This is a genomic window from Streptomyces sp. CA-210063, assembly GCF_024612015.1.
Lineage (GTDB): Bacteria > Actinomycetota > Actinomycetes > Streptomycetales > Streptomycetaceae > Streptomyces.
The window spans coordinates 8,730,210-8,787,880 of record NZ_CP102512.1 but is presented as its reverse complement, the minus strand read 5'-3'; the positions used below and the strand labels follow the sequence as shown (position 1 = coordinate 8,787,880).

Sequence of the window (57,671 nt, the reverse complement as noted above, 5' to 3'; positions counted from 1 at the left end):
GCCGCTCCGGCCCCTCCACGGGCTTCGTCGTCTACGGACGCGCCCCCGCCCCGACCGTCCGCCTCGCCCAGGAGCTGCGGGACAGCGTCGAGACCCTGGTCACGGCCGCCGTGGACTTCGACCGCTCACTCGGTTTCTCGTGGGACGCGGTGGGCTCGGCCCTCGGGGTCACCAAACAGGCCGTACACCGCCGTTACGGCGCCCGCCGCGCCGCCGCCCAGGCCGCGGCGGAGGCGGAGCGCACGGGAGACCCCCAGGGCAGCAACCGCGCTGTCAACGTCGGCTCCGGCATCCCCACGGTCCCCGCGGCCCGCTCGGTGCCGGCCCAGATGCCCGCGCACATGCCGACCCAGCCGACAGCCGGCAGCCCCACCCTCCGCGACGAGGTGAGACCCACGGCCTTCCCCGGCCCGCGCAACGGCTGACCGACCCCCCGACTGCCTCCCGGTGTCCGACCGGGAGGTAGTCGCCCATCAACCCACCGAACTCCTCCGCCACGGCGGGCAAACCCCCTCGAAGGCCCCCCGCCCCCTACGACGGCCCCTCGTCAACGGCTCACCCGATGTCCAACGGATCCACCCGAATCCGCACCCGGGCCCCTTCATTCCCCCCACGAGCCATCCGCGCCGCCTGCGCACTCTTCAACGCACCGGCCAGTGCCGCCCCACTCCCCGGCGGCACCCGAATCAACGCCCGCTCCCACTGCTCCCCCACGGGCGGCGCCCCCACCCGCCGGCCCTTCCCCGCCTCGGCGACAGGCCCAGGGCCGGGCCCCGGCGCAGGCATGGGCACGGGCCCCAACACCTCAGCATCCGGCGGCAGTTCGACCGCCCCCAGAAATTCGACCAGGGCCTCGGCGGTCCCGGACACGGCGGCCATCCGAGAGACCGGCGGAAACCCCAGCTCGGCCCGCTCGGCGAGTTCCCGCACGGCGTGCCCCACCGGATCCCACCGCACGAGCGCCTGTACGGGCCGCAGGGTCGGCTCGGCGACGACGACGACCGTCCCGCCGGCCCCCTGGTTCCGTACGAGCGCTGCGGCACCGATCCACCGCCGCAGCGCGTCCTCCCCGGCCCGCAGATCGGGCCGTCCGAGCATGGCCCACCCGTCGAGCAGCAGTGCGGCGGCGTACCCGCCCTCGGCGACCGGTTCGGCTCCCGGCGTACTCACGACCAGCGCGGGTGTCCCCGGCACGGTGTCCAGCACCTGCTCCCGCCCGGAGGTCCGCACGGGCACGGCGGGAAAGGCCCGCCCCAGTTCCTCGGCGGTCCGCCGCGCCCCCACGACCTGCGCCCGCAGCCGGTAGCCACCGCACTCGGGGCAGTGCCAGCCGCCCTCCTCGCGCCCGCACCACCCGCAGGCCAGGGCTCCGGCCTCGTCCCGCGCCTCCAGCGGCCCCGCACAGCGCCGGCACCGCGCGGGCTCCCGGCACCGCGCACAGGCCATCCGCGGCACATACCCCCGCCGAGGCACCTGCACGAGCACGGGGCCGTCCCGCAGCCCGTCCCTCGCGACCTGCCAGGCGAGACTCGGCAACCGTGCCGCCCGAGCCGCCTCGTCCCGCGCCAACTCCCCGTCCCCCACGGTCCGCACCAAGGGCGCGGCAGCCCGTACCTGTTCTCTCCCGGCGACGATCGGCGCGGCCCACCCACTCTCGACGAGCTGGGCGGCCTCGACCGTACAACCCCAACTCCCCAGCAGAAAGGCGCACTTGTCACGAGAGGCCCGTAGCTCCAACACCTCCCGCACATGCGGAAAGGGAGCGTTGTCATCACTGTGGCCGGCGTCGCCGTCGTCCCAGATGACGACCAACCCAAGATCGCGCACCGGCGCGAACATGGCCGCCCTAGTCCCGACGACAGCCCGCACGGCCCCCCGCCGCACGGCCAGCCACTCCCGGTACCGCCGCTCCTGCCCCGCGTCGGCGGTCAGCAGCGCATGCCGCCCCTCCCCCAGGAGCCCCCTGAGCGCCTCGTCGACCCGAGCGGCGGGCCGCCCGGCCGGTACCACGACGAGCGCACCCCGCCCCGACGCCAGCGTCGCCTGCACGGCCCGGCCGATCTCCTCGGCCCAGTCCGGCCCCGGCAACGCGGTCCACACGGCCCGAGGCGCACCCCCACCGGCCAAGGCCCGCAGAAAGTCCTCGCCCCGCCCATACCGCCGCCAGGACCCGGGCTCGGGCTCGGGCGGAGGAGGAGGCGGCCCCCCCATCTCCACGGCCTCCGCCCGCGCATGCCGAGGCGGAACGGCCAACTGCAGCACATCCGCGAGGCTCCCCGCATACCGATCCGCCACGGCCCGCGCCAGCCCCAGCAACTCGGGCCCCAGCACGGGCTCCGGCGAAACGACCTGCGCGAGCGCGGCCAAGGGCCCTGAGTAGTCCGTTTCGGCGACCCGCTCGACGAGAAACCCGTCGATCAGCGCGCCCCCCTCCCGCCGCCCCTCCCTGACGTTGCGCCCCCCGGCCCCGAACCGCACCCGAACCCGAACCCCGGGCTGGGCGACGGCATCCAATTCCTCCGGCACGGCATAGTCGAAGTACCGGTCAAGATGCAGCACACCCTTGTCGACCAGCACCCGAGCGACCGGCAACGCCTTCGCCAGCGCCGCCCCCCGCCAGGTCCGCGGCTTCGCCCGCGGCACCTTGGCCTTCCGCACCGCCTCCCGAACAAGCGCGAGCTGCTCCGGCCCCGCGTCCCCCGCCGCGCCGCCGCCCCTCTTCCCATCCTCGCTGCTCACACTCGCATTCTTACCAAACCCCACTGACATCCGACGCCGCCCACGGTCGGCCATCCGATGTGCCGGGGAGGCGATGAACGCGGCGAGGCCCGGCGCCCCCAAGGGACACCGGGCCTCGCCGGAGAACGGAAGAGTCGCAGGCCTTACAGACCCGCCGCCTCGCGCAGGGCCTCGACGCGGTCCGTGCGCTCCCAGGTGAACTCGGGGAGTTCGCGGCCGAAGTGGCCGTACGCGGCGGTCTGGCCGTAGATCGGGCGGAGGAGGTCGAGGTCGCGGATGATGGCGGCCGGGCGGAGGTCGAAGACCTCGTCGATGGCCTTCTCGATCCGGTCGGTGTCGACCTTGGCGGTGCCGAAGGTCTCGACGAAGAGGCCGACGGGCTCGGCCTTGCCGATGGCGTAGGCGACCTGGACCTCGCAGCGGGAGGCGAGGCCCGCCGCGACGACGTTCTTGGCGACCCAGCGCATCGCGTACGCCGCCGAACGGTCGACCTTGGACGGGTCCTTGCCGGAGAAGGCGCCGCCGCCGTGGCGGGCCATGCCGCCGTAGGTGTCGATGATGATCTTGCGGCCGGTGAGGCCGGCGTCGCCCATCGGGCCGCCGATCTCGAAGCGGCCGGTCGGGTTGACCAGGAGGCGGTAGCCCTCGGTGTCCAGCTTGATGCCGTCGTCCAGGAGTGCCTTCAGCTCCGGCTCCACCACGAACTCGCGGATGTCGGGGGCGAGGAGGGACTCCAGGTCGATGTCGCTGGCGTGCTGGGAGGAGACGACGACCGTGTCCAGGCGGACCGCCTTGTCACCGTCGTACTCGATGGTGACCTGGGTCTTTCCGTCGGGACGCAGGTAGGGGATGGTGCCGTTCTTACGGACGTCGGACAGGCGCTTCGACAGGCGGTGGGCCAGGAAGATCGGGAGCGGCATCAGCGTCGGCGTCTCGTCCGACGCGTAACCGAACATCAGGCCCTGGTCGCCCGCGCCCTGCTTGTCCAGCTCGTCGTCGTCGCCCTCGACCCGGTTCTCGTAAGCCGTGTCGACACCCTGCGCGATGTCCGGGGACTGCGCGCCGATCGACACCGACACACCGCAGGAGGCGCCGTCGAAGCCCTTCTTCGACGAGTCGTAGCCGATGTCCAGGATGGTGTCGCGGACCAGCTGGGCGATCGGCGCGTACGCCTTGGTCGTGACCTCACCGGCCACGTGCACCAGGCCGGTCGTGATGAGCGTCTCCACGGCGACACGGGACTTGGGGTCCTCGCGCAGGAGCGCATCGAGAATGGCATCGCTGATCTGGTCAGCGATCTTGTCGGGGTGACCCTCGGTCACAGACTCCGAGGTGAACAGACGACGGGACACAACGCTCCCTGGGGTTGCAGCGGCTGCTGGCTGATCATGGACGGACGTGCTCGGGGGCTGCGCCCGGCGTCGTCCGAGAACAGTTTATCGGTCGGGCTCGGCCACCGGCCCACCTGTCTCGCCTCTCGGGAGCTCTGTGACCTGCGGCACGTGCATTCTGCCCAATGGCCGTCGGTGTCCGCCAGGGTCGCCACGCCTCAATGTGCGAGGTTCGAGGGGACCGTGGCGCGAATGGACCAGTCAGTCCAGGCGGCTGGCAACCAGGTCCCACACCGTTTCGGCCAGGGCTTCCTTCGGGCCGTAAGGCACCGGGGTTTCACTCCCGTCGGCTCCCAGCACAACGGCCTCGTTCTCCTCCGAGCCGAAGGTCTTACGCTCCCCCACCTCGTTCACCACCAGCAGATCGCACCTCTTGCGTGCCAGTTTGGCGCGGCCGTTGGCGAGGACGTCGTCGGTCTCGGCGGCGAAGCCGACGACCACCTGGCCCGGGCGCGAACGGTCCGCCGAGATCTCCGCGAGGATGTCCGGATTACGCACCAGGACGATGGGATCGGGCTCCTGGCCGTCCTTCTTCTTGATCTTTCCGGCGGCGTATGTGCCGGGGCGGAAGTCAGCCACCGCGGCCGCCATCACCACGGCGTCCGCGTCCGGTGCCGCCTTGAGCACTGCCTCGCGCAGCTGGACCGCCGTGCCGACCCGTACGAGGTCCACTCCCGCGGGGTCCGGCAGCCCGGTGTTCGCCTCGATCAGCGTGACCCGGGCGCCCCGCGCGGCGGCCGTACGCGCCAGGGCATAGCCCTGTTTGCCGGAGGAGCGGTTGCCGAGGAAGCGGACCGGGTCGAGGGGCTCTCGGGTGCCGCCGGCGGTCACGACGACGTGCCGGCCGGTGAGGTCCGGCTCGGTGACGCCCCGGGCCAGGACCCGGCGGCAGATCTCGAAGATCTCGCCGGGGTCCGGCAGCCGGCCCTTGCCGGTGTCGACGCCGGTCAGCCGGCCCACGGCGGGGTCGATGACGAGGGCGCCGCGGCGGCGGAGCGTGGCCACGTTCTCCTGGGTGGCCGGGTGCTCCCACATCTCGGTGTGCATGGCGGGGGCGAAGACGACCGGGCAGCGGGCGGTGAGGAGGGTGTTCGTGAGGAGGTCGTCGGCGAGGCCGTGGGCGGCCTTCGCCAGCATGTCGGCGGTCGCCGGGGCCACGATCACCAGGTCGGCCTCCTGGCCGATGCGGACGTGCGGGACCTCGTGGACACTGTCCCACACCTCGGTGGAGACCGGATGGCCGGACAGCGCGGACCAGGTGGCGGCACCCACGAAGTGCAGCGCGGAGTCGGTCGGTACGACCCGTACGTCATGGCCGGACTCGGTCAGCCGGCGCAGCAGCTCGCACGCCTTGTAGGCGGCGATTCCACCGCTGACCCCCAGAACGACCTTCGGCTTGCCCACCGGGCCTCCCCGCACTCGAACCCGAACCTGACAGACGTACACCGCGGCTCGTCGGCGTACGCGTCCATCACACACCACAGGCCCGGCAGTCGCGCTGCCGGGCCTGTGGAAAAACCAACCGCAAGCTGAAAATAGTACCGACGCTTACGCGGGGCCCTCGATGGCCTCGGACGTCAGCAGACCCGCGTTGATCTCGCGCAGGGCGATCGAGAGCGGCTTCTCGTGGACGTGGGTGTCGACGAGGGGACCGACGTACTCGAGGAGGCCCTCGCCGAGCTGCGAGTAGTACGCGTTGATCTGGCGGGCACGCTTGGCCGCGTAGATCACGAGGCTGTACTTCGAGTCGGTTGCCTCGAGGAGCTCGTCGATCGGCGGGTTGATGATGCCCTCGGGCGCGGAGATGGAAGAGGACACGCTCTACCTTCCGATGGATGGGAAAAGATCGGTCGTGATCACAGAAATCGGACAGAACCCGTGATCACACAACATCCATCAAGGCTAGCAGCTCGCGGGCCACGTCCTCGACGGAGGTGTTGACCAGGGTCACGTCGAACTCCGGCTCGGCCGCCAGCTCGATCTTGGCCGCCTCCAGGCGGCGCTCGATCACCTCCGGCGGCTCGGTGCCCCGCCCGGTGAGCCTGCGCACCAGCTCCTCCCAGGAGGGAGGAGCCAGAAACACCAGTTGGGCCTCGGGCATGGTCTCGCGGACCTGCCGTGCGCCCTGGAGGTCGATCTCCAGCAGGACGGGCTCGCCCCGCTCCAGGCGCTCGAGCACGGCGGCCCGGGGAGTGCCGTAGCGGTTACCGGCGAACTCGGCCCACTCCAGCAGCTCGCCGTTGGCGATCAGCTTGTCCATCTCCTCGTCGGTGACGAAGAAGTAGTGGACTCCGTGCTGCTCACCAGGGCGCGGCTTCCGGGTCGTCGCCGACACCGAGAGCCAGACCTCGGGGTGTGCCTTGCGCATATGGGCGACGACCGTGCTCTTACCGACCCCTGAGGGGCCGGAGAGCACGGTCAGCCGCGGACGTACGTCCGGGGGCTCGGGGGTCGTCCCCCGGAATGTTGCAGCCATGCAGCGATTATTCCAGCAATCCCGGAGTGCCCGGGACTCCCTTCCCGTCAGTGCCCCGGTTCAGGAACCGGTGCTGCCGAACTCACGCTCCAGGGAAGCGATCTGGTTGGAACCGAGGCCGCGTACACGACGGCTCTCGGAGATACCGAGTCGCTCCATGATCTGCTTGGCGCGGACCTTGCCCACGCCAGGCAGGGACTCGAGCAGCGCGGAGACCTTCATCTTGCCGATGACGTCGTTCTCCTGGCCCTGCTTGATGACCTCGTGCAGGGAGGCGCCGGAGTGCTTGAGTCGATTCTTGACCTCGGCCCGCTCCCGGCGAGCCGCGGCGGCCTTTTCGAGCGCGGCTGCGCGCTGTTCAGGGGTAAGGGGCGGAAGAGCCACGCCTACGTCACCTCGGATGTCGAACTGTCGGATACGGACCGGTGAGGAACCTAGTCGCCCCACACCTGAGGAGCTACGAGCAACACGCTTGCCCGTTCTCCCCCACTGCCTTGAGGGGCGTGGGAGGTGCCCCCACTCGTCGGAGACTAGCGGCCAACTCCGCCAGAGTCAGCGAGAACAGAGGAAAAGTCCTGGTCAGCCTCCATGGAGTCGGACATATGCCGCATATTGCCCCGGATTTGAGAATGTATTCAGACTCAAGCCGTCCGGTAAGCGCCATCGCGGCAGTCATCGGAGGTCTCAGCCGACGGCCACCGCGGCCCGGATCTCGTCCGCGAAACGGTCCGAGGCGTCACGCAGAGCGACGATATCGGGACCGTGACGCAGAACACCCCGGCTGACGTTCGGGACCACATGGCGCACGGCCGCCCCGAAGACCGCCGGGAGATCGGCCGGAGTGGCCCCCTGCGCGCCGATCCCGGGCGCGAGGAGAGGTCCGTTGATGTTCAGGTCGTACGACGAGAGGTCGCCCAGCGTGGCCCCGACGACGGCCCCGAAGGAACCCATGGGCTCCTCCCCCGCGTTCTCGGCCGCCAGGTGCGCCAGCATCGTCGCTCCGACGTTCCGCCCGTCGCCGCGCACGGCGTGCTGCACCTCGCCGCCCTCCGGGTTGGAGGTCAGCGCCAGCACGAACAGACCGGCCCCGCTCTCGCGCGCGAGGTCCACGGCGGGCTTCAGCGAGCCGTAGCCCAGGTACGGCGACACGGTCAGCGCGTCCGAGAAGAGAGGCGCGTCGTTGTGCAGGAAGGTCTCGGCGTACGCGGCCATGGTGGAGCCGATGTCGCCGCGCTTGGCGTCCATGACGACCAGCGCGCCGGCCGCCCGAGCCTCCTGGACGGACTTCTCCAGTACCGCGATGCCGCGCGAGCCGAAGCGCTCGAAGAACGCGCTCTGCGGCTTGAAGACGGCCACGCGGTCCGCCAGCGCCTCGACGACCGTGCGGCTGAAGTGCTCCAGGCCCGCGATGTCGTCGCTCAGGCCCCAGTCGGCGAGCAGGGAGGCATGCGGGTCGATACCGACGCACAGCGGCCCGCGTTCGTCCATGGCACGGCGCAGCCGCGCACCGAAGGGCTCCGTCATACCGTCTTCCTCACGTCGGCGCCGACCGCGTCGGCGAGGGTGGCGTACGGGCTCGTACGGAGGCGTGCGGCGAGTCCCTTGTGGATGGCGCGCGCCCAGAAGGGGCCCTCGTAGACGAAGGCGCTGTAGCCCTGGACCAGCGTGGCGCCGGCCAGGATGCGCTGCCAGGCGTCCTCGGCGTTCTCGATGCCGCCGACGCCCACGAGGGTGATCCGGTCGCCCACGCGCGCGTAGAGGCGTCGCAGGACCGCGAGGGAGCGGGCCTTGACGGGCGCGCCGGAGAGGCCGCCCGCCTCCTTCACCAGGGAGGGTTCGGATGTCAAACCGAGTCCCTCGCGCGCGATGGTGGTGTTCGTGGCGATGATCCCGTCCAGGCCCAGCTCCACGGCGAGGTCGGCGACGGCGTCGACGTCCTCGTCGGCGAGGTCCGGCGCGATCTTCACCAGCAGCGGCACCCGGCGCGTGCGCACGGTGCGGTCGGCGGCCTCGCGGACGGCGGTCAGCAGGGGACGCAGCGCCTCCGTGGCCTGGAGGTTGCGCAGGCCGGGCGTGTTGGGCGAGGAGACGTTCACGACCAGGTAGTCGGCGTACGGGGCAAGGCGCTCGGTGGACTTCACGTAGTCCCCGGCGGCCTCGCCCTCCGGGACGACCTTGGTCTTGCCGATGTTGACACCCACGACGGTCCTGAAGACGGGCGTACGGGAGGCCAGCCGCGCGGCGACGGCGAGCGAGCCCTCGTTGTTGAAGCCCATACGGTTGATCAGCGCGCGGTCGGCGACCAGGCGGAACAGCCGCTTCTTGGGGTTCCCGGGCTGCGCCTCGCCCGTCACCGTGCCGATCTCGACGTGGTCGAAGCCCAGCATCGACATACCGTCGATGGCGACGGCGTTCTTGTCGAAGCCGGCGGCCAGGCCGAAGGGGCCGTGCATGCGCAGCCCGAACGCCTCGGTGCGCAGTTCCTCGTAGCGGGGCGCCAGCACGGCCGCGACGAAGGTGCGCAGCACGGGGATGCGGGCGGCGAGGCGGATCCAGCGGAAGGCCAGGTAGTGGGCCTCCTCGGGGTCCATCCGTTTGAAGACCAGACGGAAGAAGAGCTTGTACATGTTCCTGTCCTCGAAGGCACCTCACGAAGAGGTCTCATGGATCTCATGAAGAGGGGGACACCGTTTCCGGTGTCCCCCTCAGGGCTGCTAGTCGCGGGCCGCGGTCAGGTGTTCGGCGTGTTCCTGGAGTGAGCGCACACCCACGTCGCCGTGGTTGAGCGCGTCGATGCCCTGGACGGCCGCGGCGAGCGCCTGGACCGTCGTCAGGCACGGCACGGACCGGGCCACGGCCGCCGTGCGGATGTCGTAGCCGTCGAGGCGGCCGCCGGTGCCGTACGGGGTGTTGACGATGAGGTCGACCTCGCCGTCGTGGATGAGCTGGACGATGGTCTTCTCGCCGTTCGGGCCGGTGCCCTCGGACTGCTTGCGTACGACGGTGGCGTTGATGCCGTTGCGCCGCAGGACCTCGGCCGTGCCGGACGTGGCGAGCAGTTCGAAGCCGTGGGCGACGAGTTCACGCGCGGGGAAGATCATCGAGCGCTTGTCGCGGTTGGCGACGGAGATGAACGCGCGGCCCTTGGTGGGCAGCGGCCCGTACGCGGCGGCCTGCGACTTGGCGTACGCCGTGCCGAAGACCGAGTCGATGCCCATGACCTCGCCGGTGGAGCGCATCTCCGGGCCGAGGACCGTGTCGACGCCGCGTCCGTGGATGTCGCGGAAGCGCGACCACGGCATGACGGCCTCCTTGACGGAGATCGGTGCGTCGAGCGGCAGCTCACCGCCGTCACCGTTGGCCGGAAGCAGTCCCTCCGCCCGCAGCTCGGCGATGGTCGCGCCGAGCGAGATCCGGGCGGCGGCCTTGGCCAGCGGCACCGCGGTCGCCTTCGAGGTGAAGGGGACGGTGCGGGAGGCGCGCGGGTTGGCTTCGAGGACGTAGAGGATGTCGCCGGCCATCGCGAACTGGATGTTGATCAGGCCGCGCACGCCGACGCCCTTGGCGATGGCCTCCGTGGAGGCCCGCAGGCGCTTGATGTCGAAGCCGCCGAGGGTGATCGGGGGCAGGGCGCACGCCGAGTCGCCGGAGTGGATGCCGGCCTCCTCGATGTGCTCCATGACGCCGCCGAGGTAGAGCTCCTCGCCGTCGTACAGCGCGTCGACGTCGATCTCGATCGCGTCGTCGAGGAACCGGTCGACGAGGACCGGCCGGGAGGGGCTGATCTCGGTCGACTCGGCGATGTACGACTCCAGCCGGGTCTCGTCGTACACGATCTCCATGCCGCGGCCGCCGAGCACGTACGACGGCCGTACGAGGACGGGGTAGCCGATCTCGTCGGCGATGGCCTTGGCGCCGGCGAAGGTGGTCGCCGTGCCGTGCTTCGGGGCCGGGAGGCCGGCTTCGGCGAGGACCTGGCCGAAGGCGCCGCGGTCCTCGGCGGCGTGGATGGCCTCCGGGGAGGTGCCCACGACCGGCACGCCGTTGTCCTTGAGCGCCTGCGCCAGGCCCAGCGGGGTCTGGCCGCCGAGCTGCACGATGACGCCCGCGATCGGGCCGGCCTGCGCCTCCGCGTGGACGATCTCCAGCACGTCCTCCAGCGTCAGCGGCTCGAAGTACAGGCGGTCGGAGGTGTCGTAGTCCGTGGAGACGGTCTCCGGGTTGCAGTTGACCATCACGGTCTCGTAGCCCGCGTCGCTGAGCGCGAAGGAGGCGTGGACGCAGGAGTAGTCGAACTCGATGCCCTGGCCGATGCGGTTCGGGCCGGAGCCCAGGATGATGACGGCCGGCTTCTCCCGCGGCGCGACCTCCGTCTCCTCGTCGTACGAGGAGTAGAAGTACGGCGTCTTCGCCGCGAACTCCGCGGCGCACGTGTCGACCGTCTTGTACACCGGGCGCACGCCCAGCGCATGGCGGACCTCGCGCACGACGTCCTCGCGCAGCCCGCGGATCTCACCGATCTGCTGGTCGGAGAAGCCGTGCCGCTTGGCCTCGGCGAGCAGCTCGGGGACCAGCCGCTCGGCGGCGGCGAGTTCGTCCGCGATCTCCTTGATCAGGAACAGCTGGTCCACGAACCAGGGGTCGATCTTCGTGTACTCGAAGATCTCCTCCTGCGTGGCACCGGCGCGGATCGCCTCCATGACCGTGTTGATCCGGCCGTCGGTCGGGCGGACCGAAGCCTCCAGGAGCTCCTTCTTGTCGCCCGTCTCGCCGACGAAGGTGAACTGCGAGCCCTTCTTCTCCAGCGAGCGCAGCGCCTTCTGGAAGGCCTCGGTGAAGTTGCGGCCGATCGCCATGGCCTCGCCGACCGACTTCATGGTCGTGGTCAGCGTGGAGTCGGCGCTCGGGAACTTCTCGAAGGCGAAGCGCGGGGCCTTCACGACCACGTAGTCGAGGGTCGGCTCGAAGGAGGCCGGGGTCTTCTCCGTGATGTCGTTCGGGATCTCGTCGAGGGTGTAGCCGACGGCCAGCTTGGCGGCGATCTTGGCGATCGGGAAGCCGGTGGCCTTCGACGCGAGGGCCGAGGAGCGCGACACCCGCGGGTTCATCTCGATGACGATGATGCGGCCGTCGACGGGGTTCACCGCGAACTGGATGTTGCAGCCGCCGGTGTCGACGCCGACCTCGCGGATGATCGCGATGCCGATGTCGCGCAGGCGCTGGTACTCACGGTCGGTCAGCGTCATCGCGGGCGCGACGGTGATCGAGTCGCCGGTGTGCACGCCCATCGGGTCGAAGTTCTCGATGGAGCAGACGACCACGACGTTGTCGTTCTTGTCGCGCATCAGCTCCAGCTCGTACTCCTTCCAGCCGAGGATGGACTCCTCCAGGAGCACCTCGGTGGTAGGGGAGAGCGTGAGGCCCTGGCCGGCGATCCGGCGCAGCTCCTCCTCGTCGTGGGCGAAGCCTGAGCCGGCGCCGCCCATGGTGAAGGAGGGGCGGACCACGACCGGGTAGCCGCCGAGCTGCTCGACGCCCTTCAGCACGTCGTCCATCGAGTGGCAGATGTAGGACCGGGCGGACTCGCCGTGCCCGATCTTCTCGCGGACCGCCTCGACGACACCCTTGAAGAGGTCGCGGTCCTCGCCCTTGTTGATCGCCTCGACGTTGGCGCCGATCAGCTCGACACCGTACTTCTCCAGCACACCCTGCTCGTGCATGGAGATCGCGGTGTTGAGCGCCGTCTGGCCGCCCAGGGTGGGCAGCAGCGCGTCCGGGCGCTCCTTGGCGATGATCTTCTCGACGAACTCCGGGGTGATCGGCTCGACGTACGTGGCGTCGGCGATCTCCGGGTCGGTCATGATCGTCGCCGGGTTGGAGTTGACCAGGATGACCCTGAGGCCCTCGGCGCGCAGGATGCGGCACGCCTGGGTGCCGGAGTAGTCGAACTCGGCGGCCTGGCCGATGACGATCGGGCCGGAGCCGATGACCAGGACGGACTGGATATCGGTGCGCTTAGGCACGCTGGCCCTCCATCAGGGATACGAAGCGGTCGAACAGGTAGGCGGCGTCGTGCGGGCCCGCTGCCGCTTCGGGGTGGTACTGGACACTGAAGGCCGGCCGGTCGAGGAGCTGCAGCCCCTCCACCACGTTGTCGTTGAGGCACACGTGGGAGACCTCGGCGCGGCCGTAGGGGGTCTCGGAGACCTGGTCGAGCGGGGCGTCGACGGCGAAGCCGTGGTTGTGCGCGGTGACCTCGACCTTGCCGGTCGTACGGTCCTGCACCGGCTGGTTGATGCCGCGGTGGCCGTACTTCAGCTTGTAGGTGCCGAAGCCGAGCGCGCGCCCGAGGATCTGGTTGCCGAAGCAGATACCGAAGAGCGGCGTGCCGCGCTCCAGCACCGCCTGCATGACGGCGACGGGGTGGTCGGCGGTGGCCGGGTCGCCCGGGCCGTTGGAGAAGAACACGCCGTCGGGGTTGACGGCGAACACGTCCTCGGCCGTCGCCGTGGCGGGCAGTACGTGCACCTCGATGCCGCGTTCGGCCATGCGGTGCGGGGTCATGCCCTTGATGCCGAGGTCGACGGCGGCGACGGTGAACTTCTTCGTGCCGATCGCCGGGACGACGTACGTCTCCTTGGTGGCGACCTCGGCGGAGAGGTTCGCGCCCTTCATCTCGGGGGCCTGGCGGACCTCGGTGAGCATGGTGCCCTCGTCGGGCAGCGCGTTGCCGGAGAAGATGCCGACGCGCATGGCACCGCGCTCGCGCAGATGGCGGGTGAGGGCCCGGGTGTCGATGCCGCTGATGCCGACGACACCCTGCTGGTCCAGCTCCTCGTCGAGCGAGCGCCGGGAGCGCCAGTTGGAGGGCACGCGCGCGGGGTCGCGTACGACGTATCCGGAGACCCAGATCTTCTTGGACTCGGGGTCCTCGTCGTTGACGCCCGTGTTGCCGATGTGCGGGGCGGTCATGACGACGACCTGGCGGTGGTACGACGGGTCGGTGAGGGTCTCCTGGTAGCCGGTCATCCCGGTGGAGAACACGGCCTCGCCGAAGGTCACCCCCACGGCCCCGTAGGCACGGCCGCGGAAGATCCGGCCGTCCTCCAGGACGAGTACGGCGGGAACCCTGGTGGCTCCCCGGGTGGAGGTCGTCATCGTGCGCCTTCCGTTTCCGTCTTGTTGATCAACTGGTTCAGGGTGTCGACCCACTCGTTGTGCTCGGCCGCGCGGTCGGAGCGGAATCCGGAGTCGAGCAGCTTGCCGCCGTGCTCCCAGGTGACGACCAGCAGCCCGCCCTCGGTGAGGACCTTGCCGGCGATGCCCTTGTCGAGCCGGGCCTCGCGCAGGGCCCGGGCCGGGACGAAGAAGTCCGTCGCTCCCGGGCGTACGACGTCCAGGCCCGCGTCCGTCAGCGTCAGCTCGACCCGGCTGCGGGTGCCCAGGCCGTGCGCCACGATGCGGTCGAGCCACTGCCCGGCGGTGGTGGAGCCGTGGTAGCGGCCGCTCATGCCCAGTTTGGCCTCACCGGGCTCGTCCGGCGCGGTGAAGAGGGCGGGCAGGTCGCTCTGGAGCGTGCCGCGCCATTTCCAGCCCTCGCGCATCAGCCAGTAGACGAGGGCGACGAAGAGGGCGAGTCCGACGACCCAGCCGATCCGCGCGGCCCAGTCGGTGACCTCGGCCGATTCCTTCTCGGCGGCCAGCAGAATTACAGGTGTCACGTGAGCTTCCCGTCGACGAGCGTGGCCTTGCCCCGCAGCCACGTGTGCGTGACACGGCCCGGCAGCTCACGGCCCTCATAGGGGGTGTTGCGGCTGCGCGAGGCGAAGCCCGCGGGATCCACCGACCCACGGTAGGCCGTGTCGACGAGCGTGAGGTTGGCGGGCTCACCTGCCGAGACGGGACGTCCATGACCAGCCGCCTGCCCGATCCTGGCCGGCGTGAAGGACATGCGGTCCGCGACACCCGCCCAGTCGAGCAGGCCGGTGGCGACCATCGTCTCCTGGACCACCGACAACGCGGTCTCCAGGCCGACCATGCCCATGGCGGCCGCGCCCCACTCGCAGTCCTTGTCCTCGTGCGGGTGCGGGGCGTGGTCGGTGGCGACGATGTCGATCGTGCCGTCGGCGAGCGCCTCGCGCAGGGCCAGCACGTCGCGCTCGGTGCGCAGCGGCGGGTTGACCTTGTAGACCGGGTCGTACGTCCGTACCAGCTCGTCCGTGAGGAGGAGGTGGTGCGGGGTGACCTCGGCGGTGACGTCGATGCCGCGGGACTTGGCCCAGCGCACGATCTCCACCGAGCCCGCGGTCGACAGGTGGCAGATGTGGACGCGGGAGCCCACGTGCTCGGCGAGCAGGACGTCCCGGGCGATGATCGATTCCTCGGCCACCGCCGGCCAGCCGCCGAGGCCCAGCTCGGCGGAGACGACGCCCTCGTTCATCTGGGCGCCCTCGGTCAGCCGCGGCTCCTGCGCGTGCTGGGCGACGACCCCGCCGAAGGCCTTCACGTACTCCAGCGCGCGCCTCATCATCACCGCGTCGTCGACGCACTTGCCGTCGTCCGAGAAGACGGTGACCCCGGCGGCCGACTCGTGCATCGCGCCCAGCTCGGCGAGCTTCTTGCCCTCCAGGCCGACGGTGACGGCCCCGATGGGCTGGACGTCGCAGTACCCGTGCTCCCGGCCGAGCCGGTAGACCTGCTCGACCACACCGGCGGTGTCGGCGACGGGGAAGGTGTTGGCCATGGCGAAGACGGCCGTGTAGCCACCGGAGGCCGCCGCGCGCGTGCCGGTCAGCACGGTCTCGGAGTCCTCACGCCCGGGCTCCCGCAGATGGGTGTGCAGATCGACGAGCCCCGGCAGGAGCACCTTGCCACCGGCCTCGACGACCACGGCGCCCTCGTCGGAGAGCCCCACACCGATCTCGGCGATGATCTCGCCGTCGATCAGGACGTCCTGCGGCTCGCTGCCCAGCACCTTCGCACCACGGATAAGGATCTTGCTCATCGTTCTTACTTCTCCTCGGTGGTGCGGGTGTGGGTGACGGCGGGCTCGTTGCCGCCCAGGAGCAGATACAGCACGGCCATCCGGATGGAGACTCCGTTGGCGACCTGCTCGACGACGGTGCAGCGGTCGGAGTCGGCGACCTCCGCCGTGATCTCCATGCCGCGGACCATCGGGCCGGGGTGCATCACGATGGCGTGCTCGGGCATCCGCGCCATGCGGTCGCCGTCGAGGCCGTAGCGCCGCGAGTACTCGCGCTCGGTCGGGAAGAACGCGGCGTTCATCCGCTCCCTCTGCACGCGCAGCATCATCACCGCGTCGGACTTGGCGAGCGTGCTGTCGAGGTCGTACGAGATCTCGCAGGGCCAGGAGTGGACGCCGACCGGCACCAGGGTGGGCGGGGCCACGAGGGTGACCTCGGCGCCGAGGGTGTGCAGCAGGTCGACGTTGGAGCGGGCGACGCGGCTGTGCAGGACGTCACCGACGATCGTGATGCGCTTGCCGGACAGGTCCTGGCCGAGCCCGGCGTCCCGGCCGACGAGACGGCGGCGCATGGTGAAGGCGTCGAGCAGGGCCTGGGTGGGGTGCTGGTGGGTGCCGTCACCGGCGTTGATCACGGCGGCGTCGATCCAGCCGGAGGTCGCCAGGCGGTACGGGGCCCCCGAGGCACCGTGCCGGATGACGACGGCGTCCACGCCCATGGCCTCCAAGGTCTGGGCGGTGTCCTTGAGGGACTCGCCCTTCGACACCGACGACCCCTTGGCGGAGAAGTTGATGACGTCCGCGGAGAGGCGCTTCTCGGCGGCCTCGAAGGAGATCCGGGTGCGGGTGGAGTCCTCGAAGAAGAGGTTGACGACGGTACGACCGCGCAGGGTCGGCAGTTTCTTGATCGGCCGGTCGGCGACCCGGGCCATCTCCTCGGCGGTGTCGAGGATCAGGACGGCGTCGTCGCGGGTGAGGTCGGCGGCCGAGATGAGATGACGCTGCATCTTTCAGGCTCCGTAAGGCAGTTCAGTGTGGGGAGGCGAGGTCCCGACCGGCCGGGCACAGCCGGGCAGGCGGGCGCGCGGAGGCGCGATCCCGGGGCGTACGGCACCGCCGTACGCCGTGCGATCGCTAGTGCTGCGCGCCCCGGGCGGTTCGCTTCGCACCGAGCAGCACGGTGTCCCGACCGTCCTCCTCGGCGAGCTGGACCTTGACCGTCTCCCGCAGCGACGTGGGGAGGTTCTTGCCGACGTAGTCGGCGCGGATGGGCAGTTCGCGGTGGCCGCGGTCGACGAGGACCGCGAGCTGGACGGCGCGTGGGCGGCCGATGTCGTTCAGCGCGTCGAGGGCGGCGCGGATCGTGCGGCCGGAGAAGAGCACGTCGTCGACGAGGACGACCAGGCGGCCGTCGATGCCGTCACCGGGGATCTCCGTGCGGGCCAGCGCACGCGGCGGGTGCATGCGCAGGTCGTCGCGGTACATGGTGATGTCGAGCGAGCCGACCGGGATCTTGCGGTCGGTGATCTCCGCCAGCTTGGCGGCGAGCCGCTGGGCGAGGAAGACACCCCGGGTCGGAATGCCGAGGAGCACCACGTCGTCGGCGCCCTTGGCGCGTTCGACGATCTCGTGGGCGATGCGGGTCAGCACGCGTGCGATGTCAGGGCCTTCGAGCACGGGCCTGGCATCGGACGGCTGCGGATCCTGTTGCGGAATTTCTTGAGCGTCCATACGAAACGGACCTCCTTCTCCGCCTCACGGGACGGACCTTAAAGGACGTCGGATTTGCGCCATCCACGTTAGCAGGCCCCGACAACCTCCCTGATCACCCCCTTGGCTCAACCGATCACGGTTACCACGGAAGAGTCGGTCCGGACCATTCGGCTTGACGAGGCAGAGTCACGCTGCGTAACCTCACAGTGAGTCACCAGCCTTCGTCCGGGGAGCTATATGTCCAGCGAATACGCCAAACAGCTCGGGGCCAAGCTCCGGGCCATCCGCACCCAGCAGGGCCTTTCCCTCCACGGTGTCGAGGAGAAGTCCCAGGGACGCTGGAAGGCGGTCGTGGTCGGTTCGTACGAGCGCGGCGACCGCGCCGTCACCGTGCAGCGCCTCGCGGAGCTGGCGGACTTCTACGGGGTTCCGGTGCAGGAGCTGCTTCCCGGTACGACCCCTGGTGGCGCCGCCGAGCCGCCGCCGAAGCTCGTCCTCGACCTTGAGCGCCTGGCCCATGTGCCGGCCGAGAAGGCGGGCCCGCTGCAGCGCTACGCGGCGACGATCCAGTCCCAGCGCGGTGACTACAACGGCAAGGTGCTCTCGATCCGCCAGGACGACCTGCGCACACTCGCCGTCATCTACGACCAGTCCCCCTCGGTCCTCACCGAGCAGCTGATCAGCTGGGGCGTCCTCGACGCCGACGCCCGCCGCGCGGTCTCCCACGAGGAGGGCTGACAGCTCCGCCGTGGCTCAGCAGAAACGTGCCGCCGGGGTGACCTGAACCAATCGGTTCGGGCCACCCCGGCGGTTTTCGTCTTTGCCTCTGCTTCTACTCCGCTTCCCTGCGAAGCGAGGGCTTGAGGTCCTTCAACCGCCCCAGCAGCCCATTCACGAACGACGGCGAGTCGTCCGTGGAGAACTCCTTCGCCAGCTGAACCATCTCGTCCAGCACCACCGCGTCCGGAGTCTCGTCGACCCAGATCAGCTCGTACGCCCCGAGGCGCAGGATGTTGCGGTCCACGACCGGCATCCGGTCGAGGGTCCAGCCCACCGAGTACTGCGCGATCAGCTCGTCGATCCGCTTGATGTGCTCCGCGTAGCCCTCGACCAGCAGCATGGTGTACTCACTGACCGGCGGCTGCCGGGTGTCGGACCGCGAGTGCCGGATCCAGTCGGCAAGCACGGTCAGGACGTCGACCCCGCGCTGGTCGCCCTCGAAGAGGATCTGGAAGGCACGCTTGCGGGCCGTGTTACGAGCAGCCACGGTTAGCTGTTCACCCGGCCGAGGTAGTCGCTCGTACGGGTGTCGACCTTGATCTTCTCGCCGGTGGTGATGAAGAGCGGCACCTGGATCTGGTGGCCGGTCTCCAGGGTGGCGGGCTTGGTGCCACCGGTGGACCGGTCGCCCTGGACACCCGGCTCGGTCTCCTGGATCACGAGCTCGACGGCGGCCGGCAGCTCGACGAAGAGCACCTCGCCCTCGTGCTGCGCGACGGTGGCCGTGAAGCCCTCGATCAGGAAGTTGGCGGCGTCGCCGACGGCCTTGCGGTCGACCATGAGCTGGTCGTAGGTCTCCATGTCCATGAAGACGAAGTACTCGCCGTCCATGTAGGAGAACTGCATGTCGCGCTTGTCGACAGTGGCCGTCTCGACCTTGACGCCGGCGTTGAACGTCTTGTCGACGACCTTGCCGGAGAGCACGTTCTTGAGCTTGGTGCGCACGAAGGCCGGGCCCTTGCCGGGCTTGACGTGCTGGAACTCGACGACGGACCAGAGCTGGCCGCCTTCGAGCTTGAGCACCAGGCCGTTCTTGAGGTCGTTCGTGGAAGCCACGGTTGCGGAATCTCCTGGACTGACGTGGACGACCCCGGGGCACGCACCTGCCTAGAGGGCGAGCAGCTCCTTGGTCGTGATGGTGAGTAGCTCGGGTCCGCCGTCCGCCTCTGGGCGTACGACGAGCGTGTCATCGATCCGGACGCCGCCCCGGCCGGGGAGGTGGACCCCCGGTTCGACGGTGACCGGCACGCAAGCGTCCAGTTTACCCATGGCCGCGGGGGCCAACTGCGGGTCCTCGTCGATTTCGAGTCCGACCCCGTGCCCCATCAGCACCGGAAGGCCGTCACCGTACCCCGCGGAGTCCAGTACCTGGCGGGCCGCGCGGTCCACGGCGCGGTAGGCCGCACCGGGCACCAGCATCTCCCTTCCGGCCCTCTGGGCTGCGAAGACCAGGTCGTACAGCGCGATCTGCCAGTCGGCGGGCGAGGTGCCGATGACGAACGTACGGCCGATCTCACAGCGGTAGCCGCGGTAGGTCGCGCCGAGGCAGACGGAGAGAAAGTCGCCCTCCTCGACCCGGCGGTCGGTGGGGAGGTGGCCGCGGCGGCCGGAGTTCGGGCCGGTGCCGACGGAGGTGGTGAAGGCCGGGCCGTCGGCGCCGTGGTCGACGAGGCGGCGCTCCAGTTCCAGGGCGAGATGGCGCTCGGTGCGGCCGACGAGGATCGATTCGAGCAGTTCGCCCAGCGCCTGGTCGGCGATCTCCGCGCCGATCCGCAGACAGGAGATCTCCTCCTCGTCCTTGATCACTCTCAGCTGCTCGACGGCGCCGCCGAGGTCGGCGAGGCGCAGCCGGGGCGCGACCGAGCGGATCGCGCGGTGCCGGGCCACGGTGAGGTGGTGTTCCTCCACGGCGAGGGACTCGGCGCCCAGCGCCGTGGCCAGGTCGGCGGCCGCGACCACCGGGTCGCCGCCGGGCCTCGGCAGCACCTGGACGCGTACGGCTTCGTCGGGGCGGCCCTCGCCGGCTTGGCCGCTCGGGGGCGCGCCACAGACGAGGACATCCTCGGTCCTCCCGAGCAGCAGGGCGGCACCGTGGGGTGCCGCGCCCGCGAGATACCGGACGTTGGCGGGGCGGGTCACGAGTGCGGCGGCGCTGCCGCTCGTGTTGCAGCACTTCCTCAGCCGTTCGCGGCGGGCCGCGTACACCTCTGACATGGCTTGAGCGTATGAGCTGCGCAGGTCAGTCGCCGGTCGAGTGGGGCCGAGCGGGGGCGCGCCGAACGGGGGACGGGGGTGCGACGAGGGGGTGTGCGCAGTCTGCGAGCCCGTGGGGGTTGTTCGCGCCCACGCGGCGGAGCCACATGTCGACACAGCCCCGCGCCCCTATCGGGTCGGCTCAGTGTGCGGTGTTCACCACTTGGGCGGACTCGCGATCGACCGTGCCAGGACTTCGTCCAGGACGCGTGCCGTGCTCGGTACGTCCAACTGGGAGTTGTCGATGATCGGAAGGCCGGAGCCGTACCAGCCCGCCATGCGGCCGTGGATACGGGCGACCTCTTCGTCGGTGAGGCGGCGGTTGCCCGAGCGCTCCGCGTTGCGTTCGAGGACTATCTCCAGGCCCGGCAGGAGGACGACGGGGAGCAGGCCGGGGCCGACGTGTCGCTTCCAGCCGCCGAGGCCGACGACGGGGCGGTCGGGGAAGACGGCGTCGTCGAGGATGCAGGAGATGCCGTTGGCCAGGAAGTTGCGGGCCGCGAAGCCGCAGGTGCGGCGGGCGAGACGATACTGCGCCTCGGAGTTGTCGTTCCAGCCGGACTGCGGGTCCGCGAAGCCGGAGCGCACCCATTCGCGTACGTCGTCCAGGCTGATGTGCGCGGTGGGCACCCGGCGGTGGTCCGCCCAGTACTTGGCGACGCTGGTCTTGCCGGCCCCGGCGGGCCCGATGAGCAGGACCGCGAGCGTGGTGGTCGTGACATCCGGCGCGCCTGTGGCGGGCGGCGGCATGGTGACGGGGCCGCCCGGCGGCAGTTGCACGTGTCCGGTCGTGTCCCTCGGGAGTCCGCTCTGGTGCGGAGCGGAGGTGTGCGGATGCCCGGGGCCTCCGGCGAAGCCCGGCGCGGGCGGCGGCACCGAGCCGGGGGGCGCGGGCGGAGGGACGGACCCGGGGGGCACGGCCGGTGTGGGCGGGGCCACGGGCGCGGGCGGGGTCGTCGGCACAGGGCCCGGGTGCGGGCCCGGGGGCACCGGGTGGCTCGCGCCCGGGTGTCCCGGGTGAGGCGGGGCCGGGTGTCCCTGCTGGTTCGCGGGCGGCGACCACGGGGTCGTCGGGTCCTGCCCCGGCCGATGGGGCGGCGGCAGCGGAGCTCCCACTGCGTGCTGCATCCGGTGCCACTCCGTCTCGTACAGTCACATCGACACTGGCAGGCGGGGCCTTTCGACCCCGCCCTTACCGAACGGTACCGTCCCCGGCCACCGTTTGGTGAACGGCCGGGGACAGCCCGAAGTGCCCAAGTGGCCATGACCACAAGGCGAATCGGGCAAGAGCTGCCCGAGCGGGCGTTACTGGCCCACTTCGCCGTAGGCGGCGAGGAGGACGGCGGGGTCGGGTCCTTCCAGGACGGTGGGCTTGGCCAGGCCGTCCAGGACGATGAAGCGCAGCAGATCGCCCCGGGACTTCTTGTCGACCTTCATCGTCTCCAGCAGCTTGGGCCACTGGTCGTAGCGGTAGTGCAACGGCAGCCCCACCGATTCCAGGACCGTGCGGTGACGGTCGGCGGTCGCGTCGTCCAGCCGGCCCGCCAGACGGCCCAGTTCGGCGGCGAAGTGCATCCCCACGGACACCGCCGCACCATGACGCCACTGATAGCGCTCGTTCTTCTCGATCGCATGGGCCAGGGTGTGCCCGTAGTTGAGGATCTCCCGGCGCCCGGACTCCTTCAGATCCCCCGACACCACCTCGGCCTTGACCCGGATCGACCGCTCGATCAGCTCCGAGGTGTGCACCCCCGCGGGCGTGCGGGCGGCCTGCGGATCGGCCTCGATCAGGTCCAGGATCACCGGATCCGCGATGAACCCGGCCTTGATGATCTCCGCCAGCCCGGACACGTAGTCGTTGACCGGCAGCGACTCCAGCGCGGCCAGATCACACAGCACCCCGGCCGGCGGATGGAAGGAGCCGACCAGGTTCTTGCCCTCGGCGGTGTTGATCCCGGTCTTGCCGCCCACGGCGGCGTCCACCATGGCCAGCACGGTGGTGGGGATGGCGATCCAGCGCACCCCACGCAGCCACGTCGCCGCCACGAATCCGGCGAGGTCGGTGGTGGCCCCGCCACCGACACCGACGATGACATCGGTGCGGGTGAACCCGGACTGGCCCAGCGCCTTCCAGCAGTACGCGGCGACCTCGGCCGTCTTGGCCTCCTCCGCGTTCGGCACCTGGATCGCCACCGCCTCGAAACCCTGCCCGGCCAGATCGGCACGCAACGCCTCGCCGGTGTCCTCCAGCGCCTCGGGATGGATCACCGCGACCCGCTTGGCCCGGTTACCGATCAACCCACCCAGTTCGCCGAGGAGCTGACGCCCCACCAGGACCTCGTACGGCTCGGTACCCGCCGTACCGCCGACCTGGATACGGGTCACTGTCTCACTCATCAAGATTCCTCCGTGGATACCCCGGTCTTCAGACCGGGGAGGAAACGTCTACTGCGGAAGAGGGCGGGGAAAATCGAATCGCCGTCGGGGCGGTTCGTCATCTGGCAATTACGGGCCGTCATTGACTCACACGGGAACTGATAGAATGTGAGGCATGACACAGCAGGTCAAGCGGGCGTTCAAGTACCGCTTTTACCCCACGGACGAGCAGGCAGCCGAGCTGTCCCGCACGTTCGGCTGTGTCCGCCTCGTATACAACAAAGCTCTGGAGGAGCGCACGCGGGCGTGGTATAGCGAACAGCGCCGCGTCTCCTATGTACAGTCGTCCGCCGCTCTGACGGAGTGGAAGAAGACCGAGGAACTCGCCTTCCTGGCCGAGGTGTCCTCTGTTCCGCTCCAGCAGACGCTGCGCCATCTTCAGACGGCGTTCGGCAACTTCTTCGCCAAGCGGGCCAAGTACCCCCGCTACAAGAGCCGGAAGAAGTCCCGCGCATCGGCCGAGTACACCCGCAGCGCCTTCACCTGGCGCGACGGGAAGCTGACTCTGGCCAAAATGACGCAGCCCCTGGACATCCGGTGGTCGCGCCCCCTCCCAGAGGGTGTGCAGCCCACGACGGTGACGGTGTCCCACGACAGCTCGGGCCGCTGATTCGTCTCGATGCTGGTCGAAGACACCATCGCCCCTGCCCCTGCCCCCGCCACCGACGCGGCGGTCGGCCTGGACGCCGGGATCACCTCCCTGCTGACCCTGTCCACCGGGGAAAAGATCACCAACCCCCGGCACGAGCGCCGTGACCGCGCCCGCCTTGCCAAGGCGCAGAAGGAACTGTCGCGGAAGGCGAAGGACTCCGCTAACCGGGAAAAGGCCCGGCGCAAGGTCGCCGAAGTGCACGCCCGGATCAGCGACCGGCGCCGGGACTTCCTCCACAAACTCTCCACTCGTCTCGTCCGTGAGAACCAAACGGTCGTGATCGAGGACCTGACCGTCCGCAACCTGCTGAAGAACAGCAAACTCGCACGCGCCATCTCCGACGCGGCCTGGACGGACCTCCGCATGATGCTGGAGTACAAGTGCGCCTGGTACGGGCGCGAACTCGTCGTGATCGACCGCTGGTTCCCCAGCTCGAAGCTGTGCGGGGTCTGCGGGACGGTCCAGGCGAAGCTGCCGCTGAATGTCCGGGAGTGGACGTGCGAGTGCGGCACCGTGCACGACCGCGACGTGAACGCGGCACGCAACGTTCTGGCCGCCGGGCTGGCGGCATCTGCCTGTGGAGACGGTGTAAGACCTCAACGGGAGTCCTCCCGGACGGGGCGGTCGTCAGTGAAGCAGGAACCCCAGCGGGCGACCGCTGGAATCCCCCGCCTTTAGATGGGGGAGAATGTCAAGCTTCCTTCAACTCCAGTGCGTCCAGAGCCGCTTGAGTGACTTCCTCGGGCGTACGGCCGTCGGTGGGCACGACGGCCGTGGCGACCTCCTCGTACAGGTTCCGCCGGGCCTCCATCAGCTCCCGCCACTGCTTGCGCGGGTTGACGGCCAGCAGCGGGCGGGCGGCGTTGAGGCCGGTGCGCTTGACCGCCTCCTCGACGTCCATCGAGAGGTAGACGACCCGCTGCCCGGCGAGCAGCCCGCGCGTGTCGGCGTCGAGGATCGCTCCCCCGCCGAGGGCGAGGACGCCGTCGTGGCCGGCCAGCGCCGCGTGCACGGCCCGCTTCTCGATGGCGCGGAAGGCGGTCTCGCCCTCGTCGACGAAGATCTCCGCGATCGCGCGGCCCTGCTCGGCCACGATGTCGTCGTCGGTGTCGCGGTAGGCGACGCCGAGCCGCTCGGCGAGCAGCTGTCCGACGGTGGACTTGCCGACGCCCATGGGGCCGACGAGCACGACCAGAGGCACCGGGTTCATCGGATCGCGAGGTGGTCGAGGTAGGAGCGGACGTTGCGTGCCGTCTCGGTGACGCTGTCGCCGCCGAACTTCTCCGCCACCGCGTCCGCCAGCACCAGGGCCACCATCGCCTCGGCGACGATGCCCGCCGCCGGCACCGCGGAGACGTCGGAGCGCTGGTGGTGCGCCTGCGCGGCCTCGCCGGTGGTCACGTCCACGGTCTGCAACGCGCGCGGCACGGTCGCGATCGGCTTCATCGCCGCCCGCACCCGCAGCAGCTCGCCCGTCGTCAGACCGCCCTCGGTACCGCCGGAGCGGCCGGAGACGCGCCGGATGCCTTCGGGGGTGTTTACGATCTCGTCGTGCGCCTTCGAACCCGGCACCCGCGCCAGCTCGAAACCGTCACCGATCTCGACACCCTTGATCGCCTGGATGCCCATCAGGGCGCCGGCGAGGCGGGCGTCCAGCTTGCGGTCCCAGTGCACATGCGAGCCGAGGCCCACGGGCACGCCGTACGCCAGGATCTCGACGACTCCGCCGAGGGTGTCGCCGTCCTTGTGGGCCTGGTCGATCTCGGCGACCATCGCCTTCGAGGCGTCGGCGTCCAGGCAGCGCACGGGATCGGCGTCCAGCTTCTCGACGTCGGCCGGCGTCGGGTACACGCCCTGCGGCGCCTTCGCGGCCGCCAGTTCCACGACGTGCGAGACGATCTCGATCCCGGCCGTCTCCTTCAGGTACGACCGGGCGACGGCACCGAGGGCCACGCGGGCGGCGGTCTCACGGGCGGAGGCCCGCTCCAGGATCGGCCGGGCCTCGTCGAAGCCGTACTTCTGCATGCCCGCCAGGTCGGCGTGACCGGGGCGCGGACGGGTCAGCGGGGCATTGCGGGCCAAACCGGCGAGGATCTCCGGGTCGACCGGGTCGGCCGCCATGACCTGTTCCCACTTCGGCCACTCGGTGTTCCCGACCATGATCGCCACCGGCGAGCCCATGGTCAGCCCGTGCCGCACGCCACCGAGGAACGTGACCTCGTCACGCTCGAACTTCATCCGGGCACCGCGTCCATAGCCCAGGCGCCGCCGGGCCAGGTGGTCCGCCACCATCTCCGTGGTGATCGGCACGCCGGCGGGAAGGCCCTCCAGCGTCGCGACAAGTGCGGGACCGTGGGACTCCCCCGCGGTCAGCCAGCGCAACCTGCTCAACGGTGCTCCTCAGTGCTCGCGCCCTGGTACTGCCTACTGCCTTGGTGTACGCGCGTCCTCGCGTACGGCGACGGTTACCGGGTGCGCGGCCCCGGCCCGCCACCTCCGATCCTCCCACGTCCGGGGCCCGGCCCCGGTCACAGGTCCATCAGGCGGACGGCGCGGGCCCGGTACCCGCCGCGGAGTCATGCCATCTTCGCCGCCGCGCTCTTGATCGCCTCGCGGATGCGGAAGTACGTGCCGCAGCGGCAGACGTTCGCGATCTCGTCGATGTCGGCGTCGGTGGGGTTCGTGGTGCGCTTGAGCAGAGCGACGGCGGCCATGATCTGGCCCGGCTGGCAGTAGCCGCACTGGGCGACGTCCTGCTCCAGCCAGGCCTCCTGGACGGGGTGCAGCTCGTCGCCGTCGGCGAGCCCCTCGATCGTCGTGACCTCTCGGCCGGCCGCCTCGGCGACCGGCACCACACAGGGTCGGATCGCCTCGCCGTCGAGGTGGCTGGTGCAGGCCTTGCAGACGTCGATGCCGCAGCCGTACTTGGGACCTCGGACGCCGAGCAGGTCGCGCAGCGCCCACAGCAGGGGCAGGTCGTCGGGGGCGTCTACGGTGACGGTCTCGCCGTTGACGGTGAAGGTGTGGGACGGCATGGATGTGCTCCTGGAGCCTGGCGCGGGTCGGGGCGCGGATCGTACGAGGGGGCTCGGCGGGGACTGCGGGCTCAGCGGGGGAAGGGCGTGAAGTCCACGTCGAAGTTGACGGGGAAGCTGCGCGGCCTGGTGCCGGTGGCCCGGGCGTAGGCGTTGGCGACGGCGCCGACGGCCGCCGGGACGCCGAGTTCGCCCGCGCCGCCGGGTTCGTCGGCCCCCTCGATGACGAAGATCTTGACGTCCTTCGGGGAGTCCTTCTGCCGGGCGTAGTGGAACTGCGAGTAGCTGCCCTCCAGCGGCAGCCCCTCGTCGATGTGGAGCCCGGCCCGCAGGGTGGTGGAGATGGCGTCCGTGAGCCCGCCGAGCAGCTGGGCCTCCAGGCCGCGCGGGTTGATCACCCGGCCCACGTCGGCCGCGATGACCGCCTTCGTCACCCGGGGCTTCCTCGGATCGGTGGCGTCGATCTCGACGAGACAGGCCGTGCAGGCCTTGTACTCGTCGTGGAAGGCGACGCCCTGGGCCCAGCCGTCCGGGAAACTCCGCCCCCAGTCCCCTTCCTCCGCGACCTTGTCGAGCACGACCCGCTGCCGGGTGGTCTTCAGGAACTCGCGCCGGAAGGTGACGGAATCCTTGCCGAGCCTCGCCGCCAGCTCGTCGACGATGATCTCCTCGGCCCCGCGTGCGTTGGCCGAGTACACCGAACGCCACGACCCGGTGTGCATCGTGATCGGCACCTCGGTGAGCGTCTGTGTGGTGAGACCGAAGTTGTACGGGGACTTCACCGTGGTCAGGAACAGCGTCTGCGCGAAGGTCGCGTTGCCGATGCCGGACGGCAGACTCGCCGCGGCGGCGGTGATCGCGTCCCCGAGCCCGTGCCGGAAGTCGGTCTCCACGGCCGCCACCTGATGCTGGAAGGTGAGCACCTGTCCGGCCGCGTAGGTCGCCCTGACCCGGTGGTGGGTCGCGGGCCGCATCCGTCCGTGCCGCATGTCGTCGATCCGCGACCACATCAGCCGTACGGGCCGCCCGCTCTTCTTCGACACGACGGCGGCTTCCAGAGCCGCGTCGTAGAACAGCCGCCGCCCGAAGGATCCGCCCGACTGCACCACGTGCACGTCGACCTTGGACACGGGCAGTCCGACGGCCTTCGCGATGGCGGCCTGCGCGACGATCGGCGACTTCAGCCCGGACCAGACCTCGGCCCGGTCCGCCCGTACATCCGCGACGGCCGAGTTGGTCTCCAGCGGAGCGTGACTGGCGAACGCGAAGTCGAACTCCCCCTCCACCTTCTTCACCAGCAGCCCGAGCACGTCCAGCGACGGCGTGGCCGCCTTCAGCCTGGCTTTGATGCCGTCGTCCGACAGCGCGTCGACGCTCCCCGGTCCCCAGGTGACGTCCAGCGCCTCCTTGCCGTCGAGCGCCTGCCCGAACGTTTCCGCGACCACGGCGACACCCGTGTCGATCGTGACCACGTCGAGCACCCCCGGCATGGCCCGTACGGCGGCCTCGTTGTTCACCGCCTTCACCGTGCCGTTGATGGTCGGCGGCCGACGCACCATGCACGGCTTGGCCCCGGGCACGTCGAGGTCGAGCGTGTAGGCCTGCTTGCCGGTGACCAGGGCGCGGGCGTCGATACGCGAGGTGGGGGTGCCGACGAGGGTGTGCTCGGACTCCTTCTTCGGCGTGACGACGAGCGAGCTGAGGTCGAGGGAGGCGGCGGCCGCCGACAGCGAACCGTAGGAGGCGGTACGCCCGTCCGGCGCGACCACGACACCCTGACGTACCGTCAAGTCGCTTACGCCGAGCCCCCATTGTTTCGCTGCGGCGCCGACCATGCGGGCGCGCGCGGCTGCGGCCGTGCGGCGCACCGGGTCGTAGAGCGAACGGATGGAGTTGGAGCTGCCGGTGAGCTGGTTGAACAGCAACTCGGGCCGCGCGTCGTCCAGTTGAATACGAACCCGATCCAGCGGAGTGTCCAACTCCTCCGCCACCAGCATCGCCACCGCCGTGGTGAGCCCCTGCCCGACCTCCTCCCTCGGCAGCCGGAAGTGGGCGAGGCCCTCCTCGTCGACGCTCAGCACCAGCATGTTCGCGGTCGGCGCCCCGGCCAGGATCAGCAGATCACCGAGGTCCACCAGATCCGCCGGCGCCGGCAGCGTGGGAATCGCCGCGTCGGCGGTCCCGGGCTCATAGACGTCCAGACCTATCTTGGTCGCGACGGCAAGAGTGGGCGCGGCCACCAGATACGTGAGAAACCTGCGCCGGGAGTGACGTGACATAGGGGGCTCCGTTCAACGCCCCGCCTCCGTCGCCGGGCCGCCCGGAGATGATCGCCGCTGGTTACCCCTTGGTACAAGCGCTTCACAGCATCACCACACACAGGGCACTCAGCCCCGCTCGGCCAGCGCCCGCTCTCCCGCCTGCCTCATCGCCCCCACCGGAGCCGTCTTGCACCCGGTCATCTGTTCGACCTGCAACACAGCCTGGTGCACCAGCAGATCAAGCCCACTGACCACGGCACCGCCGTACGCCGACCAGCGCGCGGCCAGCTCCGTCGGCCACGGGTCGTAGAGCACATCGAACAGCGTCGTCGGCCGCTCCGGCACGGCTCCGGACAGCGCGTCCGTCGCCCCGGCCGGTGTCGTCGCGATGACCAGCGGAGCGCTCAGGCCCCGCTCGGCGTCCGCCCAGTCCTCCGTACGCACCTCGACATCCAGCCGCTCGCCCCACTGCCGCATCTCGGCGGCCCGTGCCCCACTCCGTACGTACGCCACGACCTCGCCGGTGCAGATCCGGGCGAGCGCGGCCAGCGCGGACGACGCGGTGGCGCCGGCGCCGAGAATGGCGGCGGACTCCACCTGCTCGATCCCCCGCTCCCGCAGGGCGGCGACCATCCCGGGGATGTCGGTGTTGTCGCCGACCCGCCGCCCGTCCTCGGTGAACACCAGCGTGTTGACCGCCTCCACGGAGGTCGCCGTCTCGCTGATCTCGTCCAGCAGCGGGATGACCGCCCGCTTGAGCGGCATCGTCAGCGACAGCCCGGCCCACTCCGGTCCGAGTTTCTCGACGAACCCGGGCAGCGCCTCTTCGTCGACCTCGAAGCGATCGTACGACCAGTCGGCGAGCCCGAGTTCGGCGTACGCGGCCCTGTGCAGGACCGGCGAGAGCGAGTGGGCGATCGGTGAACCGAGCACGGCGGCCCGGTGCTTGGTGGCGGTGCGGCTCATCTATCCGTTCTGCGCTTCCTGGTACTTCTCACGGTTCCTGTTGTGCTCTTCGTTGGTCACGGCGAAGAGCGTCTCGTCCTCGTTGATCGACACGAAGTAGTACCAGTCACCCTTGGCGGGCTTGAGTGCCGCCTTGATGGCCACCTCACCCGGATTGTCGATCGGCCCGGGCGGCAATCCCTTGATCTTGTACGTGTTGTACGGGTCGTCGATCTGTCGCAGCGAGTCCACCGAACCCGTGGCCAGCTTGGATTCACCACGCAGGTAATTCACCGTGGAGTCGAAGTCGAGCAGGCCGTAGGTCTCGGTGTTGTTCGTGTCGAGCCGGTTGTAGACGACCCGGGCGACCTTTTCGAAATCCTTCTTGTACTTCCCCTCGGCCTGGACGAGGCTCGCCACGGTGAGCACCTGAAGCGGATTTTCCAGCTTCAGATCCTCGGCCTTGTCCTCCAGGTCGAGTTCCTCGTACTTCGCCTTGGCGAGGTCGACCATTTCCTTCAGGACGGCCTTGGGCTTCATGCCCTTGGCGACCGGATAGGTGGACGGATAGAGGAATCCTTCCAGCGGATCCTTGATGTCGTCGTTGTCGTTCGCCCAGTCGGGAAGACCGAGGGTCTCCCACTCCTTCTCGGCGACTTCCTCGGTCGTGCCCTTCTCGAGACCCAACTCTTTGTCGATCTTGGCGTAGACCGTGTTGTTGCGCTCGCCTTCGATAACGGTGAAGTTGTTCTGGCTCTTCGGATCGAGCATCAGGGCGAGAGCGCTTTCAGCGGACATCTCTTTCTTGAGCAGATAGACGCCCGCTTGAACTGATGACTCAGGATTCTGCGCCTGGGCAGCCGTGAAGGCGTCCACGCTCTTGACGACCCCGGCCGCTTTCAGTTTCTGCCCGATCACCGAACCGAAGTCACCCTTCTTGATGGTGATCGTCACGGTCTCGTTCGTACCGTCCCCCGAATAATCGGGAGCCTCGCCGAAACGGCTCTGGTAGAACTGATAACCGAAATAGCTGACGCCTGCGAATCCGCCGCCGAACACCATGACGACCACCAGGCAGGCACAACCGCTACGGCGCTTCTTGCCGCCCTTGCCCGGCTTTCCGGATTTCCCGCCGCGGCTCTTCCGGTCGCCCCGGCCGCCGCGTTCCTCGGCCTCGTCGTCATCGTCGTCATCGCCGCCGCCCGCGAAGAACGCGTGCTCGCCCTGGTCCGGCCCGGGGTCCCAGTCGGTCCGCTCGGCGGCCGGCTGCGGCTCGGGGTCGGGCTCGGGTGCGGGTTCCGCGCGGCGGCGCGACGGCGGCTCCGGCGGCGGATACGCGTCGGGCGTGCCGTAGAAGTCGGGCTGACCGCCGCCGTACGCCATGGGCCGGCCCCCGTAGGGGTCGACCGGGTCGGCCGCGTAAGCACCCTGCGTGTGCTGGTGCGTTCCGTTGTTCCAGCCACCGTTGACCTGGTCGTACTGCTGCTGGTCATGACCGGTGTACTGCTGCTGGTGCTGGTTCTGCCCGGGGTACTGCTGCCCGGGGTCCCCGTACTCCTGCTGGTACTGCTGCTGCGCCTGGCCGTAGGCGTCCTGGTGGCCGTTGCCCCAGCCGCCGTTGCCGTTGTCGTACTGCTGCTGGTACTGCTGCTCCGGGTAGTGCTGCTGCGGCTGGCCGCCGTAGGGGGACTGCTGACCCGCCTGGGCCTGCTGTCCGTCCCATCCGTCGTCCCCGTACAACGGGTCGTCCGGATGCCACGGTTCGGAGCCTGGGCCCCGGCCATACTCAGTCATCGATCCCCTAGAGCCGCGAGGCGGCGGTCACGCGGGGCTTGTGGCTCGGCTTTCGTCCCCGCCTCTTTTTGTGCGGAGGCTGTTCGAAGGCCACCGCATCGCGCGGAACGTTACCGTATCGCGATCAGTGGGCCAGTTCGACGCCTTCGCCGGGAGCTTTACCTGACACCCGTTCGGATTCCAGCGCCTGTTGCAGGATGATCACGGCTGCTGCCTGGTCAATGACCGACCTGCCCTTTTTGGATTTCACACCCGAGGCACGCAGTCCTTGACCGGCCGTCACTGTGGTCATCCTCTCGTCGAGAAGTCTGACCGGAACGGGCGCGATCATACGGGCCAGTTGCTCGGCGAAGCCCCGGACCTTGACCGCCGCCGGGCCCTCGCCCCCCTTGAGGGAGCGAGGGAGGCCGATGACGACCTCGATCGGTTCGTACTCCTCGACGAGCTGCCCCAACCGGCGTTGCGCGGCCGGGACATCGCGTCCGGGGACGGTTTCGACCGGGGTGGCGAGGATTCCGTCGGGGTCGCAGGAGGCCACTCCGATGCGGGCGTCCCCGACGTCGATCGCGAGCCGACGGCCGCGGCGCATGACCGGGCCGTCGTCTTCGCTCGTGTGACCGGTGGTGCTCACTTGGCCGTCTCGGTGACCAGACGCTCGACCGCGTCCACGGCCTCGCCGATGGCGGCCGGGTTCTGGCCACCGCCCTGGGCGACGTCCGGCTTGCCGCCACCGCCGCCGCCGAGCGTCTTGGCGGCCGTACGGACCAGATCGCCGGCCTTGAGGCCGCGTTCGCGGGCGGCCTCGTTGGTGGCGATGACCGTCAGCGGCTTGCCGTTCACCGTGGTGAACAGAGCGACCACGACGGCCCGTCCGCCCTGGATGCGTCCACGCACGTCGAGCACCAGCTTGCGGAGGTCGTCGGCGGTCGTGCCGTCCGGGACCTGACCGGTCACGAGAGCAACGCCGCGGACGTCCTTGGCGGATTCGGCGAGACCGGCGGCGGCCTGCAGCACCTTCTCCGCGCGGAACTTCTCGATCTCCTTCTCGGCGTCCTTCAGCTTGCCGAGCATGGCGGAGACCTTCTCCGGAAGCTCCTCCGGACGGCCCTTGATCAGTTCCTGGAGCTGGGCGACGACCGTGTGCTCACGGGCGAGGAAGTTGTAGGCGTCGACGCCGACGAGGGCCTCGATACGGCGTACACCGGAGCCGATGGACGACTCACCGAGCAGCTTCACCAGGCCGAGCTGGGCGGTGTTGTGCACGTGCGTGCCACCGCACAGCTCCTTGGAGAAGTCGCCGATGGTGACGACGCGGACGCGCTCGCCGTACTTCTCGCCGAACTCGGCGATGGCGCCCTGCTTCTTGGCCTCGTCGAGGCTCAGGATCTCGGCGTGCACGTCCAGGTCGCGGGCGAGCACCTCGTTGATCTTCTGCTCGACGTCGGTCATCACGGCCGTCGGAACGGCGGACGGGGAGCCGAAGTCGAAGCGGAAGCGGCCGGGCTGGTTCTCGGAACCGGCCTGGGCGGCCGTCGGGCCGAGGGCGTCGCGCAGGGCCTGGTGGGTGAGGTGCGTGGCCGAGTGGGCGCGGGCGATGGCCGTGCGGCGACGGCCGTCGATCGAGGCCTGGGCCTTGGCGCCGACGGTCACTTCGCCGACCTGGACGACGCCCTTGTGGACGTATACACCCGGGACCGGCTTCTGGCAGTCGCGGATCTCGATGACGGCACCGGAGTCGACCTTGATCCGGCCGGTGTCACCGATCTGGCCGCCGCCCTCGGCGTAGAACGGGGTGCGGTCGAGGACGATCTCGACCTCGTCGCCCTCGGTGGCGGCGGGCGAGGACAGACCGTCGACGAGGATGCCGACGACCGTCGACTCGCCCTCGGTGTCCGAGTAGCCGATGAACTCGGTCTCACCGGCGGCGTCGGCGATCTCGCGGTAGGCCCCGAGGTCGGCGTGGCCGGTCTTCTTGGACCGGGCGTCGGCCTTGGCCTTGTCCCGCTGCTCCTTCATCAGGCGGCGGAAGCCGTCCTCGTCCACGGAGAGGCCCTGCTCGGCGGCCATCTCCAGGGTGAGGTCGATCGGGAAGCCCCAGGTGTCGTGGAGCAGGAACGCCTTGTCGCCGGGCAGTTGCTTGCCGCCGGTGGCCTTGGTGTCGGTGATGGCCGTGTCGAGGATGTTCGTGCCGGCCTTCAGCGTCTTGAGGAAGGCGTTCTCCTCGGCGAGGGCCACGGTCTCGATGCGCCTGCGGTCGGTGATGAGCTCCGGGTACTGCTGGCCCATCATCTCGATCACGACGTCGATGAGGTCCTGCACGACCGGGCCGGTGGCACCCAGCAGCCGCATGTTGCGGATGGCGCGGCGCATGATGCGGCGCAGGACGTAGCCACGGCCCTCGTTGCCGGGGGTGACGCCGTCGCCGATGAGCATCACGGCGGTGCGGATGTGGTCGGTGACCACGCGCAGGGAGACGTCGGAGTCCTTGGCGTCGCCGTAACGGACACCGGTCAGCTCGGTGGCCTTGCCGATCACGGCCATGGAGGTGTCGATCTCGTACATGTTCTGCACGCCCTGCAGAATCATGGCGAGGCGCTCCAGGCCGAGGCCCGTGTCGATGTTCTTGCTGGGCAGCTCACCGAGGATCTCGAAGTCCTCCTTCGAGGTGCCCTCGCCGCGCTCGTACTGCATGAAGACCAGGTTCCAGATCTCCACGTACCGCTCGTCGTTGACGGCCGGGCCGCCCTCGACGCCGAACTCGGGGCCGCGGTCGTAGTTGATCTCGGAACAGGGGCCGCACGGGCCGGGGACGCCCATGGACCAGTAGTTGTCCTTCTTGCCGAGGCGCTGGATGCGCTCCTTGGGCACGCCGATCTGCTCGTGCCAGATGCGCTCGGCCTCGTCGTCGTCCTTGTAGACGGTGATCCAGAGCTTCTCCGGCTCCAGGCCGTAACCACCCTTGTCCTGGGGGCTGGTGAGCAGCTCCCAGGCGTACTTGATGGCGCCTTCCTTGAAGTAGTCGCCGAAGGAGAAGTTGCCGCACATCTGGAAGAACGTGCCGTGCCGGGTGGTCTTGCCGACCTCTTCGATGTCCGGCGTGCGGACGCACTTCTGCACGCTGGTGGCGCGGGAGAAGGAGGGCTTGACCTCACCGAGGAAGTACGGCTTGAAGGGGACCATGCCCGCGTTGACCAGGAGCAGAGTCGGGTCGTCCGCGATGAGCGACGCCGAAGGGACGACGGTGTGACCGCGCTCCTCGAAGAAGCTCAACCAGCGGCGGCGGATTTCAGCCGACTCCATCAGTGGTCCTCATTCCGGTTGTACGGGTACGACGAGCTGTCGACGTACCTCGGATTCCTGCTGTACTTCGGGGTGTTGGTGTTCTCGATGGCGACGACGTGTCTCGGGGCGGGAAGCTCCGGGTACCGGTCGGGGTTGGCCTCGATGCCGAGGGCCTCGCCCAGTTCGGCCTCCCGCTGGGCCATGTTGTCGCGGACGTCGAGCGCGAAACCGACCGCTCGGTCCTTGAGCTTGTGGCCCGCCTCGATCGCCTTGTTCGCCGCCTGGGTGGCGAGGTGCTCGGGGGTGAGCTGCTTGAGCTTGCGGTTGACCTTGGTGGTGGCCCACACTCCGGCGGCGACACCTGTGGTGAACCAGAACGTACGGCGGAACATCGCTCGGTCAGTCCTTCTTTCCACGGGTGTCGCGCCTGCTGCGGCGCGTGCCCGGAACGGTGCGTCCCACGATCACGGTACGACGCCGCTCCTCGGCGGGCTCGCCCTCCCGGCGGCCGCCCATGGCCCGGCGTACGCCGTAGCCGAAGGCGGCGACCTTGACGAGGGGGCCGCCGAAGGTGGACGCGACGGTCGTGGAGAGCGCCGAGGCGTTCGACGTGACCTCCTGGACGTCGGACGCGATGGCGTCGACCCGCTCGATCTGGGTCTGCGCGGAGCGGACGGCGGTGGACGCGTCGGCGAGGAGGGGGACGGCCTGGTCGGTCACGTCCGCGACGAGCTTGGTGGTCGCCTTGAGCGTCTGGGCCAGCCTCGCCAGCGCGACGGCGAGGAAGGAGACCAGGATCGCCCAGAAGACGGCCACCAGGATCCCGGCCACCTCTCCACCGGACACTGTGTGCACCCGCTCCCTGGAACATGCCTGAACGTCGAAAAGTCGTGTCCCGAGCCTATCGCGCCGGGGCGATCGCTCAGTACCGCATTAACGCGTACCGCAGTAAGGCGAGAGCCCGCCGCCCCGCCCGCCGGAAAGGGCGGGGAGACGACGGGCTGACGCGCGGTTGAGTGACTACGTCCGTCGAAGACGGATCAGCGGGCGTAGTACTCGACGACGAGCTGCTCGTCGCAGATGACCGGGACTTCTTTGCGGTTGGGCTCGCGGTCCAGGCGGAACGCCAGGGCCTTGAGGTTCACCTGCAGGTAGCGCGGGGTCTCACCGTCGGCGGCGAAGCCACCCTCGCGGGCGACCTCGAACAGCGGCTTCTGGCGGCTGCGCTCACGGACCATGACGACGTCGTCCGGCTTGACGCGGAAGGACGGCTTGTCGACCTTGTGGCCGTTGACCTCGATGTGGCCGTGGACGACCATCTGGCGGGCCTGGTAGATCGTGCGGGCGATGCCCGAACGCAGGACCAGCGCGTCGAGACGACGCTCGAGCTCGATGATCAGGGCCTCACCGGTCTTGCCCTGGACCTTGGAGGCACGCTCGTAGGCGCGGACGAGCTGGCGCTCGGACACGTCGTACTGCGCGCGCAGACGCTGCTTCTCGAGCAGACGGACCTTGTAGTCCGAGTTCTGCTTGCGGCCGCGGCCGTGCTCGCCCGGCGGGTAGGGGCGGGCCTCGAAGTACTTGACGGCCTTCGGGGTCAGCGCGATGCCGAGGGCACGCGACTTCTTGACCTTGGGGCGGGACTGGTTCGCCACTTCTTTTCCTTTTCTTATCGGCTGCCTCAGGGTTACGGGAGGTCGCATCCGCAGCCGGGGATTCCCGTCTCGTCCACGAGGGACTTGTCGGGCAGCCGTTCCCCTGGTCTGGGCACATACGTGCAGCACACGAACGGCCCACCGACCGGTCCCGGAACTCCGGGTGGTGGTGGGCGGCCCGCGACACCTACGACGGTGCGCGACGCTCCTGGATCAAAAGATCCGGCTGGATGTCCCGCCTGAGGCGCCGACCGGAGCCGGACACGGGACGCAGCACTGTGAACGAGTCTACAGGGGGTTCAGGACTGCTTCCGACCGAGGCGCTTCCTGGTCCACTCCACCGCGTCGGCGTACCGGGCCTCGGCTCCGTGCCTGGTCGGGGTGTAGTACTCCCGCTCCTTGATCGCGTCCGGAGCGTACTGCTGGGCGGCGATTCCCTCGGGCAGGTCGTGCGGGTACACATACCCCTGGGCGTGCCCGAGCTTGGCCGCGCCCTTGTAGTGCCCGTCCCGCAGATGCGGCGGCACGGGACCGGCCAGGCCCTTGCGTACGTCCTCCATGGCAGCGCCGATCGCCATCGTCGCGGCGTTCGACTTCGGGGCCAGGGCGAGGGCGATGGTGGCGTGGCTGAGGGTGAGCGCGGCCTCGGGGAAGCCGATCATGGCGACGGCCTGGGCGGCCGCGACGGCTATCGGCAGCGCGTTCGGGTCGGCGAGGCCGATGTCCTCGCTGGCGGAGATCATCAGGCGGCGGGCGATGAACCGGGGGTCCTCGCCGGCCTCGATCATCCGGGCCAGGTAGTGCAGTGCGGCGTCGACGTCGGAGCCGCGGATGGACTTGATGAGGGCGCTGGCCACGTCGTAGTGCTGGTCGCCGTCGCGGTCGTACTTCACGGCGGCGCGGTCGACGGTCTCCTCCAGGGTCTGGAGCCCGATCTCCTGCTCCCCCTTGTCGAGGGCCGCCCCTGCCGCGGCCTCCAGCGCGGTCAGGGCGCGGCGGGCGTCGCCGCCGGCGATCCGCAGGAGGTGGGCCTCGGTGTCCTCGGGGAGGGTGACGGCGTCCTTCAGGCCACGCTCGTCGGTCAGCGCGCGCTTGAGGAGGCCGCGCAGGTCGTCGTCGGTGAGCGGTTCGAGGGTGAGGAGCAGGGAGCGGGAGAGCAGGGGGGAGATCACCGAGAAGTACGGGTTCTCCGTCGTCGCCGCGATCAGGGTGACCCAGCGGTTCTCGACGGCGGGGAGCAGGGAGTCCTGCTGGGCCTTGCTGAAGCGGTGGATCTCGTCGAGGAAGAGGACGGTCTCCTTGCCGTAGCCGCCGGTGGCGCGGCGGGCGCCCTCGATGACCGCGCGGACCTCCTTGACGCCGGCGGTGATCGCGGAGAGCTCCACGAAACGCTTGTTGGTGGCCTTGGAGACGACGTACGCCAGGGTGGTCTTGCCCGTGCCGGGCGGGCCCCAGAGGATCACCGAGGAGGGGCCGGCCGGGCCGCCGCCGGACTCGCCGACCAGTCTGCGCAGGGGTGAGCCGGGCTTCAGCAGATGCTGCTGGCCCACGACCTCCTCGAGGGTGCGCGGACGCATCCGTACGGCCAGGGGGCTGGCGGCAGGGTCCTTCTCCTGGCGTTCTTCTGCGGCGGCGGTGAACAGATCGGGCTCCACGCTGAAAACCCTATGTCACGCCACTGACAGTCCGGCCGGGCCGTCGGCCGGCGCTGTGGACCACCGACGACCGGCCCGGCCCGTCAGCTGGTCCAGAAGTCCCACCAGCGGGTCAGGATCAGCATGCCGATGACGCCGATGTGCATCACGGGCAGGACCCAGGTGAACTCGCCGAAGAAGCCCTTCAGCCAACCTGGCGCGGGCAGGAAGCCGCCCCGGATGTTGAAGGACGTGACGTACCAGAACATCAGGATCGTGGCGGCCCAGGCCAGGCAGCACCACAGGCAGAGCGAGTTGATGTTGTACAGCGACTGGTACTGCAGCCAGGTGACGAAGCCGACGCCGAAGAGGGTGCCCGCGTTGAAGGTGAGCCAGTACCAGCGCGGGAAGGTCGCCCGGCCGAGCAGGCTCATGCCGACGCAGATGACGATGCCGTACGCGACGAGGCCGAGCATCGGGTTGGGGAACCCGAAGGCGGAGGCCTGGTCGCTCTTCATGATGTTGCCGCAGGAGACGACCGGGTTGAGGCTGCACCCGGGGGTGAAGTTGGGGTCTTCGAGCAGTTTGAACTTGTCGAGCGTGATGACCCAGGAGGCGAGCAGGCCGGCCGCGCCAGTGATCAGCAGCAGGATCGCGAAGGCGCGGCCGCCGCCCACCGTGCGTGGGGTCTCGGTGTGTTCCCGCTCCGTGGAGGAGACGTCCTTGACTGTCGTCTTGCTCATCACGTCGTTTCCATGGTTTCGAAGGGGCCTCTGGGGCACGGTCATTGTGCCGTACACACTCGCGCGTCAACCGTTCACTGGACATAAAAGTCGCCCCTACCGCCCGTAAGAGGCGATAGGGGCGACAACGGCTTGACTCAGCCCAGCCGAGCCTCCAGCTCGGCCACGATCTCGTTCACGCCGATGGCGCTCTGCTCGCCGGACTCCATGTCCTTGAGCTGGACGACGCCCTCGGCGAGGTCGCGCTCCCCGGCGACGATCGTGTACCGCGCCCCGCTCCGGTTGGCGTTCTTCATCGCGCCCTTCAGGCCCTTCCCGCCGTACGCGAAGTCGGCCGCGATGCCCACCTTGCGCAGCTCGGTGACCTTGGCGAAGAGGAGGCGGCGGGCCTCCTCGCCGAGCGGGACGGCGAACACGCTGGTGGCGGCGGGCAGTTCGAGCTCGATGCCCTCCGCCTCCAGGGCCAGGACGGTGCGGTCGACGCCGAGGGCCCAGCCGACCGACGGCAGCGCGGGGCCGCCGATCATCTCGGAGAGGCCGTCGTAGCGGCCGCCGCCGCCCACCGCGGACTGGGAGCCGAGACCGTCGTGGACGAACTCGAAGGTCGTACGCGTGTAGTAGTCCAGGCCGCGCACCAGCTTCGGGTCGTCCTCGAAGGAGACGCCCGCCGCCGTGATCAGCTCGCGCACCTCCTCGTGGTACGCCTTGCACGCGTCGCACAGGTAGTCGCGCAGGAGTGGGGCGTCCCCGAGCTGCTTCTGGACCGACTCGCGCTTGTCGTCGAGGACCCGGAGCGGGTTGATCTCCGCGCGGCGCAGCGTGTCCTCGTCCAGCTCCAGGCCGCGCAGGAACTCCTGCAGGGCGGCCCGGTAGACGGGACGGCACTCCTTGTCGCCCAGGCTGTTCAGCAGGATGCGGAAGTCGCGCAGGCCCAGCGAGCGGTACGCCTGGTCCGCCAGGATGATCAACTCGGCGTCCAGGGCCGGATCCTCGGCACCGATGGCCTCGGCGCCTACCTGGGAGAAGTGCCTGTAGCGGCCCTTCTGGGGGCGCTCGTAGCGGTAGTACGAGCCCGAGTACCAGAGCTTGACCGGGAGGTTGCCCGCCTTGTGCAGGTTGCCCTCCAGGGCGGCGCGCAGGACGGAGGCGGTGCCTTCGGGGCGAAGGGCCAGCCTGTCGCCGCCCTTGGTCTCGAAGGCGTACATCTCCTTGGTCACGATGTCGGTGGACTCACCTACACCGCGCGCGAACAGCTCGACGCTCTCGAAGCCGGGCGTCTCGATGTAGCCGTAGCCGGAGTTGCGCAGCGGCGCGGCGATGGCCTCGCGGACGGCCAGGAACTTGGCGCTGTCCGGGGGCAGCAGGTCGTACGTGCCCTTGGGGGCCTGAAAGGTGCTCACGGAAGGTCTCTCGTCACATTCCTCGTCGGGGAGCGTCGGAAGCTCCCTGGCCGCCGGCGGCCACCTGCCGCAGATACGGGTTGGTGGCGCGCTCCTGGCCGATGGTCGTCTGGGGGCCGTGGCCGGACAGCACCACGGTCGAGTCGTCGAGCGGCAGGCACACGCGGGCCAGCGAGTCGAGCATCTCGGCCATGTCACCGCCGGGCAGGTCGGTGCGTCCGATGGAGCCGGCGAAGAGCAGATCCCCGGAGAAGAACACGGAGGGGATCTCCGTGTTCTCGGGCATCCGGAAGGTCACCGACCCCTTGGTATGTCCGGGCGCGTGCGCGACGGACAGCTCCAGACCGGCCAGCTTCAGCTCGGCGCCGTCGGTCAGCTCCTTGACGTCGTCCGGCTCCCCCACGGTCAGCTCGCCCATGAGCGGCATGCCGATGGAACGGCCGAGCGCCTTCTCGGGGTCGCTCATCATGTACCGGTCCTGGGGGTGGATCCACGCCGGTACGTCGTGCGCGCCGCACACCGGGACGACCGAGGCCACGTGGTCGAGGTGGCCGTGGGTGAGGACGACGGCGACGGGCTTGAGCCGATGCTTCTTCAGCGTCTCCTCGACTCCCTGGGTGGCCTGGTGGCCCGGGTCGATGATCACGCACTCCTCACCGGCGGCGGGGGCGACCAGATAACAGTTGGTCCCCCAGGCCCCGGCGGGGAACCCGGCAATGAGCACGATCGTCCTTCTTGTGTCGTACGAGGGTGGGTTGCTGTGGATCAGAGCCTACCGGCGCTGCCGTTTCCTCAGCGAACCCATATACGGTACGGGTCACACGCAAACAGTCGACTCAACGGACGCGCGACGCACCCGTCGACGTACGAGACGCATGAGGAGAGAACCCCGTGGTCAGCCAGGATCAGCGGCGGCGTCAGCTCGCCCGGGAGAAGTTCTTGCGGCAGCAGCAGCGGCGCACGTCCGCGCGGCGCCAGGCACGAGTCCGCAACGCCGTGATCGCTTCGGTGCTCGGCGTGATCCTGGTGGGCAGTGTGGCGCTGTACACGACCGACGTCCTCAAGGGCGACGACAAGAAGGACAACGCGAGCGCGGAGGTGACTCCGAGTGCCTCGCCCAGCAAGGCGCCGGACCCGTGCGAGAAGGCGGCCGCGGGCAAGGTCAAGGAGCTCACCTTCAAGAAGGAGCCCGCGATCACCATCGACAAGACCGCGAAGTACACGATGGATCTGCAGACGACCTGCGGTTCCATCCCCATAACGATGGACGCGGCGAAGGCCCCGCACACCGTCAACTCGTTCGACTTCCTGGTGAACCAGGGCTACTTGGACCACACCAAGTGCCACCGGCTCACCACGCAGGGCATCTACGTGCTGCAGTGCGGTGACCCGCAGGGCACCGGCATGGGCGGTCCCGGCTACACGATCCCGGACGAGAACCTGAAGGACTCCCGTCTGAAGGGCGATGTGTACCCGGCGGGCACGGTGGCGATGGCCAACCAGTTCAACGCGCAGACGGGCGAGGGCAAGAACAGCGGCGGCAGCCAGTTCTTCCTCGTCTTCCAGGACAGCCCGCTGCCGGCCAACTACACGCCGTTCGGCACGATCTCCGAGGCGGGCATGAAGGTTCTGACGAAGATCGCCAAGGCCGGTGAGAACACGGGAATGGGTGATGGGACGCCCAATGCGACCGTGGTGATCAACAAGGCGACTGTCAAGAAGTCCTGACCACCGGCAGTGAAATTTCGGTCGCGCGGGATGCGGACAGGCAACCCGCCGGTCGCCTATGTTGGCCGTGACGAAACTGTGGACGATGCCCGGGGGAGCTTCAGGCCCCCCGCAGGCATCATGTGGAGGAGGCGCTGTGAGCAGCGACCCGTGGGGCCGCGTCGACGAGACGGGGACCGTGTACGTGCGTACGGCCGACGGCGAGCAGGTCGTCGGTTCCTGGCAGGCCGGCTCCCCTGAGGAGGCGCTGGCCTACTTCGAGCGCAAGTACGAAGGCCTGGTTGTCGAGATCGGCCTCCTCGAGAAGCGCGTGAAGACCACCGACCTGTCGGCGAAGGACGCGAAGGCCGCGATCGACCACATTCGGGAGCAGGTGGACGCGCACCACGCGGTCGGTGACCTGGACGCGCTGAAGGTACGGCTGGACAAGCTCGTCGAGACCGTCGAGGCACGCCGCGAGGAGCGCAAGCAGCAGCGGGCGAAGCAGTCCGACGAGGCTCGGCACGCCAAGGAGGCCCTGGTCACCGAGGCGGAGGAGCTGGCCCAGTCCGATCAGTGGCGGGCCGCCGGTGAGCGGCTGCGCGCGCTGGTGGACACCTGGAAGGGTCTGCCGCGGCTGGACCGCAAGTCCGACGACGAGCTCTGGCACCGCTTCTCGCACGCCCGCTCGGCGTTCTCCAAGCGTCGCAAGGCCCACTTCGCGCAGCTCGACGCGCAGCGTGAGGACGCCCGCAAGACCAAGGAGAAGCTGGTCGCGGAGGCCGAGGCGCTGTCGAACTCGACCGACTGGGGTCCCACGGCGGCGCGCTACCGCGAGCTGATGGCCGACTGGAAGGCCGCGGGCCGCGCCCAGCGCGAGCACGAGGACGACCTGTGGAACCGCTTCCGCGGCGCCCAGGACGTCTTCTTCGCCGCCCGCAGCTCCGTGTTCGCCGAGCGCGACGCGGAGCAGGCCGAGAACCTCAAGCTCAAGGAGGAGCTGGCGGGGGAGGCGGAGAAGATCCTGCCGGTCACGGACCTGAAGCAGGCCCGCGCCGCCCTCCGCTCGCTCAACGAGCGCTGGGAGGCCATCGGCCATGTGCCGCGTGACGCCCGCCCGAAGGTCGAGGGCCGGATGCACGCGGTCGAGCGGGCCATCCAGGAGGCCGAGGAAGCGGAGTGGCGCCGCACCAACCCGGAGGCCCGCGCCCGCGCGGCCGGTCTCACGGGGCAGCTCCAGGCCGCCGTGGACAAGCTGACGAGCCAGATCGAGGCCGCCCGCGCCCAGGGCAACAACGCCAAGGCCGACAAGCTCCAGAAGGAGCTGGACGGCCGCCAGGCCCTGCTGGACCAGGCACTGAAGGGTCTGCAGGAGTTCGGCGGCTGACGCTTCCTGTGCACGACTGAGAGGGGTGCCCGTACGGTTCGTACGGGCACCCCTCTCGTGTGTGTCGTGCCTACGGCCTGCGCGCCGACGTCACCCGGTACACGTCGTACACGCCCTCCACACCCCGTACGGCCTTCAGGACGTGGCCGAGGTGCTTCGGGTCGCCCATCTCGAAGGTGAAGCGGGAGGTGGCGACGCGGTCGCGGGAGGTCTGGACGGCCGCCGAGAGGATGTTGACGTGCTGGTCGGACAGGACGCGGGTGACGTCCGACAGCAGCCGGGAGCGGTCCAGGGCCTCGACCTGTATCGCGACGAGGAAGACCGAGGACTGGGTGGGTGCCCACTCGACCTCGAGGATGCGCTCGGGCTCGCGGGACAGCGACTCGACGTTGACGCAGTCGTTGCGGTGAACCGATACGCCACTGCCGCGGGTGACGAAGCCGATGATGGGGTCGCCGGGGACGGGCGTACAGCAGCGGGCGAGCTTGACCCAGACGTCCTCGACGCCCTTGACGACGACACCGGGGTCGTTGCTGCCGCGCCGCTTGCGGCTGCGGCCGCGGCTGGGCGGTACGGACTCGTCGATCTCCTCGGTGGCCGCCTCCTCGCCGCCGAGGGCCTGGACGAGCTTCTGCACCACGCTCTGCGCGGAGACATGGCCCTCGCCTATGGCCGCGTACAGCGCGGAGATGTCCGGATAGCGCATCTCGTGGGCGAGGGTGACCAGGGAGTCGCCGGTGAGGATGCGCTGGATCGGCAGGTTCTGCTTGCGCATCGCGCGGACGATGGCGTCCTTGCCCTGCTCGATGGCCTCGTCGCGGCGCTCCTTGGAGAACCAGGCGCGGATCTTGTTGCGGGCCCGGGGGGACTTCACGAAGCCGAGCCAGTCGCGGGAGGGGCCCGCGCCGGCCGCCTTGGAGGTGAAGACCTCCACCAGGTCGCCGTTGTCGAGGGTGGATTCGAGCGGTACGAGGCGGCCGTTGACCCGGGCGCCTATGGTGCGGTGGCCGACCTCGGTGTGGACCGCGTACGCGAAGTCGACGGGGGTCGCGCTGGCCGGCAGCGCTATCACGTCGCCCTTCGGCGTGAAGACGAAGACCTCGTTGCGGGACAGGTCGAAGCGCAGGGACTCCAGGAACTCGCCGGGGTCCTCGGTCTCCTTCTGCCAGTCCAGCAGCTGCCGCAGCCAGGCCATGTCGTTGAGGTGGTCGTCCTTGCCGGTGGTCCTCGGCTGGTCCGAACGCACCTTGGAGGCGCCGGCGACGGCCTCCTGCTTGTACTTCCAGTGCGCGGCGATGCCGTACTCGGCGCGGCGGTGCATGTCGAACGTCCGGATCTGGAGTTCGACCGGCTTGCCGTTGGGCCCGATGACCGTCGTGTGCAGCGACTGGTACATGTTGAACTTGGGCATCGCGATGTAGTCCTTGAACCGCCCCGGAACCGGGTTCCAGCGGGCGTGGACGGTGCCCAGGGCCGCGTAGCAGTCGCGGACGGTGTCCACCAGGACGCGGATGCCGACCAGGTCGTAGATCTCCGCGAAGTCACGGCCGCGGACGATCATCTTCTGGTAGACGCTGTAGTAGTGCTTCGGGCGGCCGGTGACGGTCGCCTTGATGCGGGCGGCGCGCAGGTCCTGCTGGACCTCGTCGGTCACTATGGCCAGATACTCGTCACGCTTCGGTGCCCGCTCGGCCACCAGCCGGACGATCTCGTCGTACATCTTGGGGTAGAGAATCGCGAAGGCGAGGTCCTCCAGCTCCCACTTGATGGTGTTCATGCCCAGGCGGTGGGCGAGCGGCGCGTAGATCTCCAGGGTCTCGCGCGCCTTCTTCTCCTGCTTCTCGCGCTTGAGGTAGCGCATGGTGCGCATGTTGTGCAGGCGGTCGGCGAGCTTGATGACCAGGACGCGCGGGTCCTTGGCCATGGCGACGACCATCTTGCGCACGGTCTCGGCCTGGGCGGCCTCACCGAACTTGACCTTGTCCAGCTTGGTGACGCCGTCGACGAGGAGGGCGACGGAGTCGCCGAAGTCGCGGCGGAGCTGGTCCAGGCCGTACTCGGTGTCCTCGACCGTGTCGTGCAGCAGGCCCGCCATCAGCGTGGCCGGATCCATACCCAGCTCGGCGAGGATCGTGGTGACGGCGAGGGGATGCGTGATGTACGGGTCGCCGCTCTTGCGCTTCTGGCCTCGGTGCCAGCGCTCGGCGACCTGGTAGGCCTTCTCGATCTGGCGGAGCGTCGACGTCTCGATCTTCGGGTCGTTGCCGCGGACGGCCCGCAGCAGCGGCTCGAGGACCGGGTTGTACGGGTTGGAGCGCTGCACGCCGAGACGGGCGAGCCGGGCGCGTACGCGGTTGGAGGAGCCGGAGCGGGCGGGCTGGCCCGTGGCGGCGGGGCGGGGCGGGGGCGCCGGGGTGGGCTCGGGCGCGGGGCGCTCGGCGGGGGCGGGCTTGGGGCGCGACGGCCCGGCGGCCTTGTCGGCGGGCGCGGACTGGGCGTGCTCGACCGGGCCCTGCGCGGACGACGGGTTCGCCTCCGTCGCGTTCTGCGCGGGCTTGGCCGCGGGGCCCGAGGCGGACTCGGGCTTGGCGGCGGTCAGGTGCTGGGCCTCGTCTGCCAAGAGGGCTCCTCGTGCGCGATCCGGGTCCCCCGGTCAGGCTCCGGAGACCCCATGGTAGCGATCCCGCGCCCCAGGATCGCCTTCAGGCCACTGTGAGGGCGGTCTACCTGTGGAACACGTGGTGCGCGCGGCGGATTCCGGGGGGCCGCGTCGGGGTGGTGCGGTGGTGGGTTCAGTGCGGGTCGTATGTGGTTGCTCGCGCAGTTTCCCGGGCCCTTTGGGGCGCGCCCTGCGGAGCGCGCGACATGCGGTGCGGGGAATGCGGCGCGGGGAATGCGGTGCGGGGAATGCGGTGCGCAAAGCGGCGGGCGCCCCGGGAAGGTTCCCGGGGCGCCCGCCGTGTGTCTTGTGCTGTGGGTCAGACGGTGATCAGGGCCTCCAGCGGGGCCCCGGCCAGCGCGGCGTCCAGGCGCTGACGGCCCGCCAGGAAGGACAGCTCCATCAGAACCGCGACGCCCGCGACCTGCGCGCCCGCGCGGCGGATCAGCTGGAGGGAGGCCTCGGCGGTGCCGCCGGTGGCGAGGACGTCGTCGATGACCATGACACGGTCGCCCGCGACCAGGTCCTCGGCGTGCACCTCGATCTCGGCGGAGCCGTACTCCAGGTCGTACGCCTGGCTGAGCGTGGCTCCGGGGAGCTTGCCCGCCTTGCGTACGGGGATGAAGCCGACGCCCGCCCGGACGGCGGCCGGGGCGCCCAGGATGAAGCCCCGGGCCTCCAGGCCGACGATCTTGGTGGCGCCGTGCCGCACGGTCAGCTCCGCCAGCGCGTCCGTCAGCGCGGTGAACGCCGCCGGGTCGGCCAGCAGCGGCGTGATGTCCTTGAACATCACGCCCGGCTCCGGATAGTCCGCGACATCGCGGATACGGCTGAGCAGCAGCTCCTTGATACCGGTCATCGCCGCTTCCCACCCCGGCCGCGGCTGCGGCTGCCGGCCTGGGCGCGCGGCCCGACCACCGCGGGGGTGGCGTCCACCGGCTCGTCGTCGTACGGACCGTCGGCGGCCGGCTCCACGTCGTGGTCGGCCTGGGCCCGCTTGGCGAGCACGCGCTTCCTGAGAGCCTTCAGCTGCGGCTCGCGCTCCTTGAGGTCGGCGACGAGCGGCGTGGCGATGAAGATCGAGGAGTACGCACCGGCCGCGAGGCCGACGAACAGCGACAGCGAGATGTCGTTGAGCATGCCCGCGCCGAGGACACCGCCACCGATGAACAGCAGGCCGGCCACCGGCAGCAGCGCGACCACCGTCGTGTTGATCGACCGCACCAGGGTGCTGTTGATCGAACGGTTGGCGATCTCGGCGTATGTCCAGCGGTTCTGCTTGGTGATGTCCTTCGTCTGCTCCTTGAGGCTGTCGAAGACGACGACCGTGTCGTAGAGCGAATAACCGAGGATGGTCAACAGACCGATCACCGTGCCCGGCGTCACCTCGAAGCCGACGAGGGCGTAGATCCCGATCGTGATGGTGATGTCGTGGATCAGGGCGACGAACGCGGCGATGGCCATGCGCAACTCGAACGCGATCGCCAGATAGATCACCACGAGGATCAGGAAGACCGCGAGGCCCTGCCAGGCCTTGGTGGCGATCTGCTCACCCCAACTGGGGCCGACCAGGTCGGCGTTGATCGTGTCCGCGTCGACCTTGAGGTCCTTGGCGAGGTCCTGCTTGATCTCGTCGGACTTGGCCGTGTCCACACCGGAGATCTGGATGCGCAGGGTGTCGTTGCCGAGCTTCTGGACGATCGCGTCGTGGCCGGAGGCCTCCTCCGCGTACGTCTCGGCCTGGGTCACCGAGACGCTCGTCCGCTCCGTGGTGAAGACGGCACCGCCCTGGAACTCGATACCCATGCTCAGGCCGCGCACCGCCAGGCCGACGATGGCCGTGATGGTGATGAGGATCGAGACGCCGTACCAGATCTTGCGGTTGCCGACGAAGTCGTAACCGACCTCGCCGCGGTGGAGTCGGGCTCCGAGGTCACCGAGCTTCGACATCTCAGGCCTCCTTCGGGTCGGCGGGGACGACGGGACGGCGGGTGCGGCGCAGCGGCGGCCGGGCACCCAGCCGCTTCGGGTCGAGACCGGACCAGCTGTGGCCGCTCCCGAAGAACTTCGTGCGGGCCAGCAGCGTCAGCAGCGGCTTCGTGAAGAGGAAGACGACCACGACGTCGAGCACGGTCGTCAGACCGAGCGTGAACGCGAAGCCCTGGACCTTGCCGACGGTGACGATGAAGAGCACCGCGGCGGAGAGGAACGACACGAAGTCGGAGACCAGGATGGTGCGCCGGGCTCGCGGCCAGGCCCGCTCGACGGCGGGGCGCAGCGTACGGCCTTCGCGGATCTCGTCCCGAACTCGTTCGAAGTACACGATGAACGAGTCCGCCGTGATACCGATCGCGACGATCGCTCCGCAGACCGCCGGGAGGTTCAGCGCGAAGTTGATCGTCGGGCCGAGCAGCGCCATGATCACGTAGGTCAGGGCCGCCGAGACCAGCAGCGAGGCGATGGCGATCAGCGACAGGCCGCGGTAGTAGACGATCAGGTAGATCATGACCAGGGCCAGACCGATCGCACCGGCGATCAGACCGGCCTGCAGCTGGTCGCCGCCGAGCGCGGGGCTGACGGTGGTGACGCTGGACTCCTTGAAGGTCAGCGGGAGCGCGCCGTACGACAGCATGTTGGCGAGGTTCTGGGCCTCCTCCTGCGTGAAGCTGCCGGAGATCTCCGCCTTGCCGCCGGTGACCGCCGCGCGGACGTAGGGGTGGGAGACGACCTCGTCGTCGAGGACGATCGCGAACTCGTTCTGCGGGGAGGTCTGGGACGCCAGCTGGCCGGTGATGTCGGCGAACTTCTTCTCGCCGCTGGAGTCGAAGTCCATGACGACCTGCCAGCCGGTGCCGTTCTGCGTGTCGAGCAGCGCCTGGGCCTTCTCGACCTCGGTGCCGTCGACCCCGACCGGGCCGAGCACGAACTTGCTCCAGCTGCCGTTGTCCTGGCCGCAGGCCACGACGACGTCGGTGGTCTTGCCCTTGCCGGCCTCGGCGCGCTGCTTGGGGTCGTTGCAGTCGAGGGCGGCGAACTTGGCCTGGAGCGCCTGGGTCTCCTCGTCGACGCTCGGGCTCGCCGACGGCGAGGCGCTGTCGGAGGCCTTGGCGGACTCGGAGCTGCTGCCGGAGGGCGTGGGGTCGGCCTTCAGCGCGTCGGTGACCGCACGGCCCTGGGACGTGGCGGAGCTCGACGGGCTGGCGGAGTCACCGGACTCGGGCGAGGTCGCCTCGTCCTTGCCGTCGGAGCTCGACGGGCTCGGCGAGGCGCTGCCACTGGGGCTGGTGCTCGGTGGGGCGCTCGGGGTGTCCGTGGCGCCGGTGCCGACCTGGCTCTGGAGGACCGGGCGGAAGTACAGCTTCGCGGTGGTACCGACCTGTTGCCTGGCCTCTTCGGAATCCGTGCCCTTGGGGATATTGACAATGATGTTCTCATTGCCCTGGGTCTGGACCTCCGCCTCGGACACGCCCAGACCGTTGACACGGCGGTTCATGATCTCGACCGCGGTGTCCATGTTGGTCTTGTTGATCGCGTTGGGCTGGCCGGGCTCGTTGACCGCCGTCAGTGTGATGCTCGTACCACCGGCGAGGTCGATGCCGAGACGCGGAGTGGTGTGTCCGGAGGCAAACATTCCCCCGGTGAGCGCCACAAGGGCGATCAGGATGAGGGCCAGCGCGCGCCCAGGCTTGCTCTGGGTGCTCGCGCTCCGGCCCTTCTTCGGTGCTGCCACCTTCTCGTACTCCCTCTCGGGCCGCCGTGCGCGGGGTCAGCGCGGAGACGGCCATGACTGGTGTCGGGAATCCGGGCGAAAACGGCACGTGCCCGGGGCGCGGGCGGTTCTCGCTCGCACTCCCGGGACGTGACTACTTCGCGTCGGACTCGCCGTCGGTCTTCTTCGGCTCTGCTTCGTCGGCCTTGGCCTCGTCAGCCTTGGCCTCGTCGGCCTTCGCCTCGGCGGTCTCGTCGGTCGCGTCGTCGGACGCGTCCTTCTTGCCGAGGTCGATGGGCTTGTCGTCGGAAGCGGCGGAAGCGTCGTCGGAGGGCTCGTCGGTCTCGGTGAGGGAGGAGGCGTCGTCCGGGACGACGTCGGACTTCAGGTCGTGCTCGATGCCGTGGACGATGCGGTTGTACTCCTCGTCGCTGAGGACGGCACCGATGGAGTTCTTGGCGAACAGCAGCTCGACGCCCGGCCCGGCGTCGAGGAGGACCGTGTCCTCGCTGACCTCCTTGACGGTCGCGTACATGCCCCCGATCGTGCGGACGCCGGAACCGGGCTGCATCTGGTTCCGCATGTCGACGGCCTGCTGCTGCTTCTTCTTGGCCGATCGGGTCATCAGGATCATGGCCCCGATGAGCACGATGAACGGGAGGAGGGTCACGAGACTCACGGGTCGGAACTTCCTTCACACGACCGCGATGGCGAGCGGCCTGATGGTTGGGGGTATGTGTGCCGCCGACAAGGGCGGCATCGGCGGAGTCTAAGCGAGTCCACCACGATGGAACAACGCACAGCATGTCACCGGGGTTCCATGCCGGGCGAGTACCGCGCCGTCACGAGACGGTCACGCCCCGAAGAGGTCCTGTTGTCCGTTTCCGCCGGTCGTGCCGCGTGGCGGGGTGAGGCCGAGATGGGCCCAGGCGGCGGGGGTCGCCACCCGGCCACGGGGGGTTCGGGCGAGCAGGCCCTCGCGGACGAGGAAGGGTTCGGCGACCTCCTCGACGGTCTCGCGCTCCTCCCCCACGGCGACGGCGAGGGTGGAGAGACCGACCGGTCCGCCGCCGAAGAGCTTGAGCAGGGCTTCGAGGACGCCCCGGTCGAGACGGTCGAGGCCGCGGGCGTCCACCTCGTAGACGGCGAGGGCGGCCTCGGCGATGTCGCGCGTGATGATGCCGTCCGCCTTGACCTGCGCGTAGTCCCGTACGCGGCGCAGCAGACGGTTGGCGATACGGGGTGTGCCGCGCGAGCGGCCCGCGATCTCGGCGGCGCCGTCCGCGTTGATCTCCACGTCGAGCAGGTGCGCCGAGCGGTGGATGACGCGCTCCAGCTCGGCCGGCTCGTAGAACTCCATGTGCGCGGTGAAGCCGAAGCGGTCGCGCAGCGGCGGCGGCAGCAGTCCCGCGCGCGTGGTGGCGCCGACCAGGGTGAAGGGCGGCAGTTCGAGGGGGATCGCGGTGGCGCCGGGGCCCTTGCCGACGATGACGTCGACCCGGAAGTCCTCCATCGCCATGTACAGCATCTCCTCGGCGGGCCGGGACATGCGGTGGATCTCGTCGAGGAAGAGGACCTCGCCCTCCTGGAGGGAGGAGAGGATCGCGGCCAGGTCGCCGGCGTGCTGGATGGCCGGGCCGGAGGTGATGCGGATGGGGGCGCCCATCTCGGCCGCGATGATCATCGAGAGGGTGGTCTTGCCGAGGCCCGGCGCACCGGAGAGCAGGACGTGGTCGGCGGTGGCCCCACGCGCGCGTGCCGCCCGCAGCACCAGGTCGAGCTGCTCGCGGACCTTCTCCTGGCCGATGAACTCGTCCAGGTCCTTGGGGCGCAGGGCGGCCTCGACGGCCTGGTCCTCACGGTCGGCGACAGAGCCCACCAGCCGGTCGGGGGCGGTGTCGTCGGTCGTGTCGTCCCAGTTCACTGAAACTCTCCTCGCAGGGGCGTGCCGGGTTCGTCCGGTTCGGCCGGGGGTCCGGCCGGCGGCACGGGGGCCGCTTTCGGGCTCTGCGTCCCCGGACAGACCCGGACGGACAACAGCATCGCGTGTGCCTCGCGGGTCGCGGTCGGATGGAGCTTACGGGGCGTGGGGTCCTACAGCCCCACAGTCGTACGGGTCGCGTACGACGGCCTCGACAGGCCGGTCAGCGGGCTCTGTTGAGGGTCTGGAGGGCGGCCTTGAGCAACTGGCCCACCTGGGGCGTGCCTTGGGCGGCCTCGGCCTGGGGGGCCACGGCCGACACGGCCTCGTCGGCCTCGCGCGTCGCGTACCCGAGGCCGATCAGGGCGGCGTGCAGTTGGTCGCGCCAGCCCTGGGTGACCGGGGCGCCGATCGCGGGGGCGCCGATCGGCTCGCCGAGGCGGTCCCTCAACTCCAGCAGCAGCTTCTGCGCACCCTTCTTGCCGATGCCGGGGACGGCGATCAGCGCCTTCTCGTCACCCGTGGCCACCGCTCGGCGCAAAGCGTCGGGGGTGTGCACGGCGAGCATCGCCTGGGCCAGGCGCGGGCCGACCCCGCTCGCGGTCTGGAGCAGCTCGAAGACCTGGCGCTCGTCGTCGTCCACGAAGCCGTAGAGGGTCAGCGAGTCCTCCCGTACGACGAGGGAGGTGGCGAGCTTGGCCGGCTGACCGAGCCTCAGCGTGGACAGTGTGTTCGGCGTGCACTGCACGGCCATGCCGACCCCACCCACCTCGACCACCGCTGTGTCGGGAGCGAGTGCGGCGACCGTGCCGCTGACGAAGGCGATCATGCCGTACGGCCTTTCAGTGCGTTCGATGCGTTCGATGCACGCGATGGGTTCGATGCCCGTGATGGGTTCGATGCAAGTGATGGGTTCGATGTGCGCGATGTGTTCGGTGCTTTGGTCGCGTGCAGGGCGACGGCCTGCTGGAGGCGGTTCTGCGCGGGGGCCCGCCAGATGTGGCAGATGGCGAGGGCGAGGGCATCGGCGGCGTCCGCCGGTTTCGGGGGCGCGTCGAGCCGGAGCAGGCGGGTGACCATGGCACCGACCTGGGCCTTGTCGGCGCGGCCGCTGCCGGTGACGGCGGCCTTGACCTCGCTGGGGGTGTGCAGGGCGACGGGGATGCCGCGGCGGGCGGCGCAGAGCATGGCGACGGCGCTGGCCTGGGCGGTGCCCATGACCGTCCGTACGTTGTGCTGGCTGAACACCCGCTCCACGGCGACGAATTCGGGGCGGTACTCGTCGAGCCACTGCTCGATGCCCTGCTCGATCACGACGAGGCGGTGCCCCAACTCGGCGTCCGCGGGCGTACGGACGACACCGACGCCGCGCATGGTGAGCGGCCGTCCGGCGACGCCTTCCACCACACCGACACCGCAACGGGTCAGTCCCGGGTCCACCCCCAGTACGCGCACGAGCCCCTCCCATCGATCACCTGTTTGTGCAGGCTATCGGCTGCCACTGACAACGGCCGACAACGCGACGGGCCGACGGGGTGCGTCCCGTCGGCCCGTTGAAGTCCATCGCGATCGAGCCTGTTCGGCTCGGCTCGCGGAGCGCTACGCGTCGACCTTGGCCATGACGTCGTCGCTCACGTCGAAGTTGGCGAAGACGTTCTGCACGTCGTCGCTGTCCTCGAGGGCGTCGATCAGCTTGAAGATCTTCTTGGCGCCCTCCTCGTCCAGCTCGACCTGCATGGTCGGGACGAAGTTGGCGTCGGCCGAGTCGTAGTCGATCCCCGCGTCCTGGAGCGCGGTGCGCACCGCGACCAGGTCGGTGGCCTCGGAGATCACCTCGAAGGACTCGCCCAGGTCGTTGACCTCCTCGGCACCCGCGTCGAGGACGACCTCCAGAACGTCGTCCTCGGACAGCTCGCCCTTGGGGACGATCACGACGCCCTTGCGGTTGAAGAGGTACGAGACGGAGCCCGGGTCGGCCATCGAGCCGCCGTTGCGGGTCATGGCGACGCGGACGTCGGAGGCGGCGCGGTTGCGGTTGTCGGTGAGGCACTCGATGAGCACCGCGACACCGTTCGGACCGTAGCCCTCGTACATGATCGTCTCGTAGTCGGCGCCACCGGCCTCAAGGCCGCCGCCGCGCTTGACCGCGGAGTCGATGTTCTTGTTCGGGACGGACTGCTTCTTCGCCTTCTGGATGGCGTCGTAGAGCGTCGGGTTGCCCTCGATGTCGACCCCGCCCATGCGCGCGGCGACCTCGATGTTCTTGATCAGCTTCGCGAAGAGCTTGCCGCGCTTGGCGTCGATCACGGCCTTCTTGTGCTTCGTCGTAGCCCATTTAGAGTGGCCGGACATCTGCCTGTCTCCTTCGCGTAACCCATCTCTGCAACGAACCCCAGAGATCCTACAAGGACTCCGCCGCCCGGTTCGCGCGCACCATCTCGACGAACAGCGCGTGCAGTCGGTGGTCGCCGGTCAGCTCCGGATGGAACGACGTGGCGAGGGCGTTGCCCTGGCGCACGGCGACGATGTGACCCTCGTGCTCGGCCAGCACCTCTGTCTCGGCGCCGACGGACTCGACCCAGGGGGCGCGGATGAAGACGCCCTCCACAGGATCGCCCGCCACGCCCTTGACGTCCACCGAGGCTTCGAAGGACTCGTTCTGGCGGCCGAAGGCGTTGCGGCGCACGATCATGTCGATGCCGCCGATGGTCTCCTGGCCCGAGCGCGGGTCGAGGATCTTGTCGGCGAGCATGATCAGGCCGGCGCAGGTGCCGTAGACGGGCATGCCGTCGCGCACGCGCGCGCGTAGGGGGTCCATCACGCCGAAGAGGACGGCCAGCTTGGAAATGGTGGTGGACTCGCCGCCGGGGATGACGAGGCCGTCCACCTCGGCGATTTCCTCGGGGCGCCGCACCGGCCTGGCCACGGCGTCGGCCGCGGCCAGGGCGATGAGGTGCTCCCGTACGTCGCCCTGGAGGGCCAGGACGCCTATGACGGGGGTGTGGCTCATGGGTGCTTACCAGCCCCGGTTCGCGTAGCGCTCGGCCTCGGGGAGGGTGTCGCAGTTGATGCCGACCATGGCCTCGCCCAGGTTGCGGGAGGCGTCCGCGATGATCTTCGGGTCGTCGTAGAAGGTGGTGGCCTTCACGATGGCGGCGGCGCGCTTGGCCGGGTCGCCGGACTTGAAGATGCCGGAGCCGACGAAGACGCCCTCGGCGCCGAGCTGGCGCATCAGCGCGGCGTCGGCCGGGGTGGCCACGCCGCCGGCGGAGAAGAGGACCACCGGGAGCTTGCCCAGCTCGGAGACCTCCTTGACCAGCTCGTACGGGGCGCGCAGCTCCTTGGCGGCGGCGTACAGCTCGTTGTTGTCGAAGCCGCGCAGCCTGGCGATCTCGTTCTTGATCTGGCGCAGGTGACGGACCGCCTCGACGACGTTGCCGGTGCCGGCCTCGCCCTTGGAGCGGATCATGGCGGCGCCCTCGGCTATGCGGCGCAGGGCCTCGCCGAGGTTGGTGGCGCCGCAGACGAAGGGGGTGGTGAAGGCCCACTTGTCGGAGTGGTTGACCTCGTCGGCCGGGGTGAGGACCTCGGACTCGTCGATGTAGTCGACGCCGAGGGACTGCAGGACCTGGGCCTCGACGAAGTGGCCGATGCGGGACTTGGCCATGACCGGGATCGAGACGGCCTCGATGATGCCCTCGATCATGTCGGGGTCGGACATACGGGCCACGCCGCCGTCCTTGCGGATGTCGGCCGGGACCCGCTCCAGGGCCATGACCGCGACCGCGCCCGCGTCCTCGGCGATCTTCGCCTGCTCCGGGGTGACGACGTCCATGATCACACCGCCCTTGAGCTGCTCGGCCATGCCGCGCTTCACGCGGGCGGTGCCGGTCTCGGGGGTCTGGGTGGTGGAGTTGGAGAGCGTGCTGGACACGGGTTTGACCTCGCTCGGGGAAGCTCGGGGAAGAGGGTTTCTGCAATCACCGAGGAAACGTGAGGGGAGCAGGCCACTGCAAGGGCCAATGGGGAGGCGGTGGATCGTTTTCGCCCCCGCCGCCCCTACCCGTCCCATCCCCGGGGGCTGCTGCCCCTTACGCCCCGCGCGCGGGAGAGCTCGGGGGGGGGTCGCTTGTTTGGCGGGTGCGGGTGGTGTGTGGTTGCTCGCGCAGTTCCCCGCGCCCCTGAAAAGCAGGGGCTGCGCCCCGTGCTTTTCGGCCCGCAGGGCCGTGTCTTTCAGGGGCGCGGGGAACTGCGCGACCAGCCCCCACCCACCGGCAGCCCACCGGCAGCCGAAAAACTCACTGCGCCCGGTCCGCCAGGGCGGTCGGGGGCTCGTCGTCCATCTCGAAGGCCATCGGGAAGGGCGCGTGGCCGGCGAGGCGGAACCAGCGGACCTTGCGATGGCGGCGGAGGGCGCGGGCGGCCCGTACCGCGTCGTTGTGGAAGCGGCGGGCCATGGGCACCCGGCGTACGGCCTGCGCCAGCTCGTTCGCGGCGTCCTCACCACCCGGCGCCTCCCGCACCGCCTCCACCTGCTGCGTCTCGCCGAACACGGCCCGCAACGCCTGGCTCAGATCGCTCTCCGCGACCTCGCGCTGCTCCTCCTCGGCCTGCCTGGCCGCGTGCGCCGCCTCGTAGAGGACGATCGAGGCGGCCGGGTCCAGTACCCCGGAGGTGGCCAGTTCCTGGGCGACCGAGGCACGGCGCAGCAACTGCGCGTCGAGCGCGGCGCGGGCGGCGTCGATGCGCGCGTGCAGCCGGTCGAGGCGTCCCGCGGTCCAGCTCAGGTAGAGACCGATCGCGAAGAGGACGACCGCGATCCAGATCAGTGTCGAAGTCACGGGCCGCAAGGCTACCCGTGCCCGACACGGCCTCCCGACGCACCCGAAACGACGACCGTCGGCTCCACCGCGCCGAACCCGACGACCTCCGGCGCGGAAACACCGGCGGCTCATCAGCGAAAACCGGCAGACCTCTCGGCCCAAGGCAACGGCCCGTCAAGCCCGAACGACAGACCCGGCAGCCCGAATTCCACGGCCCATCAGCCCGAAACGCCCGGCCCGGCAGCCCAAGCCGTTGCCCCACCGGTCCCAGGCCACAGCCCCACCCATCAGGAACCGCCACCCGGTCGATCCCAGGCCACAGCCCCACTCATCCTCAGCCGCCACCCCACCAGTCCCAGGCCACGGCCCCACCCATCAGGAACCGCCACCCGGTCATTCCCAGGCCACGACCCACTCATCCCCGACCGCCACCACAGCGAGCCCAAGCCGCGGCCCGCCCGTCCCGTCCCGAGCCCCCAGCCCAAGCCGCGGCCCGCCCGTCCCGTCCCCAGCCGCCCAGCCCGAGCCGCCCAGCCGAATCCCGAGCCGCCCCGTCAATCCCGGGCCAACCCCAACCGTGCCCGCAACCCGGCCCGTTCGTCCGCCGCTACTGATGCCGCGCCTTCCGTGACCGTCTCGTAGACGCCGAGGATGTCGGCGCCGACCGTCGACCAGTCGAAGCGGCGGACGTGGGCGCTGCCGCGTTCGCGGAGTTCGGTGCGGCGGGCGGGGTCGCCGAGGAGGCGTACGGCGGCTGTCGCGAGGGAGTCGGCGTCCTCGTTGGCGAACAGTTCGCCCGCGCCGCCCTGGTCGAGGACCTGGGCGAAGGCGTCGAGGTCGGAGGCGAGGACGGGGGCGCCGGCGGACATGGCCTCGACGAGGATGATGCCGAAGCTCTCGCCCCCGGTGTTGGGGGCGACGTAGACGTCGACGCTGCGCAGGAAGCGGGCCTTGTCCTCGTCGCTGACCATGCCGAGGAACTCGACGCGGGAACGCAGCTCCTTCGGTAGGGTCTCGACGGCCTCCTCCTCGTCCCCGCGCCCGGCGACCAGCAGCCGCGTCCGGGGGCGTTCGGCGAGGATCTTCGGGAGTGCCTTCATCAGCACCGGCAGGCCCTTGCGGGGTTCGTCGATACGGCCGACGAAGCCGAGGGTGTCGCCCTGCCAGTCGGGGTTGGGCTTGGCCCCGGCGAAGAAGTCCACGTCCACGCCGTTAGGGATGACGACCGCGTCGCCGCCCAGGTGTTCGACGAGGGTGCGGCGGGCGTACTCGCTCACCGCGATACGGGCGCTG

The 57,671-nt window shown here is 69.8% G+C and carries 51 protein-coding genes and 1 pseudogene (2 of these 52 cut by a window edge); 5 read left to right on the top strand and 47 right to left on the bottom strand.

Annotation, left to right across the window (positions count from 1 at the left end; all coding sequences use genetic code 11):
• A protein-coding gene (locus JIX56_RS38455; protein ID WP_257547634.1) for a hypothetical protein crosses the window boundary here: on the top strand, nucleotides 1-425 show its 3' portion. The gene continues 136 nt to the left of window position 1, outside the view; 425 of the gene's 561 nt are visible here — the last part of the coding sequence; the start codon falls outside the window, past its left edge; its stop codon occupies nucleotides 423-425.
• 130 nt (nucleotides 426-555) lie between these two features.
• Here the strand turns inward: JIX56_RS38455 and JIX56_RS38450 are convergent, their stop codons facing one another.
• The 14 genes from JIX56_RS38450 to pyrR form a co-directional block, all read right to left on the bottom strand.
• Nucleotides 556-2,739 carry a primosomal protein N' gene (locus tag JIX56_RS38450; protein WP_257547632.1) on the bottom strand — a complete coding sequence of 728 codons (2,184 nt, stop codon included), beginning with the start codon at nucleotides 2,737-2,739 and terminating at the stop codon, nucleotides 556-558.
• A gap of 143 nt (nucleotides 2,740-2,882) precedes the next feature.
• Nucleotides 2,883-4,091, bottom strand: a complete 1,209-nt coding sequence (gene metK / locus JIX56_RS38445; RefSeq protein WP_257547630.1) for a methionine adenosyltransferase — start codon at nucleotides 4,089-4,091, stop codon at nucleotides 2,883-2,885.
• A 240-nt stretch (nucleotides 4,092-4,331) separates the two neighbouring features.
• Nucleotides 4,332-5,534 (bottom strand): bifunctional phosphopantothenoylcysteine decarboxylase/phosphopantothenate--cysteine ligase CoaBC, encoded by a 1,203-nt coding sequence (gene coaBC, locus JIX56_RS38440; protein ID WP_257547628.1) that lies wholly within the window; start codon nucleotides 5,532-5,534, stop codon nucleotides 4,332-4,334.
• A gap of 144 nt (nucleotides 5,535-5,678) precedes the next feature.
• Nucleotides 5,679-5,948, bottom strand: a complete 270-nt coding sequence (rpoZ, locus tag JIX56_RS38435; RefSeq protein WP_257547626.1) for a DNA-directed RNA polymerase subunit omega — start codon at nucleotides 5,946-5,948, stop codon at nucleotides 5,679-5,681.
• A gap of 64 nt (nucleotides 5,949-6,012) precedes the next feature.
• The gene (gene gmk / locus JIX56_RS38430; RefSeq protein WP_257547625.1) at nucleotides 6,013-6,606 is read right to left on the bottom strand and encodes a guanylate kinase; all 594 of its coding nucleotides are present in this window, start codon (nucleotides 6,604-6,606) and stop codon (nucleotides 6,013-6,015) included.
• Nucleotides 6,607-6,666: 60 nt separating this feature from the next.
• A complete protein-coding gene (locus JIX56_RS38425; RefSeq protein WP_003977346.1) occupies nucleotides 6,667-6,990 on the bottom strand; it encodes an integration host factor in 324 nt (107 codons plus the stop codon).
• Between the two features lie 300 nt (nucleotides 6,991-7,290).
• Entirely contained in the window at nucleotides 7,291-8,130 is an 840-nt protein-coding gene (gene pyrF / locus JIX56_RS38420; RefSeq protein WP_257547624.1) for an orotidine-5'-phosphate decarboxylase, read from the bottom strand.
• Nucleotides 8,127-9,233 (bottom strand): quinone-dependent dihydroorotate dehydrogenase, encoded by a 1,107-nt coding sequence (locus JIX56_RS38415; protein ID WP_257547623.1) that lies wholly within the window; start codon nucleotides 9,231-9,233, stop codon nucleotides 8,127-8,129. The genes pyrF and JIX56_RS38415 overlap by 4 nt, the downstream gene beginning before the upstream one ends.
• Nucleotides 9,234-9,320: 87 nt before the next feature.
• Nucleotides 9,321-12,629 (bottom strand): carbamoyl-phosphate synthase large subunit, encoded by a 3,309-nt coding sequence (gene carB / locus JIX56_RS38410; protein WP_257547622.1) that lies wholly within the window; start codon nucleotides 12,627-12,629, stop codon nucleotides 9,321-9,323.
• Nucleotides 12,622-13,764: a glutamine-hydrolyzing carbamoyl-phosphate synthase small subunit gene (carA, locus tag JIX56_RS38405; RefSeq protein ID WP_257547621.1), complete on the bottom strand. Its 1,143-nt coding sequence runs from the start codon at nucleotides 13,762-13,764 to the stop codon at nucleotides 12,622-12,624. Before carA ends, carB begins: the two co-directional genes overlap by 8 nt.
• On the bottom strand, nucleotides 13,761-14,327 hold the full coding sequence (locus tag JIX56_RS38400; protein WP_257547620.1) for a PH-like domain-containing protein: 567 nt from the start codon (nucleotides 14,325-14,327) through the stop codon (nucleotides 13,761-13,763). Before JIX56_RS38400 ends, carA begins: the two co-directional genes overlap by 4 nt.
• The gene (locus tag JIX56_RS38395) at nucleotides 14,324-15,610 is read right to left on the bottom strand and encodes a dihydroorotase (RefSeq protein WP_257547618.1); all 1,287 of its coding nucleotides are present in this window, start codon (nucleotides 15,608-15,610) and stop codon (nucleotides 14,324-14,326) included. The genes JIX56_RS38400 and JIX56_RS38395 overlap by 4 nt, the downstream gene beginning before the upstream one ends.
• 5 nt (nucleotides 15,611-15,615) lie before the next feature.
• Nucleotides 15,616-16,596, bottom strand: coding sequence for an aspartate carbamoyltransferase catalytic subunit (locus JIX56_RS38390; protein ID WP_257547616.1), 981 nt, complete (start codon nucleotides 16,594-16,596; stop codon nucleotides 15,616-15,618).
• A gap of 127 nt (nucleotides 16,597-16,723) precedes the next feature.
• Complete coding sequence (gene pyrR, locus JIX56_RS38385; protein ID WP_257547614.1) at nucleotides 16,724-17,320, bottom strand: bifunctional pyr operon transcriptional regulator/uracil phosphoribosyltransferase PyrR; 597 nt, start codon at nucleotides 17,318-17,320, stop codon at nucleotides 16,724-16,726.
• A 219-nt stretch (nucleotides 17,321-17,539) separates the two neighbouring features.
• Here pyrR and bldD point away from each other — a divergent pair, with 219 nt between their 5' ends.
• A complete protein-coding gene (bldD, locus tag JIX56_RS38380; protein ID WP_006379429.1) occupies nucleotides 17,540-18,040 on the top strand; it encodes a transcriptional regulator BldD in 501 nt (166 codons plus the stop codon).
• Between the two features lie 94 nt (nucleotides 18,041-18,134).
• Here the strand turns inward: bldD and nusB are convergent, their stop codons facing one another.
• From nusB to aroB, 5 genes are all read right to left on the bottom strand, one after another.
• Nucleotides 18,135-18,569 (bottom strand): transcription antitermination factor NusB, encoded by a 435-nt coding sequence (nusB, locus tag JIX56_RS38375; protein WP_257547613.1) that lies wholly within the window; start codon nucleotides 18,567-18,569, stop codon nucleotides 18,135-18,137.
• Nucleotides 18,570-18,571: 2 nt separating this feature from the next.
• Complete coding sequence (gene efp / locus JIX56_RS38370) at nucleotides 18,572-19,138, bottom strand: elongation factor P (protein WP_033532566.1); 567 nt, start codon at nucleotides 19,136-19,138, stop codon at nucleotides 18,572-18,574.
• 51 nt (nucleotides 19,139-19,189) lie between these two features.
• Nucleotides 19,190-20,296: an aminopeptidase P family protein gene (locus tag JIX56_RS38365; protein ID WP_257547611.1), complete on the bottom strand. Its 1,107-nt coding sequence runs from the start codon at nucleotides 20,294-20,296 to the stop codon at nucleotides 19,190-19,192.
• A gap of 195 nt (nucleotides 20,297-20,491) precedes the next feature.
• Complete coding sequence (locus JIX56_RS38360; protein ID WP_257547609.1) at nucleotides 20,492-21,463, bottom strand: ATP-binding protein; 972 nt, start codon at nucleotides 21,461-21,463, stop codon at nucleotides 20,492-20,494.
• 177 nt (nucleotides 21,464-21,640) lie between these two features.
• A complete protein-coding gene (aroB, locus tag JIX56_RS38355; RefSeq protein ID WP_257547607.1) occupies nucleotides 21,641-22,732 on the bottom strand; it encodes a 3-dehydroquinate synthase in 1,092 nt (363 codons plus the stop codon).
• A gap of 154 nt (nucleotides 22,733-22,886) precedes the next feature.
• Here aroB and JIX56_RS38350 point away from each other — a divergent pair.
• Nucleotides 22,887-24,101 (top strand): annotated as a pseudogene (locus tag JIX56_RS38350) (RNA-guided endonuclease InsQ/TnpB family protein).
• A 13-nt stretch (nucleotides 24,102-24,114) separates the two neighbouring features.
• On the opposite strand, the gene JIX56_RS38345 reads toward JIX56_RS38350, so the two are convergent.
• From JIX56_RS38345 to JIX56_RS38275, 15 genes are all read right to left on the bottom strand, one after another.
• The gene (locus tag JIX56_RS38345) at nucleotides 24,115-24,633 is read right to left on the bottom strand and encodes a shikimate kinase (protein ID WP_257547605.1); all 519 of its coding nucleotides are present in this window, start codon (nucleotides 24,631-24,633) and stop codon (nucleotides 24,115-24,117) included.
• The gene (aroC, locus tag JIX56_RS38340; protein ID WP_257547603.1) at nucleotides 24,630-25,814 is read right to left on the bottom strand and encodes a chorismate synthase; all 1,185 of its coding nucleotides are present in this window, start codon (nucleotides 25,812-25,814) and stop codon (nucleotides 24,630-24,632) included. The genes JIX56_RS38345 and aroC overlap by 4 nt, the downstream gene beginning before the upstream one ends.
• A gap of 185 nt (nucleotides 25,815-25,999) precedes the next feature.
• Nucleotides 26,000-26,458 (bottom strand): (2Fe-2S)-binding protein, encoded by a 459-nt coding sequence (locus JIX56_RS38335; protein WP_257547601.1) that lies wholly within the window; start codon nucleotides 26,456-26,458, stop codon nucleotides 26,000-26,002.
• 71 nt (nucleotides 26,459-26,529) lie between these two features.
• The gene (locus JIX56_RS38330; RefSeq protein WP_257547599.1) at nucleotides 26,530-28,737 is read right to left on the bottom strand and encodes a xanthine dehydrogenase family protein molybdopterin-binding subunit; all 2,208 of its coding nucleotides are present in this window, start codon (nucleotides 28,735-28,737) and stop codon (nucleotides 26,530-26,532) included.
• Nucleotides 28,738-28,845: 108 nt separating this feature from the next.
• Nucleotides 28,846-29,685 (bottom strand): shikimate dehydrogenase, encoded by an 840-nt coding sequence (locus tag JIX56_RS38325; protein WP_257547597.1) that lies wholly within the window; start codon nucleotides 29,683-29,685, stop codon nucleotides 28,846-28,848.
• Nucleotides 29,686-31,458, bottom strand: coding sequence for an endolytic transglycosylase MltG (gene mltG, locus JIX56_RS38320; RefSeq protein WP_257547595.1), 1,773 nt, complete (start codon nucleotides 31,456-31,458; stop codon nucleotides 29,686-29,688). It lies immediately after the preceding gene.
• Nucleotides 31,459-31,582: 124 nt separating this feature from the next.
• Complete coding sequence (gene ruvX, locus JIX56_RS38315; RefSeq protein WP_257551352.1) at nucleotides 31,583-32,047, bottom strand: Holliday junction resolvase RuvX; 465 nt, start codon at nucleotides 32,045-32,047, stop codon at nucleotides 31,583-31,585.
• A 38-nt stretch (nucleotides 32,048-32,085) separates the two neighbouring features.
• Nucleotides 32,086-34,758: an alanine--tRNA ligase gene (gene alaS / locus JIX56_RS38310; RefSeq protein WP_257547593.1), complete on the bottom strand. Its 2,673-nt coding sequence runs from the start codon at nucleotides 34,756-34,758 to the stop codon at nucleotides 32,086-32,088.
• On the bottom strand, nucleotides 34,758-35,132 hold the full coding sequence (locus JIX56_RS38305) for a hypothetical protein (RefSeq protein WP_257547591.1): 375 nt from the start codon (nucleotides 35,130-35,132) through the stop codon (nucleotides 34,758-34,760). Before JIX56_RS38305 ends, alaS begins: the two co-directional genes overlap by 1 nt.
• Before the next feature lie 7 nt (nucleotides 35,133-35,139).
• Nucleotides 35,140-35,586 (bottom strand): DUF948 domain-containing protein, encoded by a 447-nt coding sequence (locus JIX56_RS38300; protein WP_215457399.1) that lies wholly within the window; start codon nucleotides 35,584-35,586, stop codon nucleotides 35,140-35,142.
• Between the two features lie 194 nt (nucleotides 35,587-35,780).
• On the bottom strand, nucleotides 35,781-36,395 hold the full coding sequence (gene rpsD, locus JIX56_RS38295; RefSeq protein WP_005485453.1) for a 30S ribosomal protein S4: 615 nt from the start codon (nucleotides 36,393-36,395) through the stop codon (nucleotides 35,781-35,783).
• Between the two features lie 299 nt (nucleotides 36,396-36,694).
• Nucleotides 36,695-38,050: a replication-associated recombination protein A gene (locus tag JIX56_RS38290; protein ID WP_257547589.1), complete on the bottom strand. Its 1,356-nt coding sequence runs from the start codon at nucleotides 38,048-38,050 to the stop codon at nucleotides 36,695-36,697.
• An 83-nt stretch (nucleotides 38,051-38,133) separates the two neighbouring features.
• A complete protein-coding gene (locus JIX56_RS38285) occupies nucleotides 38,134-38,772 on the bottom strand; it encodes a vitamin K epoxide reductase family protein (RefSeq protein ID WP_257547587.1) in 639 nt (212 codons plus the stop codon).
• A 137-nt stretch (nucleotides 38,773-38,909) separates the two neighbouring features.
• Nucleotides 38,910-40,172 (bottom strand): histidine--tRNA ligase, encoded by a 1,263-nt coding sequence (gene hisS, locus JIX56_RS38280; protein ID WP_257547585.1) that lies wholly within the window; start codon nucleotides 40,170-40,172, stop codon nucleotides 38,910-38,912.
• A gap of 13 nt (nucleotides 40,173-40,185) precedes the next feature.
• Nucleotides 40,186-40,896 carry an MBL fold metallo-hydrolase gene (locus tag JIX56_RS38275; protein WP_257547583.1) on the bottom strand — a complete coding sequence of 237 codons (711 nt, stop codon included), beginning with the start codon at nucleotides 40,894-40,896 and terminating at the stop codon, nucleotides 40,186-40,188.
• Between the two features lie 167 nt (nucleotides 40,897-41,063).
• On the opposite strand from JIX56_RS38275, the gene JIX56_RS38270 reads away from it, so the two are divergent.
• The gene (locus JIX56_RS38270; protein WP_257547581.1) at nucleotides 41,064-41,900 is read left to right on the top strand and encodes a peptidylprolyl isomerase; all 837 of its coding nucleotides are present in this window, start codon (nucleotides 41,064-41,066) and stop codon (nucleotides 41,898-41,900) included.
• A gap of 136 nt (nucleotides 41,901-42,036) precedes the next feature.
• The gene (locus JIX56_RS38265) at nucleotides 42,037-43,266 is read left to right on the top strand and encodes a DUF349 domain-containing protein (protein WP_257547579.1); all 1,230 of its coding nucleotides are present in this window, start codon (nucleotides 42,037-42,039) and stop codon (nucleotides 43,264-43,266) included.
• Nucleotides 43,267-43,336: 70 nt separating this feature from the next.
• Here JIX56_RS38265 and JIX56_RS38260 read toward each other — a convergent pair whose 3' ends face one another.
• The 13 genes from JIX56_RS38260 to JIX56_RS38200 all read right to left on the bottom strand — a co-directional run.
• Nucleotides 43,337-45,886, bottom strand: coding sequence for a RelA/SpoT family protein (locus JIX56_RS38260; protein ID WP_257547577.1), 2,550 nt, complete (start codon nucleotides 45,884-45,886; stop codon nucleotides 43,337-43,339).
• A gap of 358 nt (nucleotides 45,887-46,244) precedes the next feature.
• Nucleotides 46,245-46,784, bottom strand: coding sequence for an adenine phosphoribosyltransferase (locus JIX56_RS38255; protein WP_257547575.1), 540 nt, complete (start codon nucleotides 46,782-46,784; stop codon nucleotides 46,245-46,247).
• Entirely contained in the window at nucleotides 46,781-47,875 is a 1,095-nt protein-coding gene (gene secF, locus JIX56_RS38250; protein ID WP_257547573.1) for a protein translocase subunit SecF, read from the bottom strand. Before secF ends, JIX56_RS38255 begins: the two co-directional genes overlap by 4 nt.
• 1 nt (nucleotide 47,876) lies before the next feature.
• Nucleotides 47,877-49,655, bottom strand: a complete 1,779-nt coding sequence (gene secD / locus JIX56_RS38245) for a protein translocase subunit SecD (RefSeq protein ID WP_257547571.1) — start codon at nucleotides 49,653-49,655, stop codon at nucleotides 47,877-47,879.
• 133 nt (nucleotides 49,656-49,788) lie between these two features.
• Complete coding sequence (gene yajC / locus JIX56_RS38240) at nucleotides 49,789-50,313, bottom strand: preprotein translocase subunit YajC (protein ID WP_257547569.1); 525 nt, start codon at nucleotides 50,311-50,313, stop codon at nucleotides 49,789-49,791.
• Between the two features lie 174 nt (nucleotides 50,314-50,487).
• Nucleotides 50,488-51,558, bottom strand: a complete 1,071-nt coding sequence (gene ruvB, locus JIX56_RS38235) for a Holliday junction branch migration DNA helicase RuvB (protein WP_257547567.1) — start codon at nucleotides 51,556-51,558, stop codon at nucleotides 50,488-50,490.
• Nucleotides 51,559-51,778: 220 nt separating this feature from the next.
• Nucleotides 51,779-52,384 (bottom strand): Holliday junction branch migration protein RuvA, encoded by a 606-nt coding sequence (gene ruvA / locus JIX56_RS38230; protein WP_257547566.1) that lies wholly within the window; start codon nucleotides 52,382-52,384, stop codon nucleotides 51,779-51,781.
• A complete protein-coding gene (ruvC, locus tag JIX56_RS38225) occupies nucleotides 52,381-53,010 on the bottom strand; it encodes a crossover junction endodeoxyribonuclease RuvC (RefSeq protein ID WP_257547564.1) in 630 nt (209 codons plus the stop codon). Before ruvC ends, ruvA begins: the two co-directional genes overlap by 4 nt.
• 144 nt (nucleotides 53,011-53,154) lie before the next feature.
• The gene (locus JIX56_RS38220; protein WP_257547562.1) at nucleotides 53,155-53,907 is read right to left on the bottom strand and encodes a YebC/PmpR family DNA-binding transcriptional regulator; all 753 of its coding nucleotides are present in this window, start codon (nucleotides 53,905-53,907) and stop codon (nucleotides 53,155-53,157) included.
• 49 nt (nucleotides 53,908-53,956) lie between these two features.
• Entirely contained in the window at nucleotides 53,957-54,565 is a 609-nt protein-coding gene (gene pdxT, locus JIX56_RS38215) for a pyridoxal 5'-phosphate synthase glutaminase subunit PdxT (protein ID WP_257547560.1), read from the bottom strand.
• Between the two features lie 6 nt (nucleotides 54,566-54,571).
• Entirely contained in the window at nucleotides 54,572-55,489 is a 918-nt protein-coding gene (gene pdxS / locus JIX56_RS38210; protein WP_306819904.1) for a pyridoxal 5'-phosphate synthase lyase subunit PdxS, read from the bottom strand.
• Nucleotides 55,490-55,853: 364 nt separating this feature from the next.
• Entirely contained in the window at nucleotides 55,854-56,396 is a 543-nt protein-coding gene (locus JIX56_RS38205) for a hypothetical protein (protein WP_257547529.1), read from the bottom strand.
• Between the two features lie 536 nt (nucleotides 56,397-56,932).
• A protein-coding gene (locus JIX56_RS38200) for a glycosyltransferase family 4 protein (RefSeq protein ID WP_257547527.1) crosses the window boundary here: on the bottom strand, nucleotides 56,933-57,671 show its 3' portion. It continues 422 nt past the right edge of the window; only the last 739 of its 1,161 coding nucleotides appear in the window; its start codon lies off the right edge, out of view; its stop codon occupies nucleotides 56,933-56,935.

Coding starts and splice junctions, on each gene's coding strand:
- alaS (WP_257547593.1), bottom strand. CDS start 34,758: ATGGAGTCGGCTGAAATCCGCCGCCGCTGGTTGAGCTTCTTCGAGGAG.
- JIX56_RS38345 (WP_257547605.1), bottom strand. CDS start 24,633: ATGAACCCGGTGCCTCTGGTCGTGCTCGTCGGCCCCATGGGCGTCGGC.
- JIX56_RS38335 (WP_257547601.1), bottom strand. CDS start 26,458: ATGCCGTCCCACACCTTCACCGTCAACGGCGAGACCGTCACCGTAGAC.
- JIX56_RS38360 (WP_257547609.1), bottom strand. CDS start 21,463: ATGCAGCACGCAGTGGGAGCTCCGCTGCCGCCGCCCCATCGGCCGGGG.
- JIX56_RS38415 (WP_257547623.1), bottom strand. CDS start 9,233: ATGTACAAGCTCTTCTTCCGTCTGGTCTTCAAACGGATGGACCCCGAG.
- carA (WP_257547621.1), bottom strand. CDS start 13,764: ATGACGACCTCCACCCGGGGAGCCACCAGGGTTCCCGCCGTACTCGTC.
- JIX56_RS38365 (WP_257547611.1), bottom strand. CDS start 20,296: ATGTCAGAGGTGTACGCGGCCCGCCGCGAACGGCTGAGGAAGTGCTGC.
- bldD (WP_006379429.1), top strand. CDS start 17,540: ATGTCCAGCGAATACGCCAAACAGCTCGGGGCCAAGCTCCGGGCCATC.
- secF (WP_257547573.1), bottom strand. CDS start 47,875: ATGTCGAAGCTCGGTGACCTCGGAGCCCGACTCCACCGCGGCGAGGTC.
- JIX56_RS38305 (WP_257547591.1), bottom strand. CDS start 35,132: ATGTTCCGCCGTACGTTCTGGTTCACCACAGGTGTCGCCGCCGGAGTG.
- pdxT (WP_257547560.1), bottom strand. CDS start 54,565: ATGAGCCACACCCCCGTCATAGGCGTCCTGGCCCTCCAGGGCGACGTA.
- aroB (WP_257547607.1), bottom strand. CDS start 22,732: ATGAGTGAGACAGTGACCCGTATCCAGGTCGGCGGTACGGCGGGTACC.
- ruvX (WP_257551352.1), bottom strand. CDS start 32,047: ATGCGCCGCGGCCGTCGGCTCGCGATCGACGTCGGGGACGCCCGCATC.
- gmk (WP_257547625.1), bottom strand. CDS start 6,606: ATGGCTGCAACATTCCGGGGGACGACCCCCGAGCCCCCGGACGTACGT.
- JIX56_RS38255 (WP_257547575.1), bottom strand. CDS start 46,784: ATGACCGGTATCAAGGAGCTGCTGCTCAGCCGTATCCGCGATGTCGCG.
- pyrF (WP_257547624.1), bottom strand. CDS start 8,130: ATGACGGAGCCCTTCGGTGCGCGGCTGCGCCGTGCCATGGACGAACGC.
- JIX56_RS38325 (WP_257547597.1), bottom strand. CDS start 29,685: ATGAGCCGCACCGCCACCAAGCACCGGGCCGCCGTGCTCGGTTCACCG.
- pyrR (WP_257547614.1), bottom strand. CDS start 17,320: ATGGACGCTCAAGAAATTCCGCAACAGGATCCGCAGCCGTCCGATGCC.
- JIX56_RS38220 (WP_257547562.1), bottom strand. CDS start 53,907: ATGTCCGGCCACTCTAAATGGGCTACGACGAAGCACAAGAAGGCCGTG.
- JIX56_RS38390 (WP_257547616.1), bottom strand. CDS start 16,596: ATGCAGCGTCATCTCATCTCGGCCGCCGACCTCACCCGCGACGACGCC.
- mltG (WP_257547595.1), bottom strand. CDS start 31,458: ATGACTGAGTATGGCCGGGGCCCAGGCTCCGAACCGTGGCATCCGGAC.
- JIX56_RS38395 (WP_257547618.1), bottom strand. CDS start 15,610: ATGAGCAAGATCCTTATCCGTGGTGCGAAGGTGCTGGGCAGCGAGCCG.
- ruvA (WP_257547566.1), bottom strand. CDS start 52,384: ATGATCGCCTTCGTCAGCGGCACGGTCGCCGCACTCGCTCCCGACACA.
- JIX56_RS38330 (WP_257547599.1), bottom strand. CDS start 28,737: ATGTCACGTCACTCCCGGCGCAGGTTTCTCACGTATCTGGTGGCCGCG.
- JIX56_RS38285 (WP_257547587.1), bottom strand. CDS start 38,772: ATGAGCAAGACGACAGTCAAGGACGTCTCCTCCACGGAGCGGGAACAC.